The sequence below is a fragment of the Microvirga sp. genome (genome assembly GCF_014699075.1).
Classification (GTDB): Bacteria; Pseudomonadota; Alphaproteobacteria; order Rhizobiales; family Beijerinckiaceae; genus Microvirga.
On record NZ_JACXAB010000014.1, the window covers coordinates 1 to 55,424 of the forward strand.

Annotated in this window: 56 protein-coding genes, 1 tRNA gene and 3 pseudogenes (1 of these 60 running past the window's edge); 30 read left to right on the forward strand and 30 right to left on the reverse strand. The window is 63.5% G+C overall.

Features of this window, described 5'->3' with window-relative positions; genetic code table 11:
• The 6 genes and pseudogenes from IC232_RS18115 to IC232_RS18135 all read right to left on the reverse strand — a co-directional run.
• A pseudogene (locus IC232_RS18115) lies at positions 1-296 on the reverse strand (transposase); the annotation flags it as partial.
• An 835-nt stretch (positions 297-1,131) separates the two neighbouring features.
• On the reverse strand, positions 1,132-1,551 hold the full coding sequence (locus IC232_RS18120; protein ID WP_190846389.1) for a hypothetical protein: 420 nt from the start codon (positions 1,549-1,551) through the stop codon (positions 1,132-1,134).
• 555 nt (positions 1,552-2,106) lie between these two features.
• Positions 2,107-3,129 carry a hypothetical protein gene (locus IC232_RS18125; RefSeq protein WP_190846390.1) on the reverse strand — a complete coding sequence of 341 codons (1,023 nt, stop codon included), beginning with the start codon at positions 3,127-3,129 and terminating at the stop codon, positions 2,107-2,109.
• 366 nt (positions 3,130-3,495) lie between these two features.
• On the reverse strand, positions 3,496-3,756 hold the full coding sequence (locus tag IC232_RS33095; protein WP_312895197.1) for a hypothetical protein: 261 nt from the start codon (positions 3,754-3,756) through the stop codon (positions 3,496-3,498).
• 47 nt (positions 3,757-3,803) lie between these two features.
• Positions 3,804-3,875, reverse strand: a pseudogene (locus IC232_RS33100) (DUF4031 domain-containing protein); the annotation flags it as partial.
• Between the two features lie 128 nt (positions 3,876-4,003).
• Positions 4,004-4,077: transfer RNA gene (locus tag IC232_RS18135), tRNA-Gln, on the reverse strand.
• A gap of 448 nt (positions 4,078-4,525) precedes the next feature.
• On the opposite strand from IC232_RS18135, the gene IC232_RS18140 reads away from it, so the two are divergent.
• Positions 4,526-5,047: a calcium-binding protein gene (locus IC232_RS18140; RefSeq protein ID WP_190846391.1), complete on the forward strand. Its 522-nt coding sequence runs from the start codon at positions 4,526-4,528 to the stop codon at positions 5,045-5,047.
• Between the two features lie 109 nt (positions 5,048-5,156).
• Here IC232_RS18140 and ruvX read toward each other — a convergent pair whose 3' ends face one another.
• From ruvX to IC232_RS18165, 5 genes are all read right to left on the reverse strand, one after another.
• On the reverse strand, positions 5,157-5,714 hold the full coding sequence (gene ruvX, locus IC232_RS18145; RefSeq protein ID WP_190846392.1) for a Holliday junction resolvase RuvX: 558 nt from the start codon (positions 5,712-5,714) through the stop codon (positions 5,157-5,159).
• Between the two features lie 139 nt (positions 5,715-5,853).
• Entirely contained in the window at positions 5,854-6,990 is a 1,137-nt protein-coding gene (locus tag IC232_RS18150) for an ABC transporter ATP-binding protein (protein ID WP_190846393.1), read from the reverse strand.
• Positions 6,991-7,005: 15 nt separating this feature from the next.
• Positions 7,006-7,830: a carbohydrate ABC transporter permease gene (locus IC232_RS18155; RefSeq protein ID WP_190846394.1), complete on the reverse strand. Its 825-nt coding sequence runs from the start codon at positions 7,828-7,830 to the stop codon at positions 7,006-7,008.
• Entirely contained in the window at positions 7,827-8,798 is a 972-nt protein-coding gene (locus IC232_RS18160) for a carbohydrate ABC transporter permease (protein ID WP_190846395.1), read from the reverse strand. The genes IC232_RS18155 and IC232_RS18160 overlap by 4 nt, the downstream gene beginning before the upstream one ends.
• A gap of 2 nt (positions 8,799-8,800) precedes the next feature.
• Positions 8,801-10,066, reverse strand: a complete 1,266-nt coding sequence (locus IC232_RS18165; RefSeq protein ID WP_190846396.1) for an ABC transporter substrate-binding protein — start codon at positions 10,064-10,066, stop codon at positions 8,801-8,803.
• A gap of 130 nt (positions 10,067-10,196) precedes the next feature.
• On the opposite strand from IC232_RS18165, the gene IC232_RS18170 reads away from it, so the two are divergent.
• The 4 genes from IC232_RS18170 to IC232_RS18185 all read left to right on the forward strand — a co-directional run bounded on the left by IC232_RS18170 (position 10,197) and on the right by IC232_RS18185 (position 13,429).
• Entirely contained in the window at positions 10,197-10,898 is a 702-nt protein-coding gene (locus tag IC232_RS18170) for a metal-dependent hydrolase (protein ID WP_190846397.1), read from the forward strand.
• 237 nt (positions 10,899-11,135) lie between these two features.
• A complete protein-coding gene (gene gatC, locus IC232_RS18175) occupies positions 11,136-11,423 on the forward strand; it encodes an Asp-tRNA(Asn)/Glu-tRNA(Gln) amidotransferase subunit GatC (RefSeq protein WP_190846398.1) in 288 nt (95 codons plus the stop codon).
• Positions 11,424-11,528: 105 nt separating this feature from the next.
• Positions 11,529-13,124 (forward strand): amidase, encoded by a 1,596-nt coding sequence (locus IC232_RS18180; RefSeq protein ID WP_190846399.1) that lies wholly within the window; start codon positions 11,529-11,531, stop codon positions 13,122-13,124.
• Between the two features lie 5 nt (positions 13,125-13,129).
• Complete coding sequence (locus IC232_RS18185; protein WP_312895192.1) at positions 13,130-13,429, forward strand: hypothetical protein; 300 nt, start codon at positions 13,130-13,132, stop codon at positions 13,427-13,429.
• On the opposite strand, the gene IC232_RS18190 is transcribed toward IC232_RS18185, so the two are convergent.
• Both IC232_RS18190 and IC232_RS18195 read right to left on the reverse strand, forming a co-directional pair.
• Complete coding sequence (locus IC232_RS18190; protein ID WP_190846401.1) at positions 13,426-13,953, reverse strand: hypothetical protein; 528 nt, start codon at positions 13,951-13,953, stop codon at positions 13,426-13,428. The genes IC232_RS18185 and IC232_RS18190 overlap by 4 nt on opposite strands.
• Before the next feature lie 161 nt (positions 13,954-14,114).
• Positions 14,115-14,426, reverse strand: a complete 312-nt coding sequence (locus tag IC232_RS18195) for an LPXTG cell wall anchor domain-containing protein (protein WP_190846402.1) — start codon at positions 14,424-14,426, stop codon at positions 14,115-14,117.
• 222 nt (positions 14,427-14,648) lie between these two features.
• Here IC232_RS18195 and gatB point away from each other — a divergent pair, with 222 nt between their 5' ends.
• The 5 genes from gatB to IC232_RS18220 all read left to right on the forward strand — a co-directional run bounded on the left by gatB (position 14,649) and on the right by IC232_RS18220 (position 18,359).
• Entirely contained in the window at positions 14,649-16,124 is a 1,476-nt protein-coding gene (gatB, locus tag IC232_RS18200; RefSeq protein ID WP_190846403.1) for an Asp-tRNA(Asn)/Glu-tRNA(Gln) amidotransferase subunit GatB, read from the forward strand.
• Between the two features lie 64 nt (positions 16,125-16,188).
• Positions 16,189-16,824: an SGNH/GDSL hydrolase family protein gene (locus IC232_RS18205; RefSeq protein ID WP_190846404.1), complete on the forward strand. Its 636-nt coding sequence runs from the start codon at positions 16,189-16,191 to the stop codon at positions 16,822-16,824.
• The gene (locus IC232_RS18210) at positions 16,821-17,348 is read left to right on the forward strand and encodes a GNAT family N-acetyltransferase (protein ID WP_190846405.1); all 528 of its coding nucleotides are present in this window, start codon (positions 16,821-16,823) and stop codon (positions 17,346-17,348) included. Before IC232_RS18205 ends, IC232_RS18210 begins: the two co-directional genes overlap by 4 nt.
• A 33-nt stretch (positions 17,349-17,381) precedes the next feature.
• Complete coding sequence (locus IC232_RS18215) at positions 17,382-18,017, forward strand: LysE family translocator (protein ID WP_210335415.1); 636 nt, start codon at positions 17,382-17,384, stop codon at positions 18,015-18,017.
• A gap of 156 nt (positions 18,018-18,173) precedes the next feature.
• Positions 18,174-18,359: a hypothetical protein gene (locus tag IC232_RS18220; protein ID WP_190846406.1), complete on the forward strand. Its 186-nt coding sequence runs from the start codon at positions 18,174-18,176 to the stop codon at positions 18,357-18,359.
• Between the two features lie 104 nt (positions 18,360-18,463).
• Here the strand turns inward: IC232_RS18220 and IC232_RS18225 are convergent, their stop codons facing one another.
• Both IC232_RS18225 and IC232_RS18230 read right to left on the reverse strand, forming a co-directional pair.
• A complete protein-coding gene (locus IC232_RS18225) occupies positions 18,464-18,874 on the reverse strand; it encodes a DUF4345 domain-containing protein (RefSeq protein ID WP_190846474.1) in 411 nt (136 codons plus the stop codon).
• A 17-nt stretch (positions 18,875-18,891) separates the two neighbouring features.
• Entirely contained in the window at positions 18,892-20,085 is a 1,194-nt protein-coding gene (locus IC232_RS18230; protein ID WP_210335416.1) for an MFS transporter, read from the reverse strand.
• Positions 20,086-20,250: 165 nt separating this feature from the next.
• Between IC232_RS18230 and IC232_RS18235 the strand changes: the two genes are divergently transcribed.
• From IC232_RS18235 to IC232_RS18245, 3 genes are all read left to right on the forward strand, one after another.
• Positions 20,251-20,892, forward strand: coding sequence for a glutathione S-transferase family protein (locus tag IC232_RS18235; RefSeq protein WP_190846408.1), 642 nt, complete (start codon positions 20,251-20,253; stop codon positions 20,890-20,892).
• Complete coding sequence (locus IC232_RS18240; protein WP_190846409.1) at positions 20,889-21,350, forward strand: GNAT family N-acetyltransferase; 462 nt, start codon at positions 20,889-20,891, stop codon at positions 21,348-21,350. Before IC232_RS18235 ends, IC232_RS18240 begins: the two co-directional genes overlap by 4 nt.
• Before the next feature lie 187 nt (positions 21,351-21,537).
• Positions 21,538-21,903: a cupin domain-containing protein gene (locus tag IC232_RS18245; RefSeq protein ID WP_190846410.1), complete on the forward strand. Its 366-nt coding sequence runs from the start codon at positions 21,538-21,540 to the stop codon at positions 21,901-21,903.
• Positions 21,904-22,082: 179 nt separating this feature from the next.
• On the opposite strand, the gene IC232_RS18250 is transcribed toward IC232_RS18245, so the two are convergent.
• Both IC232_RS18250 and IC232_RS18255 read right to left on the reverse strand, forming a co-directional pair.
• Positions 22,083-22,445, reverse strand: a complete 363-nt coding sequence (locus IC232_RS18250) for a hypothetical protein (protein ID WP_190846411.1) — start codon at positions 22,443-22,445, stop codon at positions 22,083-22,085.
• Positions 22,446-22,542: 97 nt separating this feature from the next.
• Positions 22,543-22,794: a hypothetical protein gene (locus IC232_RS18255; protein ID WP_190846412.1), complete on the reverse strand. Its 252-nt coding sequence runs from the start codon at positions 22,792-22,794 to the stop codon at positions 22,543-22,545.
• 188 nt (positions 22,795-22,982) lie between these two features.
• Between IC232_RS18255 and IC232_RS18260 the strand changes: the two genes are divergently transcribed.
• Entirely contained in the window at positions 22,983-23,690 is a 708-nt protein-coding gene (locus tag IC232_RS18260; RefSeq protein WP_190846413.1) for a glutathione S-transferase N-terminal domain-containing protein, read from the forward strand.
• 315 nt (positions 23,691-24,005) lie between these two features.
• Here IC232_RS18260 and IC232_RS18265 read toward each other — a convergent pair whose 3' ends face one another.
• Positions 24,006-24,410, reverse strand: coding sequence for a DUF2147 domain-containing protein (locus IC232_RS18265; RefSeq protein ID WP_190846414.1), 405 nt, complete (start codon positions 24,408-24,410; stop codon positions 24,006-24,008).
• A 166-nt stretch (positions 24,411-24,576) separates the two neighbouring features.
• Between IC232_RS18265 and ndk the strand changes: the two genes are divergently transcribed.
• The 3 genes from ndk to IC232_RS18280 all read left to right on the forward strand — a co-directional run bounded on the left by ndk (position 24,577) and on the right by IC232_RS18280 (position 27,857).
• Positions 24,577-24,999 carry a nucleoside-diphosphate kinase gene (gene ndk, locus IC232_RS18270; RefSeq protein ID WP_190846415.1) on the forward strand — a complete coding sequence of 141 codons (423 nt, stop codon included), beginning with the start codon at positions 24,577-24,579 and terminating at the stop codon, positions 24,997-24,999.
• An 83-nt stretch (positions 25,000-25,082) separates the two neighbouring features.
• Entirely contained in the window at positions 25,083-27,236 is a 2,154-nt protein-coding gene (locus IC232_RS18275) for a molybdopterin-dependent oxidoreductase (RefSeq protein WP_190846416.1), read from the forward strand.
• Between the two features lie 255 nt (positions 27,237-27,491).
• Complete coding sequence (locus tag IC232_RS18280; RefSeq protein ID WP_190846417.1) at positions 27,492-27,857, forward strand: hypothetical protein; 366 nt, start codon at positions 27,492-27,494, stop codon at positions 27,855-27,857.
• An 82-nt stretch (positions 27,858-27,939) separates the two neighbouring features.
• On the opposite strand, the gene IC232_RS18285 is transcribed toward IC232_RS18280, so the two are convergent.
• From IC232_RS18285 to purM, 3 genes are all read right to left on the reverse strand, one after another.
• The gene (locus tag IC232_RS18285; protein WP_190846418.1) at positions 27,940-28,350 is read right to left on the reverse strand and encodes a cupin domain-containing protein; all 411 of its coding nucleotides are present in this window, start codon (positions 28,348-28,350) and stop codon (positions 27,940-27,942) included.
• A gap of 71 nt (positions 28,351-28,421) precedes the next feature.
• Positions 28,422-29,090, reverse strand: a complete 669-nt coding sequence (purN, locus tag IC232_RS18290; RefSeq protein WP_190846419.1) for a phosphoribosylglycinamide formyltransferase — start codon at positions 29,088-29,090, stop codon at positions 28,422-28,424.
• Positions 29,090-30,160, reverse strand: a complete 1,071-nt coding sequence (gene purM, locus IC232_RS18295; protein WP_190846420.1) for a phosphoribosylformylglycinamidine cyclo-ligase — start codon at positions 30,158-30,160, stop codon at positions 29,090-29,092. The genes purN and purM overlap by 1 nt, the downstream gene beginning before the upstream one ends.
• 377 nt (positions 30,161-30,537) lie before the next feature.
• Here purM and IC232_RS18300 point away from each other — a divergent pair, with 377 nt between their 5' ends.
• The 7 genes from IC232_RS18300 to IC232_RS18330 all read left to right on the forward strand — a co-directional run bounded on the left by IC232_RS18300 (position 30,538) and on the right by IC232_RS18330 (position 38,288).
• Complete coding sequence (locus IC232_RS18300; RefSeq protein ID WP_190846421.1) at positions 30,538-31,068, forward strand: CDP-alcohol phosphatidyltransferase family protein; 531 nt, start codon at positions 30,538-30,540, stop codon at positions 31,066-31,068.
• Positions 31,069-31,210: 142 nt separating this feature from the next.
• A complete protein-coding gene (locus IC232_RS18305; RefSeq protein ID WP_190846422.1) occupies positions 31,211-32,329 on the forward strand; it encodes an AI-2E family transporter in 1,119 nt (372 codons plus the stop codon).
• Positions 32,322-33,014: a DnaA ATPase domain-containing protein gene (locus tag IC232_RS18310; RefSeq protein WP_190846423.1), complete on the forward strand. Its 693-nt coding sequence runs from the start codon at positions 32,322-32,324 to the stop codon at positions 33,012-33,014. The genes IC232_RS18305 and IC232_RS18310 overlap by 8 nt, the downstream gene beginning before the upstream one ends.
• Positions 33,015-33,160: 146 nt before the next feature.
• Positions 33,161-35,329, forward strand: coding sequence for an RNA degradosome polyphosphate kinase (locus tag IC232_RS18315; RefSeq protein WP_246812282.1), 2,169 nt, complete (start codon positions 33,161-33,163; stop codon positions 35,327-35,329).
• Between the two features lies 1 nt (position 35,330).
• Positions 35,331-36,851: an exopolyphosphatase gene (gene ppx, locus IC232_RS18320; RefSeq protein WP_190846425.1), complete on the forward strand. Its 1,521-nt coding sequence runs from the start codon at positions 35,331-35,333 to the stop codon at positions 36,849-36,851.
• A gap of 55 nt (positions 36,852-36,906) precedes the next feature.
• Positions 36,907-37,395 carry an NUDIX hydrolase gene (locus IC232_RS18325; protein ID WP_190846475.1) on the forward strand — a complete coding sequence of 163 codons (489 nt, stop codon included), beginning with the start codon at positions 36,907-36,909 and terminating at the stop codon, positions 37,393-37,395.
• Positions 37,396-37,856: 461 nt separating this feature from the next.
• The gene (locus tag IC232_RS18330; protein ID WP_190846426.1) at positions 37,857-38,288 is read left to right on the forward strand and encodes a hypothetical protein; all 432 of its coding nucleotides are present in this window, start codon (positions 37,857-37,859) and stop codon (positions 38,286-38,288) included.
• Between the two features lie 41 nt (positions 38,289-38,329).
• Here IC232_RS18330 and rnd read toward each other — a convergent pair whose 3' ends face one another.
• Positions 38,330-39,487, reverse strand: a complete 1,158-nt coding sequence (gene rnd, locus IC232_RS18335) for a ribonuclease D (RefSeq protein ID WP_190846427.1) — start codon at positions 39,485-39,487, stop codon at positions 38,330-38,332.
• Between the two features lie 182 nt (positions 39,488-39,669).
• Between rnd and IC232_RS32915 the strand changes: the two genes are divergently transcribed.
• Positions 39,670-39,792 carry a hypothetical protein gene (locus tag IC232_RS32915; protein WP_281413400.1) on the forward strand — a complete coding sequence of 41 codons (123 nt, stop codon included), beginning with the start codon at positions 39,670-39,672 and terminating at the stop codon, positions 39,790-39,792.
• A 124-nt stretch (positions 39,793-39,916) separates the two neighbouring features.
• Here IC232_RS32915 and IC232_RS18340 read toward each other — a convergent pair whose 3' ends face one another.
• The 5 genes from IC232_RS18340 to IC232_RS18360 all read right to left on the reverse strand — a co-directional run bounded on the left by IC232_RS18340 (position 39,917) and on the right by IC232_RS18360 (position 46,067).
• The gene (locus IC232_RS18340; protein WP_210335417.1) at positions 39,917-42,079 is read right to left on the reverse strand and encodes a peptidase domain-containing ABC transporter; all 2,163 of its coding nucleotides are present in this window, start codon (positions 42,077-42,079) and stop codon (positions 39,917-39,919) included.
• Positions 42,076-43,323 carry an HlyD family efflux transporter periplasmic adaptor subunit gene (locus IC232_RS18345; RefSeq protein WP_190846428.1) on the reverse strand — a complete coding sequence of 416 codons (1,248 nt, stop codon included), beginning with the start codon at positions 43,321-43,323 and terminating at the stop codon, positions 42,076-42,078. Before IC232_RS18345 ends, IC232_RS18340 begins: the two co-directional genes overlap by 4 nt.
• 500 nt (positions 43,324-43,823) lie before the next feature.
• Positions 43,824-44,255, reverse strand: a complete 432-nt coding sequence (locus tag IC232_RS18350) for a hypothetical protein (RefSeq protein ID WP_312895194.1) — start codon at positions 44,253-44,255, stop codon at positions 43,824-43,826.
• A gap of 163 nt (positions 44,256-44,418) precedes the next feature.
• Complete coding sequence (locus IC232_RS18355) at positions 44,419-45,204, reverse strand: PhzF family phenazine biosynthesis protein (RefSeq protein ID WP_190846429.1); 786 nt, start codon at positions 45,202-45,204, stop codon at positions 44,419-44,421.
• 239 nt (positions 45,205-45,443) lie between these two features.
• Positions 45,444-46,067, reverse strand: a complete 624-nt coding sequence (locus IC232_RS18360) for a uridine kinase (RefSeq protein WP_246812277.1) — start codon at positions 46,065-46,067, stop codon at positions 45,444-45,446.
• 138 nt (positions 46,068-46,205) lie between these two features.
• On the opposite strand from IC232_RS18360, the gene IC232_RS18365 reads away from it, so the two are divergent.
• Entirely contained in the window at positions 46,206-46,640 is a 435-nt protein-coding gene (locus IC232_RS18365) for a GNAT family N-acetyltransferase (protein ID WP_190846431.1), read from the forward strand.
• On the opposite strand, the gene IC232_RS18370 is transcribed toward IC232_RS18365, so the two are convergent.
• On the reverse strand, positions 46,637-47,515 hold the full coding sequence (locus IC232_RS18370; protein WP_190846432.1) for an alpha/beta fold hydrolase: 879 nt from the start codon (positions 47,513-47,515) through the stop codon (positions 46,637-46,639). The two genes, IC232_RS18365 and IC232_RS18370, sit on opposite strands and share 4 nt — an antisense overlap.
• Before the next feature lie 57 nt (positions 47,516-47,572).
• Positions 47,573-47,752, reverse strand: coding sequence for a hypothetical protein (locus IC232_RS18375; protein WP_190846480.1), 180 nt, complete (start codon positions 47,750-47,752; stop codon positions 47,573-47,575).
• On the opposite strand from IC232_RS18375, the pseudogene tnpC reads away from it, so the two are divergent.
• Both tnpC and IC232_RS18385 read left to right on the forward strand, forming a co-directional pair.
• Positions 47,684-48,954: pseudogene (tnpC, locus tag IC232_RS18380) on the forward strand (IS66 family transposase). The gene IC232_RS18375 and the pseudogene tnpC overlap by 69 nt on opposite strands.
• 260 nt (positions 48,955-49,214) lie before the next feature.
• Positions 49,215-49,589, forward strand: a complete 375-nt coding sequence (locus tag IC232_RS18385) for a tudor domain-containing protein (protein ID WP_190846433.1) — start codon at positions 49,215-49,217, stop codon at positions 49,587-49,589.
• Between the two features lie 113 nt (positions 49,590-49,702).
• On the opposite strand, the gene IC232_RS18390 is transcribed toward IC232_RS18385, so the two are convergent.
• Complete coding sequence (locus IC232_RS18390; RefSeq protein ID WP_190846434.1) at positions 49,703-49,879, reverse strand: hypothetical protein; 177 nt, start codon at positions 49,877-49,879, stop codon at positions 49,703-49,705.
• Positions 49,880-50,984: 1,105 nt separating this feature from the next.
• Between IC232_RS18390 and aspS the strand changes: the two genes are divergently transcribed.
• On the forward strand, positions 50,985-52,793 hold the full coding sequence (gene aspS, locus IC232_RS18395) for an aspartate--tRNA ligase (RefSeq protein WP_190846478.1): 1,809 nt from the start codon (positions 50,985-50,987) through the stop codon (positions 52,791-52,793).
• Between the two features lie 374 nt (positions 52,794-53,167).
• A protein-coding gene (locus tag IC232_RS18400; RefSeq protein WP_190846435.1) for an NADP-dependent malic enzyme crosses the window boundary here: on the forward strand, positions 53,168-55,424 show its 5' portion. Its footprint extends 47 nt past the window's final position; only the first 2,257 of its 2,304 coding nucleotides appear in the window; the start codon lies at positions 53,168-53,170; its stop codon lies beyond the right edge, outside the window.

Sequence of the window (55,424 nt, forward strand, 5' to 3'; positions counted from 1 at the left end):
ATCCACCAGCCGCCGCGCCCGCGCAGGCTTCAGAGCTTTTTTGACAGCACGTCCTGCAGCATGGCTTTGTCGAGCGAGAGGTCGGCCACCATCTGCTTCAGGCGCCGGTTCTCCTCCTCGAGCTGCCTGAGGCGGCGCACCTCCGAGGGCATCAGCCCGCCATACTTCTTGCGCCAGCGGTAGTAGGTCTGCTGCGAGATCCCGACCTTGCGGCAGACCTCCTCGACGCTCACGCCGTCATCGACCTGCTTGAGCAGGACGGCGATCTGCTGCTCTGAGAACCTGGACACCTTCATGGCCTTTCCCCTTCTCCCAGCCGGGAGACATTACGGGAAAATTCCCACTTTGGCCGGTCCAGTTTCCAGGGAGAAGGTCACCTCCAAAGAGTGCCGCGAGCATCAGCGAGGCCACGACCAGTGGCAGCCCTGATTGCTGCATGCCGATACGGTCTCTGAGCAGGGCTCCTGGAGCCGTATGGACATCTGTGGCGTACAAATCTTTCAGAGTGGAAGGATCCTTAGGCTGCCATGTCGCCAAGAAGCGAGCGACGACCCGAGTCGTATAGGCGGTGAACGGTGGAACCGAGACATAGACGCACCAGAACGCTATGTGCCCCGCCATAGTTTTGGCAGGGCTGCTGAGGATGGGCAGGCATCCGATCCAGACGATGAGCAAGGCCCCTGCCAAGAGCCAGTACCAGGTCTGGTGCGCGGCGCGATCTGGCACGAGCGGAGCATACCCGTCTTGAGAGCCTCCATCGTTCGAGAAGACCTGGATAGGGACCATAGCCACGTAACGGCTGGCGATCAGGTCGGAGACTGCGGACAGACAAACCATTCCTGTGAAGGCTGCCCAGTCTCCAAAGAGTGCAGCGGTGGGCAGCAGGATAAATGTGGTGACCCACCGACGGAGGAACAGTTCGAGATAAGGCACTTCGGGCTCCGGGGCGGACACGGCTCTCTGTGGTGCGGCTAGCCTGTAAGCGCAGAGACCGCTGAAGGATCGGTCCAAAGCTCCAAAATGTCACTTCAGCCGAACAGCCTAATCTCGATAATGCCCTTTATGGAATGCGGCCTGAAAACGGCAGAGTAGGTTTCCGGTGAGCTCGAAGTTGGGAAATGCCCATAAAGATTAGAGCAGCCAAGGTACCACCAGGAACTCCATACCTAGATACAGATCCGAGCCCGTCTTGAAGACATGAAGGTGCATCCCCAAAAGTGTTACAGTGCTGCCTTCATGTGAGGCGAGCATGTACGAAGGCGTCGATACGACGACTATGCACACAAGGGCACCTATGAAAGCGCCCAGAGCCATTCCTTGAATGACTCCATCCTGCCGGATCCGCTTGAGCCCACGCGCTAGCGGCACCCCGACCAGAGGCAGTCCTATCACGGCGATGGGCAGCACTATCTTGAGCCACGCGATGAGTCTCCCCATGAAATCAGGAGTGCCGTGAATGAGCAACACAGATACGGTACTGTAAATGATCGCCCCAATGAGAGCCGCTAGGATCGCTTCACTGAATGTATAACGGGGTGAGGTTTGCTTCATGCACGGCCACTCTGTGAACGGAGACATTACAGAAGATCCGGCCTAAGTTGCCGAATGTCACTTAGGCCGTGCAGCCTATTACGCAGAAGCCTCTTTACCAGACCGGCAGACGGCTAAGGTCAGGGCAGGAGGGTCAAGAAAAACTCGAAGATGTCACTAGGGTGGGTGCCCCGCAATTTCGGCCATCCAAAGATCCAGGCGAGCAGGGAGTACACCGAGGCTAAAGCGACAAGGACAAACAAGCCTAGGATCAATCCAAGGACGAACCCCCAAAACGATCCTAAGACAATGCCAAGCCAGATCCCGAAGCATGAGGCAAACAATCCAATGCCAAGGAAAATCAAAAGTGTGGCTTTGGAGCGGCTCATTCGGCGGTGGTGTCGCAGGAGTAGGTCATGTCGTTCGTGTGGCGCGCGAACATGAACGGGAGGCTGAATTTGGTTGCGAGCACTCCCACAAACGGAAGATCCGACAGGTGTTATATCAGGTATAGCGTAGCAGCCGGCTGCGGAGATGAACGATTTTGCAGCCGACCGCCTAACCTATACGCCTATCTCAGATGAGCAGGCTGCCATCGCCAAAGGTCTGCCGCCCCTCATAGATGCCGAACTGCAAGAAATGCTGGAGTGGGTTCACTCCTGCTGCAGCGACATCTGTATACGCAGCAAGATAGTCGGTGGTGTCGAACGCTACGGACGGGTCTCGACCTTCTCGGGCTCCGAATTGGAAATAGTGGTCCAGCGGGTTAACTCCAGCCGCAGCTACATCGGTGTAGACCTCAAGATAAGCGCTTGTGTTGAAATAGGAGTTTGGGTCTCGGCCCTCTTTGAACCCGAATGTGTTGAAGTGGGATAGAGGATCAACGCCCGCTGTGGCTACATCGGGGTTCACCGCAAGGTAAAATGCTCTATCGAAGCCTTGAAACACCTCATTGCTCACAGGCCGGAGAGCGTCACCCTCGGATGGAAGCGCCCGACCAGCTCCTCCTTCGGCAAGAACTGAAAGTGCGAAGGTGACACCAACCTCCTTAAGTTCTCCTGAGCCAACCGGTAGGATACCGATGTAACCGCCAGTTCCGTCCACTTCGCCAGGCGTACCTTGCCCTACGCCCGAAAGTACGTTGGCCCCATGCACCACGTATTCGCGAAGAGAAAGAGGGCCGAGGTCCGCGAGTTCTTGATCTGAGAGGTTATAGCTTACAGCGTACCTGATCGTCCCATCTGGAGCTGTTGGGAACGGGGTCAGTGATTTGATCACCGGGCCGTATGTATTCAGCCCCTCTGCAAGCTCAACATATCCATCGCCATCTCCGCCAAACTCAGGTCGGTCAAATGCGATCGTGGGCGTACGGGCCTTGATGTCATCTGAGAGAAAGCCATGGATGTGTTGCGGATGGATCTGACCCGGCGTCAAACCAGTAGCACCAACAAACACAGTGAGTTCGTTTCCGTTCAAGGCAGCGACGACTGAGCCGTCAACACCGGTTGCGTTAAGATCTACTAGGTCAGCAAAATACAGCTGATCAGCCGACATGACGTCGACTTGGGCTTCCGTGATGAAGGGTGTTCCGTGTGCCATTAATTTTCCTCCCGCTTTGGGGTTTGATGGGGGTTATCCCAACTGGCGGGGAAGACTCTAGGCATTCGAATATGTCCACAGAACTGAACTTAAATTGATCAGTGTTGTACTTGAAGTTACTGTTAAGTTATTGTTGGCGTAGTCAGCAATTCGGGAGCTGCAACTTAATTGAGTTCACGCCTCTCCGATCAAAGGACGTGCAGGGGGAAAGGTGAAGAGAGCCTATCGCTCCCGATTTTTATCAAAGGCCCGCAGATCGAGGTAATTTGCCCCATTGCTGCCCTTGAACCCAGCGCTCCAAGGTTCAAAAGATCAAGCCTGAGATGGGAGATGTCACCTAGGCTTGATGGCCTAGTCGCCAGACGCTCATCCCCGCTCTCCCTCCAGAGAGAGGGCGCGGCCACGCACTTCCATGATCCGGTCGAACTTTCGTTGGCCAAGTGCTCGAACATCGGGCCGCTCGTCAGCCATGAGCAGACGCGCCGTGTGCTCCAGCGGGCCATAGCGGTCGGTCAGGATCGCACCGTATTGGATTGCGAGAGCCTTCTTGCTCTTAGCGATATCGAAGTGAACCCAGGAGGCTTGCTTATGCTTCCCGAAGGACAGGGTAGGGTGGCCTGGATCCACTTCCGCTGCACGCCGATCCGATCCACCATGGCCAGCAATTCCTCCAGGGTGTCAGCCCAGAGGTGGCACATCTTCATGTTGCCGAAGCCGTGCTCAACATCATCAACATAGACGGCCATCTATGCCGCCCTCCCGATGTCGAGAGGGGTCGAAGCGCTAACCCAAATGTCTAAACAGCCGTAAAACAGCTGTCTAAACGGAAGATCCAGATTGTGAGAAAAGAGAGCTAAGCCCTTGAAAATGAAAGTGGCTGGGGGACAAGGACTCGAACCTTGACTAGCGGAGTCAGAGTCCGCTGTTCTACCATTAAACTATCCCCCACCGAACCATCTGATTTATAAGCTGTTTCTGTACTGTGCCCTGAGGCAGCGACAGTGGCGCCCATCAGCGTCTGTGGTGGCGCTGAAATAGGGGGCTTTTCCCGCGGCGTCAAGCCTCGAAATCGCCGTATGTCCGGCACTTTGACCCGTCCGGCTCATGCCGGGGCTCCGCGATATTCGAAGCGCGCAGCATTGCTGTGGCAGTCTGCCTTTTGACGTACGTTCCGTTGTGTCCCGCAGGGAGCGGCGTGCTAAATCGCACAGCTTGACGCTGAGATAATGCCTAAAAGCGCTTCACCCGAACAGGAGTGTGATACATCCTGATGTAAATATTCGCATAATAGGATGATTGTACTCCTTGTTTCATGTAGAGTTGCTTTATCGGCGCGCGGATATTATTGCGGAAGCAATTGAATCAGCTTTGATTGAATGGGGAGAGGAAATATTTCATGGCTGGAATTACACTCGATCGGGATGGCAACGCCGTCGGAACGTCCCGGGCCGATTCGATCTCTGGCAGTAGCAAACCGAATATCCTGGGTGGGCTCGGGGGCAACGATACCCTGAGGGGACTGGGCGGCGGCGACATCATCGATGGCGGGTCGGGGAACGATAATATCTACGGCGATGGCGGCAATGACCTGCTGAGCGGTGGTCTCGGTCGAGACACCATGACCGGCGGCTCGGGCTATGACTTCTTCGCCTTCGAATCTCGGCTGTCGAAATCAGCCATCGACACCGTCACGGATTTCAGCGTGAAGTACGACACGATCATGCTCTGGAAGGGCATCTTCAAGGTTGCGGCCTCGTCGAATGGCCTGATCTCGTCAGCCGCCTTCTGGGCCGGGTCGAAAGCGCACGATCGGAGCGACCGCATCATCTATGACAAGAACTCGGGGGCGCTCTCCTACGATCCCGATGGAACTGGGGCGAAGGCCGCGCAACAGATCGCGACTCTCAAAAAAACCTGAAGATGACCCACAAGGATTTCTTCATTTTCTGATTGATCCGGCGCCGAACGCGTTGAGCGCAGCTTGGCAAAAAGCCAGGGGTCCAGACGGGTATCGCGTCCGTCCCTGGTCAATCCATGGCGCCGCCTCCGGGCGGCGTTTCCATGTCGAGGCCGGCTCGCGCGGCGGCCTCGTCCTCCGCATCCGCTGCATCGGCGGCGATCCGCTCGTAGCGGTCGAGCGCCCCCTGCAGGATGTAAGCCGCGGCCATCTTGTCCACTGCGTCGGCGCGCTTCGCCCGGGAGGCGTCCGCGTCGAGAAGCGTGCGGGTCACCACCATGGTGGACATGCGCTCGTCCCAAAACATAACGGGCATGGGCAGCAGGGGCTTCATGTTCCGGATGAAGGCTCGGGTCGCCTGGGAGCGGGGGCCCTCCGTGCCATCCATGTTGAGGGGCAAGCCAAAGACGAGCCCCCCGACCTCGTAGCGGGCCGCGAGTTCCTTGATGCGCCCCACATCGGGGGTGAACTTCACCCGTTTGATGGTTTCGAGCGGCGTCGCGATCCGGCGCTCCACGTCGGAGAGGGCAAGGCCAATGGTCTTGGTGCCGAGATCGAGCCCCATGAGGCGGGCGCGCGGAGACAGGCCGTCAATGAAGGCGACCAGTTCATCGTCCTTTGAAATCATGAGGCCTCCTCGTGCGCCTGCCGCAAAACCCGCAGTATAGAGGAAGTCGCCCGGCGTCGAGGCGGGAATCTTTGGTCTATCTGATGTCCCGCGAGGTCATCCCCGGTGCCTCGAAGGAGCCGGGCATGGCAATCCGCGTCTAGGCGGCGCTGCTCGTCAGGTCCGGGGAGGCGGGAGCCGGGCTCGTGGCGCCTGTTGGTTGCGGCAGGGCTTCGCCGGTGCGCCGAAACAGCTGGCAGAACTCGCGGACAAGATCGAGGGACACGGGTGAGCCCGCCTCGTGCCGCGCATCGCCGGGCTCGCGGACCGTGAGGCGGCGGCCCTGGCCTGCGTCCACATAGAGAAGGTGGTTCTCGCCCAACTCCTCCACCAGCTCGACCCGGCCGCTCAGCACTCCCTCAGGACTGATCCTGAGATGATCCGGCCTGATGCCGAGAGTGACGGCTTCCCCTTTCTGCACACCATCCGGCTGGACCGGGACCGCAAGGGTGCCGCCGCCGGGCAGGCTCACCAGCACTTCGCCGGGGCCGACGCCGGCAACCTGACACTCGATGAAGTTCATCTGCGGCGAGCCGATGAAGCCCGCGACGAACAGATTCGCGGGACGATGGTAGAGCTCGAGCGGGGTGCCCACCTGCTCGATGCGGCCCGCATTGAGCACCACGATCCGGTCGGCGAGCGTCATCGCCTCCACCTGGTCGTGCGTCACGTAGATCATCGTGGCGCGTGTGTCGTTGTGGAGCTTGGCGATCTCGATGCGGGTCTGCACGCGCAGGGCCGCGTCGAGGTTGGAGAGCGGCTCGTCGAAGAGGAACACCTTCGGGTCGCGCACGATGGCGCGGCCGATGGCAACGCGCTGGCGCTGGCCGCCGGAGAGCTGGCGCGGCTTTCGGTCGAGGAGTGCCTCGATCTGCAGCAGGCGCGCGGCCTCGCGCACCTTGGCGTCGATCTCGGCCTTCGAGGATTTCGCCAGCTCCAGGCCGAAGGCCATGTTGTCGTAGACGTTCATATGCGGGTAGAGCGCGTAGGACTGGAACACCATGGCGATGCCGCGCTTGGCCGGCGCGAGGTCGTTCACCCGCTCGCTGCCGATGAAGAGGTCGCCCGTCGTAACGTCTTCGAGCCCTGCGATGAGGCGAAGCAACGTCGATTTCCCGCAGCCGGAGGGACCGACGAAGACCACGAACTCGCCGTCGCGGATGTCGAGATCGACGCCGTGGATGACCTTCGCCTTACCGAAAAATTTCTGGACGTTCTTGAGGACGACATCAGCCATGCATGATTTCCCGGATTAGCCTTTCACCGCCCCGGCCGTCAGGCCCGCCACGATCTTGCGCTGGAACGCGAGCACGAGCGCGATGATCGGCACGGTCACGATCACGGACGCCGCCATGATCGTGCCCCAGGGCAGCTCGTAGGCCGTCGAGCCCGTCATCAGCGCGATGGCAGGCGGCACGGTGCGGCGCTCGTTGGTGAGCGTGAAGGTGAGGGCGAACAGGAACTCGTTCCAGGCGACGATGAAGGCGAGAAGCCCCGTCGTCACCGCGGCCGGTGCCATGAGCGGCAGGAACACGCGCCTGACCACGATCCAGGGCGTCGCGCCGTCGACATAGGCCGCCTCCTCGATTTCCTTTGGCAGCTCGCGCATGAAGGTGGTGAGCACCCAGATCGTGAAGGGCAGGGTGAGCATGAGATTGGCGAGGATCAGGCCCGGCAGGGTGTTGTAGAGCCCGAGGCTGCGGATCAGCTCGAACATGCCCGACAGCACGGCCACCTGCGGGAACATGGAGACTGCAAGGATCGTCATGAGCAGGAGCGCGCGGCCGCGAAAGGCGATGCGCCCGAAGGCGTAGGCCGCCGTCATGCCTAAGCCCAGCGAGATGGCGACCACGGTTCCTGCAACGAGGATCGAGTTGAGGATATTCTGGCCGAACGGCTGGCGGTCGAAGACGGCGATGTAGTTCGACAGGTCGAAGCGCTCCGGCCAGTAAGCCACCGTGAAGAGCTGTGCGCCGGATCGGAAGGACGAGACGATCGCATAATAGAGCGGGAAGAGCGCAAAGACCCCGATGGCAACGACGAGAAGCCAGAAGCCGATGCGGCTGAGGATTTTCATCGCGGATCCTCCCCGAGGCGCACGCGTCCCGCCGCCAGGGTGATGACGACGATCAGCGCGATGATGAGGAAGATCAGCGTGGATGCGGCCGAGCCCAAGCCGACCTCCTGGAAATCCACGAGCTGCTGGCGCGCATAGATCGACATGGAGGCCGTGTCGCGCGAGTTCGAGGTCAGCACATAGATGAGGTCGAACACGCGAAGCGCATCGAGGCTGCGGAAGATCACCGCCACCAGCAGTGCCGGCTTGATCAGCGGCAGGGTGATGCGGAAGAACACGCGGGTGGGGGACACGCCGTCCACCTTGGCGGCTTCATAGATATCCTGTGGCAGCATCTGCAGGGCCGCCAGGATGAGCAGGGCCATGAAGGAGGTGTGCTTCCAGACGTCTACCGCGACGGCGGCCCAGAGGGCCGTATCCGCATTGGCCGTCCAGGTCATGGGCGCGGCTATCAGGCCAGCGCGCAGGAGCATGTCGTTGATCACGCCGAACTGGTCGTGCAGCATCCAGTTCCACATCTTGGCGGACACGATGGTTGGGATCGCCCAGGGGATGAGGATGATGGCCCGCATGAGCCCGCGGCCCGGGAAGGCGGCATTGAGGATCAGCGCCACGACGATCCCGAGCATGGTCTCGATGGATACGGAGACCAGGGTGAACCACACCGTGTTCCACACGGATTGCCACCAGTCGGGATCGGTCAGAAGCCCGAGCCACTCGCCGTCGTAATTGGCGAGATAATTCTCGAACCCAATGAACTCGTAGTCGCTGAGGTTATTCAGGTCCGCATCGGTGAAGCTGAACCAGATCGTCCGCGCCAGAGGCCAGCCGGCGATGAGCGCGAGGATGATCAGGCTCGGTGCTATGAAAGCCCAAGCGGATCGGATGCGCGAGCGCGTCAGCGACGAGCGGCGCCCCCGTGCCGTAGCAGGCACGGAGACGTCTGCTTGGGCAACGGCGCTCGTCATGCTTACTTCCAGCCGTCCCGCTTGATCCGCTTCAGGTCACGGTCGAGGCGGTTGAGCGCCTGGGCTGGTTCGGCCCGCTTCGACAGCACCTGATGCACCGCGTTGAAGAACTCGGTCGAGACCTTGTTGTAGTTCTGGCCCGTCGCTGTCGCGGGGCGCGCCACCGCATTGGTGAACACGTCCACGAGATCGCCGATGAACGGGTTGGCCCTGGCGATGTCCGCATCGCTGTAGAGAGACACGATGGTCGGGTTGAAGGAGCCCTCGACCGCACGGCGCTTCTGCTCGTCCTGTCCGGTGAGATACAGCACGAGATCCGTCGCGGCATCGGCGTTCCTGGAATATTTGGACACGGCGAGAAGCTGGCCGCCGAGGGTGCCGGCGTTGCGCCCGCCGGCGCCGCCCTTCGGGAGCGGCGCGATGCCGACCTTGCCCTTGATGGTGCTGTCGGCGCCTTGCGCCAGCGCCCAGGCATAGGGCCAGTTGCGCATGAAGGCGGCGTTGCCGGACTGGAAGACGCCGCGCGATTCCTCTTCCGTGTAGTTGAGTACGCCCTCCGGCGTGATGGTGCCGACCCAGCCGGCGGCGGCCTTCAGGGCTTCCGCGGCTTTCGGATTCTCGATGGTGATGTCGCCCTTGTCGTCGATGATGGCCCCGCCGCCGAAGGAGGCGACCCATTCGAGTGCGTTGGTGGTCAGGCCCTCATAGGCGCGGCCCTGCCACACATAGCCCCAGAAGTCGCCGCGCCCCTCCTTGCGCTCCCCGTCCTGGATCAGGCGGGCAGTCTCGGTCAGGTCGGTCGAGGTTTGCGGCACGGGGCGCTTGTACTTGTCGAGCAGGTCCTGCCGGTAATAGAGCAGGCCCGCATCGGCGAACCACGGCATGGCCATGAGCTTGCCGTTGACCCTGCTCGTCTCGACCATGGCGGGCAGGTGATCGTCGATATCCGCCTGGCCCTTGGCGGAGAGGTCCATGAGGTGATCGGACAGGATGCCGGTCCAGACCACGTCGATCTGAAACACGTCGATGTCGGAGGCGCCGGCCGCCAGAAGCTGCTGGTAAAGGGCGAGGCGCTCCGTGGCGGAGTTCGGCGTCGAGACGATCTTGACCGTGTTGCCGGTCTTCTTCGCCCAGGCATCGACGCCCTGCTTGCAGATTTCGTATTCCTTGCCGAGCGCGCTGCACGAGATGGAGATTTCCACCGCCCAGACACTCGTCGAGGCGAGGATTCCGGCGGCAAAACCGAGGCTGGCGATGAGGCGTGACATGGCTATCCTCCTGCAGGCTTGATGTTTATTGCTTAGCTTCTAAAACCCGGACCTTCGGTTTTGTTCCTCTGGAACATGGTCAGCGGCTGAAGCCGCTCCATTTCATCTTTCCGAAAACGAGGGAATTTCCATGAAGATCACGTGGTATGGCCATTCCGCCTTCCGGCTCGACTTCGCCGGCAAGGCCGTGCTCATCGATCCCTTCTTCACCGGCAATCCCGCTTTCGAAGGCGACAGGGCGAAGATCACGGAGGGCGTGTCCCACATCCTCCTCACCCACGGCCATGGGGATCACGTGGGCGATACCCTCGACATCGCCAAGGAGACGGGCGCCAAGGTCGTGACGAATTTCGAGCTGTGCATGTATCTGGCCAAACAGGGCTTGGAGCACTTCGACCCCATGAACACCGGCGGCACGACCGGGCAGGGCGGCTTTACCGTCACCCTGGTGCGGGCGGATCACTCATCCGGCCTCGTCGAGATGGACGTGAACTTCCCCCTCGGCAGCGCCAACGGGGTCATCGTCAAGGCACTGGACGAGCCGACAATCTATCATATGGGCGACACGGACATTTTCGGCGACATGGCCCTGATCGCCGAGATCCACAAACCCGACGTGGTGATCGTGCCCATCGGCGACCGGTTCACCATGGGCCCCGAGGTCGCGGCGCTGGCCGTCGAGCGTTATTTCAAGACCGCGAAGGCGGTGATCCCCTGCCACTACGGCTCCTTCCCGATGATCCTGCCAAACGCCGACCGCTTCGTGGCGGCTATGGACGGCAAGGGCGTTCAGGTGGTGGTGCCGCATAAGACGGTGGGCGTGACGGTCTGATCGCCCAACTCACCACTGTCATTCCGGGGCCGCGCAGCGGAGCCCGGAATCCATAACCACCACATCTCAGAAGGGAGCGTCGGAGTCGCGCCTCCTTCTGTGTCCTCAGCGTTTATGGATTCCGGGCTCGGCCCTTGGCCGCCCCGGAATGACAGCGGAGCCCACATCCGCCGTTGCTCCCCGGCGCGACCGGGTGCTATAGCCCGGCCAGCAGATTTCCAAGGGGTATGACCATCTATGTCGGTCGATGAGAAAACGGTCCGCCGCATCGCCCATCTGGCGCGCATTGCCGTGACGGATGAGGAGGTGCCTCATCTCCAGGGCGAGATCAACGCCATCCTGTCCTTCGTGGAGCAGCTCAACGAGGTGAACGTGGAGGGCATCGAGCCCATGACCTCCGTGACGCCCATGGTGATGAAGAAGCGCCAGGACGGCGTGACCGATGGCGGCTATCCGCAAAAGATTGTCCAGAACGCCCCCGCCACGGAAGACAACTTCTTCCTGGTGCCGAAGGTCGTTGAATAGCACCGTCATCCCGGCCGAAAGAGCCGGGATCGCGCAAACCAGTTATTTCTTCCAGACGATCCCAGATCGCGGCTCCGCCCCGTCCGGGATGACCAGGATGCTCCCGTGACCGAACTGACCCATCTCACGATCGCCGAGGCCCGCGACGGCCTGCAGGCCAAGACCTTCTCTGCCACCGAGCTCGCGCAGGCTCATGTCGACGCTATTGAGAAGGCAAAGGACCTCAACGCCTATCTGACCCCCTCGCCGGAGCAGGCGCAAGCCATTCGCGAGAAGACTTTCGCCATGGCCAAGGCGTCCGACGAGAAGATCGCCAAGGGCGAGGGCCGCCCGCTTGAGGGCATCCCGCTCGGCATCAAGGACCTGTTCTGCACCGAGGGCGTCGTCTCCACGGCCGGCTCGAAGATCCTCGGCAACTTCACGCCGCCCTACGAGTCCACCGTCACCCGGAACCTCTGGAATGACGGTGCCGTGATGTTGGGCAAGCTCAACATGGACGAGTTTGCCATGGGCTCCTCCAACGAGACCAGCGCCTACGGCCCTGTGGTATCGCCGTGGCTGCGCGGAAACACGGACCCCCATGAGGCAGCTCGCACACTTCATTCTGCAGCTGTGAACCTGAAGATGTTTGGCTCGCTGTCAGCAGCAGCTGAAGGCGGCGCATTCACGAACTTGCTCGTCCCCGGCGGCTCCTCGGGCGGCTCGGCGGCTGCCGTTGCGGCCCATCTGTGCCTCGGCGCCACCGCCACCGACACCGGCGGCTCGATCCGCCAGCCGGCGGCCTTCACCGGCACGGTGGGCATCAAGCCGACCTATGGGCGCGTCTCCCGCTGGGGCACCGTGGCCTTCGCCTCGTCGCTGGACCAGGCCGGCCCCATCACCCGCACTGTGCGCGACTCGGCCATCATGCTGCGCTCCATGGCGAGCCCCGACCCGAAGGACACCACCTGCGTGGACCTGCCCGTGCCGGATTTCGAGGCGGCTATCTCCCGTGGTGTGAAGGGCCTGAAGATCGGCATTCCCAAGGAATACCGGATCGACGGCATGTCGCCCGAGATCGAGGGGCTCTGGCACCAGGGCGCCGAATGGCTGCGCGCGGCCGGCGCCGAGATCGTCGAGGTATCGCTGCCGCACACCAAGTACGCGCTGCCCGCCTATTACATCGTGGCCCCGGCCGAGGCGTCCTCGAACCTCGCCCGCTATGACGGCGTGCGCTACGGACTGCGCGAGAATGGCCGGGACATCGTTGATCTCTACGAGAAGTCCCGTGCCGCCGGTTTCGGCCGCGAGGTCAAGCGCCGCATCATGATCGGCACCTACGTGCTCTCGGCCGGCTATTACGACGCCTATTACGTCCGGGCCCAGAAGCTGCGCACGCTCATCAAGCGCGACTTCGAGGAGGTCTATGCCCAGGGCGTCCACGCCATCCTGACGCCGGCTACCCCGTCGTCGGCCTTCGGCATCGGCGAGAAGGGCTCGGGCGATCCGGTCGAGATGTATCTCAACGACATCTTCACCGTGACGGTGAACATGGCGGGCCTGCCGGGCATCGCCGTGCCGGCCGGGCTCGACGCCCAGGGGCTGCCGCTCGGCCTCCAACTCATCGGCCGCGCCTTCGACGAGGAGACCCTCTTCGCCGCCGGTCAGGTGATCGAGGACTCCGCCGGCCGCATCAAGCTGCCCCAGGCCTGGTGGGCGTAAGCGACGTGGGACCGACCGTTCCCGTCGTCACCTTATGGGACTGGCTGCCGGCCGCCTTCGATCCGGTGCTGATCCTGATTGCGGTCTGGCTCGGCTGGAAAGCCGACCAGTTCGGCAAGGTGCTGATCATCGGCATGATCGCCCTGGCCGTGTCGGTGCTCGTTTCCTGGGGCATCAGCAGCTTGGGGATTCCCTGGATCGCGCCCGTGAGGTCCGACGGGCTGACCCTTTTTCCCGTCCGCTTCGTGGCCGCCATGCTCTGGGCGAGCGGCGCCTATGCCGCCCGCCGGCTGGCGAAGAGCTAGGTTTCAGCCAATCCGGCACCTGAACCGGCTGGATTACCGAGCGCCGTGCCGATCTCGGCCAGAGTGACCTTCTCGGCATCGCTGACGGCCACCCCGCCGAAGCCGAGGAACCCGCCTTCCTTGCCGGCTTCGGCCGATTTTTGGGCTACGCTCAGCAGCCACGACTTGAAGGCCGCGGCTTCGTCCGGCGCTTTGGCATCGAGAAGGCTGGATACGGCACGTAGCTCGTCGACGGCCTTGCGCTTCACGTCGGCGAACTGGCTTCCCTTGAACTGCGCCTGGAACGAGGTGCGCACGGCATCCCGGGTTTCCGAATTCGTGATGTCTTCGACGACCGCCTTCACGAGGGGAGCCGCCTGGGCGTTCTGCTTGGCCTCCACGAGCGCCCAGCCGCTGGACATCGACTCCTGCAGCAGGCTCCAGAGCCCGCCGGGATCCGACGCCGTGATCGCCATGCTGGCCACGACGGGGCTTGCGACCAAGCGGGACCATTCCTCAGGGGTGAAGCTCGATTTGTTGGCCATCTCAAGGCTCCTGATGTGCTGCCGGGTGGGAAAACTCCCAGACGCAACCGCTCAAGCTTGCGATTGGTTCCTCGTCAGGGCCGGTGGCGCCGGGCCCAAAAAGGAATGGGCCCGACCGTGAGGTCAGGCCCATCCCGCGCAGTGAAACGCGAGACGCTAGATTACTGCTGCGGAGCGGGAGCCGCCGGGGCTGCCGGAGCCGGGGTGGTCGGGGTCGCCGGAGCGGTCGAGGAACCGCCGGTGGCGCCGGCACCCGTGCGCGGTGCAGAGCTTTCCGTCTGAGTGCCGGTGCTGCCGGTCGTGCTCGGCTCGTTGCTGCCGCCATCATAGAAGAGGAAGGCGAGCAGACCCAGAGCGATAACAAGACCGCCGATTACATAAGCAAGCGTGTTCGAACCGCGACCGGTGTTATCGTAGACGTTGGTCTCACGATTGTAGACGTTCGGTTCGCGATCCATGGGATCCATAGCCATTTTGAAACTCCTTGACCGTTTTACCTCCCGAACAACGCCGTATGTGGGATGGGGTTTCATCGGAGCGTGGCAATTATTATGGAAAACTGTGCATAAATTGTTTCTGATCTTAACGATCGGGTCATCACCCTGAACGCCCGTTCATCTTGAAAGGGGTTGACCGGTTCGAGCGCCGCTCGTACTTCGAGCAGGAAATATAAGAGATTATAAGGCGCAAGGCTCATGAACGCTCCGGTCAACCCTAAGAAGCTCATCAAAGGCGCGACAGGCGATTGGGAAATCGTCATCGGCATGGAGATCCATGCCCAGGTGACGAGCCAAGCCAAGCTGTTCTCCGGCGCCTCGACGGCCTTCGGCAACGACCCCAACAGCAACGTCTCCCTCGTGGACGCGGCCATGCCCGGCATGCTGCCGGTGATCAACGAGGAATGCGTGCGCCAGGCCATCCGGACGGGCCTTGGCCTCAAGGCCGAGATCAACCTGCGCAGCACTTTCGACCGCAAGAACTATTTCTACCCGGACCTGCCGCAGGGCTACCAGATCAGCCAGTACAAGAGCCCCATCGTGGGCGAGGGCGAGGTGATCGTGGACGTGCCGGAGACGGGCGAGACCATCACGGTGCGCATCGAGCGCCTGCATCTGGAGCAGGATGCCGGCAAGTCGATCCACGACCTGCACCCGACCATGAGCTTCGTCGACCTCAACCGCTCCGGCGTGGCCCTGATGGAGATCGTGTCGAAGCCGGACCTGCGCTCGTCCGACGAGGCCCGCGCCTATGTGACCAAGCTGCGCACGATCCTGCGCTACCTCGGCACCTGCGACGGCGACATGGACAAGGGCAATCTGCGTGCCGACGTCAACGTCTCCGTGCGCCGTCCCGGCGACGAGCTCGGCACGCGCTGCGAGATCAAGAACGTCAACTCCATCCGCTTCATCGGTCAGGCGATCGAATACGAGGCGCGTCGCCAGATCGCGATCCTGGAGGACGGCGGCACCATCGATCAGGAGACCCGGCTGTACGATCCGGGCAAGGGCGAGACCCGCTCCATGCGCTCCAAGGAAGAGGCGCACGACTACCGCTACTTCCCCGATCCGGACCTGCTGCCGCTCGAGTTCGATCAGGCCTATGTGGACGATCTCGCGAAAGGCCTGCCGGAGCTGCCCGACGAGAAGAAGGCGCGGTTCATGGCCGATTACGGCCTCTCACCGTATGACGCGAGCGTGCTGGTGGCCGAGCGCAGCTCCGCCGACTTCTTCGAGGAGGTGGCGAAGGGCCGCGACGGCAAGGCCGCGGCGAACTGGATCATCAACGAGCTGTTCGGCCGCCTGAACAAGGAAGGCAAGGACATCTCGGAGACCCCGGTCTCGGCAGCCCAGCTCGGCGCCATCATCGAGCTCATCGGCGAGAACGTGATCTCCGGCAAGATCGCCAAGGACCTGTTCGAGATCGTGTTCACGGAAGGCGGCGACCCGGGCGAACTCGTGGAAACGCGCGGCATGAAGCAGGTGACGGACACCGGCGCCATCGAGAAGGCCGTGGACGAGATCATCGCGGCCAATCCCGACAAGGTGGAGCAGGCGAAGGCCAAGCCGACCCTGCTCGGCTGGTTCGTGGGCCAGACCATGAAGGCCACGGGCGGCAAGGCCAACCCGCAGGCCCTCAACGAGATCCTCAAGCGCAAGCTCGGGATCGAGTAAGGCCGCTCAGTCATCCCGGCGGAGCGCACCTGCGCCCGCCGGGGATCATGCAGGCACCGATGCCGTGACCTCGCAGCCCAATCCTTTCGCCCCGCACTGGCTGATCCGCGACATCGTGATCAGCTCGCACCGCGCCGCCGTCGGGCCGGGCGGATTGCTCTTCGTCGGGGACTCCCTGGTCGAAGGTTTCTACTGGAACCGCATTGGTGCGCTGCCCGTGCTGAACGCCGGCTATTCCGGCATCTGGACCGAGGCCTTGGAGCCGCGGGTGCCGCTTCTCCTGCAATCCGCAAAACCCGGCATCGCAGTGCTGCTCGTCGGCACGAACGATGCCAAGAAGGATTGCACCGAGAGTGCCCTTAATGAGGTGATGGGGCATTTCGAAACCATCGTTCGCCACTTTGAGGCCGCCGCCGTGCCGGTGATCGTCATGACGCCGCCGCCCATCGAGCGGGGCAAGCGTCTCACGAGCTTCTATTCGGCAGACGCGATGGCTTCCTTGAGCCGCCGAATCGTGCAGATTGCGGATGGCCGCGCGGCCGCCATCGTCGATCTGCACAAGGCTTTCGGCAACGGCGAAGGCGCAGCGCGCGAAGGGCTCACCACGGATGGCATTCATCTGTCGGCGGGCGCCTATCGCCGGCTGCACGATGTGCTTGAAAAGACGGTCACCTCGGTGGCTGTGAAGAAGGGGCAATGATGAACCTGGCGCTGAAAGCCGTAGACCTGCCGATCATCCGTCCCGTCCGTGACGCCGACCGGCAGGATCTCTTCGGGCTGATTGCGGTCTGCTATGCGGATTACCCTGGCTGCTTCGTCGATCCACATGACGACCTGCCGGATCTGCGCATGCCGAGCACGTCCTATGAGCGGACAGGCGGTGCCTTCTGGGCTGTCGAGGATGAGCGCGGACGCGTCTGCGCCTGCGTGGCCGTCGATTTTCCGGAAAGTGGAACGGCAGAACTGCACCGGCTCTATGTGCGTCCGGACCAGCGCGGGATGGGATTAGGCTCGCGCCTCGTGCATCAGGCCGAGGCGCACGCGCGCAGCAGAGGCGCATCACGCATGGTCCTGTGGTCCGACACGCGTTTCGTCACCGCGCATCGGCTCTACGCAAGGTTGGGCTATGTGCAGGGCGAAGGTCAGCGGCAGCTCGCGGATATTTCGCAATCGGTGGAATACAGGTTTGAGAAAAACCTTGGAAGCATCCAGACTTCGGTCTGACCGGGTGCGGATCACGGGAGGGGAGCAGCGTTCATGATGTTCGAAGTCGCAGGCGTCTTTGCCGGGATCGTGCTCGCTCAGATCTCGCCCGGCCCGAATCTCATGGCCGTCTCCTCCATCGCGCTGGGCGGCCGGCGCATGCCCGGTGCCGTTGCAGCGGCAGGAATTGCAACGGGCGTGTTCATCTGGTCCATTCTGTTCGCCTTCGGGATCGGCGCGCTGCTGAAAGCCTTTCCGCAGGCGATCACCGCCATGCGCCTTCTGGGCGGCGGTTACCTGATTTATCTCGGGCTACGCGCCCTGCGAACGGCTTTTGCGCCGTCCGCCAGAAAGCCCGATGCGGAGCGCGCCGACATGCCGGCGGGAGAAGCCTACCGTCGCGGATTGTTCGTCGTCATGACCAATCCGAAAGCGGCCCTGATGTGGGTGGCGATCTCGATGTATCTCGCGTCGCTAAGCCTCTCCACACTTCAGTTCCTGGCCATCGGCGTCGGGGCTTCCGCATCGGCCATGATCATCTACGGCACCTACGCGCTGATCTTCTCAACGGGCATCGCCATGCGGGCCTATGCCCGGTTCTTCCGCGTCATCGAAGGGAGCTTCGGTGCGGTCTTCGGCGCCATTGGCGCGAAGGTCTTCCTCGATGGCGTGCGCGAGCTGAAGGCTTGAGGCTGGTAAAACCAGCGCCGATCGAGTAGTGTCTTCCTGCGGCTGAGCGACTCAGCCGCTTTTTTACCTGCAGCCGAAGGAGGCGTCACATGGTCATGAACTTTGCTCCATGCACAATCGCCGCAATCCTTCCCTCTCAATTCGCTGCAGGTTTCTATGAAGCAGATTACGATTTCCCTTGTGTGGCTCACCGTCCGCATTGATCTCATTCCCGCCGTGCGGGAGCGCGGCCACAAGCCCCTGAAGTCTCTTCCACCCTCCGAGCTGCCCGCTTCGCTGCGCGCAAGGCTCAGCACGCACTTGCTCAAGGATATCGGAGAAGACATCAGCGGGCGCGACTGACAATGAGCGACAACCGAAGGGAGGATGCGTCACGTGCATCCTCCTGCTCTTCATCGCGCAACGAAGAGCCTCAAAGATCACAGGCTCTCCGCCGCAGGCGTGGTTCAACCCTCGGCGACGCCAAATTCCTCCGCATAGCGGTTGGCGACCCGTGTCTGCCACAGGCACAGCACCGGCGCGACGACGAGTTCGACGATCAGGCCGCCCAGCATGAAGAGCGAGGGCAGGCCGGTGAGGGCAAGGCCGATCAGGCGGCTCAAGCCGCCGATGACGACGAGCAATGTCAGCAATCGCACGCGGCCGGTGTGGACTTCGATGGAGGGCAGGGTGCTCCAGAAGCACAAGCCGATGCCTAAGAGCAGGCCGGACAGATAGCGGAAGTGGCTTTCTGCCGAGATGCTCACCGCGTCGCCCGTGAGCGCCTGCCCAAACAGCACGCCGTAGAGCCCGGTTGCCACCGGAATGGTGGCGACGATCGCCACACTTTGCTGCAGGAGCCTTCGCTCACGTTCCATGCTGGGCATGTGGTCTCCTATCTGTTTGCCTGCTTGAGAGCAGGGGCCGCACCGATGGCCACGATGACGCCGATCAATCCCATCACCAGCGAAATGCCGCCGATCACAAGCGCCGGACCTTGAGGGCCCGAGAACACGCCCACCAGCAGCCCGGCCAGCGGCTGCGACAAGTTGTTGACGGTGATCATCGCACCGGTCGTCTTGCCGAAATCCTTCTGCGGAATGATCTTCTGGCGCAGGCTTCTGAGATAGATGGTGAACATCCTGTCGAAGCCGAGGACGAGAATATAGCCGGCGGCATAGACCCCGTAATTGGGGCTGATGGCCGTCAACACGCCGCCGATGAAGATCGCCGTGTAGCCAATGGCCCCCATGGCCCTCAACGGCATGATGACATGGGCCAGGAAAGCCAGGATCGCGATGGCAGCTATGGCACTGGCGGTCTGCAGAAGCGCATAGCTCTGCTCGGACTGGCCATGGATGCCGGTCACCATCGCGGCCGATGTGGCCAGGGTTACGCCGAAGACGAAATTCAGTCCGGCCGACAGCGCGGCGGCTCTTCGCAGTCCTGGCAGATGCCAGATGTGCTTGAGGGCGATGCGGAAAGGATCGACCCAGCTGTCATGGGCCGCTTCCGGCGGGGCGAGTTCGATCCGGCTCGGGCGATGCCACAGGGTGAGCCCGAGATCCGCCAGCAGGAACAGGAATGCCGTGATGCCGACCACGATCTGCCAGGGCCACAGGGCGAGCAGGGCGGCTGCCAATAGCGGCCCGATCACCATCCCGAGCTGATCGCCGAGCTGCGAGTAGGACAGGACCTTCTCGAACCGCTGCTGCCTGAAGATCTGCGGCAGCATCACCTCGCGGGCGAGAAACCCTTGCGTCGAGAGGATCCCGCAGACCGCCGAGAGCGCGATCAGCCAGCCGATGCCGCCAAGAAGCTCGTGACCGGCAATGCCCACGGCGCAGGTGAGCAGGCGGAAGCGCTGGCTGATGACCAGCAGGGACACCGGCGACCGGCGGTCGCAGAGGATCCCGCAGACGGAGAACAGCAGGTAGCGCGGCAGGGTCTCGATGAAGAAGGCAAGCCCCGACAGTGCAGGGCTCTGCGTCGTCTGGAACACCACGAGGGGCACCAGGAACAACAGCATCTGGTCCGCCAGGCGGGCGAAGAAGAGAGAGACGAAGAAGCTGATATCCTTGGCACGCACTGGAATTCCCCGCGATCGACCCGGTGCGGCCGTCTCATGCAATACCCTGTCATATATTCTGTCGGTAGCCGGCGCCAGATCACAGGTCTTTGACGGCAGGTTCTTTTCTGTTGGACGAGAGCCGTCTAGGTTCGGGGGCAGCTGCATCGCTTCAGGGGGGATCTCATGCCGGCACGGTTCGAACTTCACGGAATTGCCTTGTCCGGCCCGACCTACAAGGTCGGCTTGCTGCTGACGCTGGCCGGCGAGCCGTTCGACTACGTCCATGTCAACATGATGCAGGGTGAGCACAAACAGCCGCCCTACATATCCAGGCAGCGCTATGGGCAGGTTCCCCTGCTCATCGACCGCAACAACGGTCGGCAGCTGTGCCAGTCCGCGGCCATCATGGAATATCTCGCCGACATGACCGGCAAGTTCGGCGGCGCCAATCTCGACGAGCGCCTGCAGGCGCGCGAATGGATGTACTGGGACTTCGACCGGCTTGCCTCGAATGTCTATCGTGCCAGGGCGATCAGGCTCGGCATCCGCCCGGCCGCACCGGAAGTGCTGGAGTTCAGCATGGCCGGGGGCAACGCCGCCCTGAAGGTGCTCGACGAGCATCTTGCCGGGCGCAGCTGGATCGTCGGCGAGGGCGTCACCATTGCCGATATCGACATTTACGGCGTCGTCGCCTTTGCGGATGACGGCGGCTTCGATCTCGCCGCCTATCCCAACATCCAGGCCTGGTCAGGGCGCTTCGAGGATCTGCCCGGATTCAAGGGCCGGAAGGATCTTCTGCCGATGGAATCCCGGGCAGCCGCATGAGCGATCTCATCATTCGAGAAGCCAGGGCCGGTGACCTCGAAGCGATCATCCGCCTGCATGAAGAGGACGAGCTGGGCTCCCACGGCGATGCATGGTCGCCTGAGACGAAGCCGGCCTATGAGGCCGCTTTCGCCGCCATCGAGCGCAGCCCCGAGAACCGATTGTTCGTGGCGGTCGACGGCAATGAGATCGTCGGCACCTTCCAGCTCACCTTCATCCCCAACCTGACGGGACGTGGCGCGACGCGGGTGAAAGTGGAGAGCGTGAAGGTCAAAACCGCGCGGCGATCATCGGGCATCGGCGCCAGGATGATGGCTTTCGCGGAAGACCACGCCCGCACACATGGCGCCCGCGCCATGGAGCTCACCTCCAGCAAGACCCGTGGGAACGCCCACCGCTTCTACGAGCGCTTGGGATTTTCCCGCAGCCATGAAGGTTTCAAGAAGAAGCTCGGCTAGTTGGTGAGACTGCCGCACCTTGAACGGCGACGTGCGGCGCTGCTGATTGAAGGCTGGACGGATTCGCGTGGGGTACCCATCGCGAGATACCGCGATAAGTTCGCGGCAGGGCCGGTTGTGCGGCCTCGCAAGCTCTTCGATACTAGCCTCCGCCGCATTCCTTTCCACTACAGCGGAGGGTTGTGAGATGTCTCCTGGAATTGAAATCAGGCGGTTTGAAAGCCCCGACCAACTGCTCGACATGAAAGAGCACGGCCGAATTTCTATTATCAGGATGGCCGATGGCACGGCTGGCATGCATGCGCTTTTCGAACCCGGCTGGACCTGGGAGGCCGACGAGAAGCCGCTGCTCGGCTCGCCCGACTCATGTCCGATGCGCCACACTGGCTACTGCATTGGCGGCAAGCTTGTGGTCCGCATGATCGATACAGGCATCGAGACGCACATCGGCCCTGGTGACTTCTTCGAGATCCCACCCGGTCACGACGCGTATGTCGAAGGCAATGACCGCGCAGAGTTGATTTTGTTCGCCCCACCCGAACACCAGCACTGACGTCCCAACGGGTCAGAGAAGCCTACGATGTTCGCTTCGCCGCCGTTATGCCGCGGAGCGAAAATCGGGACGAGTTGGGGAACGATCTGAGCATTGCCTTACGAACTGCCGGTCCTCGCCTGCAGTCGCAAGAGCCTCAGAACGAAGCTGTAAGGCTTGCCACTGAGCTGGGCGGCCACTCAGTTCAGCGTATAGATCTCGTGCCGCGCCGTGCCGGGAGGTCCCTTGCGGATCGTCACGCTCGCGTCCTGGGCCAGCGGGTGGGTTTTCAGGATGCGCTCGACAGCGCGGTACATCGCTTCCGCGTCCGGGCCGTAGAGATAGATGATCGTATCGGTCGCGCCGATGGCATGGCCGTCGACTTCGCCGAGCCCGCCCAGGGCGACCTCGAGCTGGCTCTCGAAACCCGAGAGGCCGTATTCCTCGTAAATGGCAGGAGGAAGCGACTCTCCATCGAGGCGGATGAAGAGGGCCTGCTGCGGCGGCATGGCCCTGCCTGCGGGCACCGGTTGCCGGGTGATGATGCGGGATAGCCAGTTCATGGAGAGCTCCTGTCCATTCGAGGCGTTCGTCGGAGGATGAGCATCGATTGAAGCCCGAAGGTGGCCGTCACCTTCAGGACCGATGCTTCAAGCCTCTTCAGGCCTTCGTGCCTTCCTTGAGGCGCTTGTTGCAGGCGCTCCAGAAGGCAGGCCACTTCATGGTCTTGTCGACCTTGCCGCCGGCCTTGGCTTCCTTCCACTCGAGGCTGCACTTGCTCATGCGCTCGCGGGCGGCCACCTGGGCGGCGCTCGGCGCCTTCTTCGGCTTCGTCTCGGTGGCCTGTGCGGCACCGGCGAGCGCGAAGGTCATGGCGGCCGCAAGAGCCGCGTTTACAACTCGGATCATCATCGAATCACCCCCACAGCGCCTACTTTATGTTATAAACTTTCTGAATTGTCGCGCGGCAACATGCAAGTCCCGATGAGCTGCCATGCGTCGATTTCGTGGATTTCCGTTGCAGGCGAGGGTGTCAGTTCCGATCTTATGGCTTAACGTTCCGTCGCGAACCTGTATCGCGACCTGATGAGAGGCGTTTCATGGCGGCTTCCGCGCAGCAACCGATCGATCTCTATTACTGGCCCACCCCGAACGGGTGGAAGATCACCATCATGCTCGAGGAATGCGGGCTGCCCTATGCGATTCATCCGGTGAACATCGGCAAGGGCGATCAGTTCACGCCGGAGTTCCTCACCATCTCGCCCAACAACAAGATGCCGGCCATCGTCGATCACGACGGGCCGGGGGGCAAGCCGATCTCCGTGTTTGAGTCCGGCGCCATCCTGCAATATCTCGGCCGCAAGACAGGCCGGTTCTACCCGCAGGACGAGCGGGCGCGCGTCGAGGTCGATCAATGGCTGTTCTGGCAGATGGGCGGCTTCGGCCCGATGCTCGGCCAGGTGCACCATTTCCGCATCTACGCGCCGGAAAAGGTTCCCTATGCCATCGAGCGCTACACCAACGAGACCAACCGTCTCTACGGCGTGCTGAACAAGCGCCTCGCGGATCGGGAATTCGTGGCGGGCGAATATTCCATCGCCGACATGGCCATCGCCCCGTGGGCGAAGCTCTGGGAGCGTCAGGGCCAGAACATCGAGGATTTCCCGCACGTGAAGCGCTGGCTGGAGACGATGCGCGCCCGGCCGGCAGTCCAGCGCGGTATCGCGGTCAGCTCCGAGGACCGCAACAAGACCGACCTGACCGACCCGGCCGTCCAGGCCGTGCTGTTCGGCCAGAAGGCGCGGTAGCGTTTGTATGAATCGTCATCCCGGACGGCGGAGCCGATCCGGGATCGGGTGCAGGATGTGGCGCTGAACTCCCTCTCCCGGATCTCGGGTGTTCCCGAGATCCGTTCTTGCTCGCCCAAGTCGGGAACACCCGACTTGGGACGGGAGAGGGTTGGGGTGAGGGGTTAGTGTCCTGTCCGGATAGACCTCTAACCCCTCACCCGCGCCTGACGGCGTGACCTCTCCCTCAGGGAGAGGTGAACCAGTGCCACACTCCTCCGGCGGTCCCGGATCTCCGCTGCGCTTCGTCCAGGATGACCGTGTTGACGAAAGCCTCTAGTTCACCTTCGCCCAGGTTTGCGAGCGGCAGATCAGGCCGCCGAAGACGCAGCCGGAGAGCTGCAGGGTTTTGGGGCCCGTGACCTTGAGCTTGCCCGTATAGGTCTTGCCGTCCTGCGGGTTGTAGAGCTGGCCCGTGAAGCCGTCCCCGTCCTGCTTGAGATCCCAGATCATCCTGACACCTACGATGGCGCGGTCCCGCAGTTTCGGGTCGGCATTGTTCGTGTCCTTCTGATAGGTCGAGGAGGCGATGGTGCCGCAATATTCGGCGCCGCATTTAGCGATCCTGACCCGGGTATCGCCGCTCTGGGTCACCCAGGTGCCGCTCGGATCGGCCGACTGGGCCTGGGCCGGAAGGGCCAGCATGATAAGGCCGAAGGCGGCAAGGATAGCTTTTCTCATTGTTGACTCCCTTTGGATCGGTCTTCAGCGGACCGCTCGGGGAAAGACTAGGGGAGGCGGTTAAGCTTTCCAAGCGGGCCGGGGCAAAAGGCGCTTGAGGCCTGGGGGGCACGCCGCTATAAGCGCCCCACTTCACCATTTCCCCTATAAAGAAAAGCGAGCTGTCATGGCCATCGAGCGTACTTTCTCCATCATCAAGCCCGACGCGACCCAGCGGAACCTCACCGGTGCCGTCAATGCCGTCATCGAGCAGGCCAGCCTACGGATCGTCGCCCAGAAGCGCATCCTCATGAGCCGCCGCGAGGCCGAGACCTTCTACGCGGTCCACAAGGAGCGCCCCTTCTTCGGCGAGCTCGTGGACTTCATGATCTCCGCTCCGGTCGTCGTGCAGGTGCTCGAAGGCGAGAACGCCGTGCTCCGCTACCGCGAGATCATGGGCGCCACCAACCCGGAGAGCGCCGCCGAGGGCACCATCCGCAAGCTCTACGCCAAGTCCATCGGCGAGAACTCGGTCCACGGCTCCGACAGCCAGGACAACGCCAAGATCGAGATCGCCCAGTTCTTCTCGGGCAACGAGATCGTCGGCTAAGCCTCTACGGCACAGCCTTCATGTTCAGGCCGCCTCCGGGCGGCCTTTTCATTTCTAAGCCTTTCCCTCATCATGCGCCCGCCATGAACCAAGCTCCCCGCATCGAACGCCGCGCCTCCGTCTGCCCGCACGATTGCCCCTCCGTCTGCTCCCTCGAGGTGGAGGTGATCGACGGGCGCACCATCGGGCGCGTGCATGGGGCGAAGTCGAACAGCTATACGGCGGGCGTGATCTGCGCGAAGGTGGCCCGCTATGCGGAGCGCATCCACAACCCGGACCGGCTGCTCTACCCCATGCGGCGCACCGGCCCGAAGGGGTCGGGCCAGTTCGAGCGCATCTCCTGGGACGAGGCGCTGGACATCGTGGCGCAAAAATTCCTGGAGGCGGAGCGGGAGTTCGGCTCGGAATCCGTCTGGCCCTACTACTATGCCGGCACCATGGGCTACGTGATGCGCGACGGCATCAACCGCCTGCGCCATGTGAAGAAGTATTCAGGCCAGTATTCCACCATCTGCACGGCCATGAGCTGGACCGGCTACGTGGCCGGCACCGGGCATCTGCGCGGCGCCGATCCGCGCGAGATGGCGGTCTCCGACTGCATCGTGATCTGGGGCACGAACGCGGTTCATACCCAGGTCAACGTGATGACCCACGCGATGAAGGCCCGCAAGGAACGCGGGGCCAAGATCGTCGCCATCGACATCTACAACAACGCCACCCTGAAGCAGGCCGACATGGCGCTGGTCCTGCGCCCCGGCACCGATGGTGCGCTCGCCTGCGCGGTCATGCACGTGCTCTTCCGCGACGGCTATGCGGATTGGGATTACCTGGAGCGCTACACCGACCATCCGCGTGAGCTTGAGGAGCACCTGCGCACCCGCGATCCGGCCTGGGCCTCGGCTATCACAGGATTGTCGGTGGAGGAGATCGAGGCCTTCGCCAGGCTCGTGGGCACCACGAAGCGCACCTATTTCCGCCTCGGCTTCGGCTTCGCGCGTCAGCGCAACGGCGTGGTCAACATGCATGCGGCCCTGTCGATCCCGGCCGTGACGGGCGCATGGCAATACGAGGGCGGCGGCGCACTCCATTCGAACAGCGGCATCTTCCATTGGAACAAGGCGCTGATCGAAGGCCACGACGCTATCGACAAAAGCATCCGCGTGCTCGACCAGTCGCAGATCGGCCGCGTGCTCACCGGCGACGCGGAGGCGCTCTACAACGGGCCTCCCGTGAAGGCGATGCTGATCCAGAACACCAACCCGGTCTCCGTGGCGCCCGAGCAGGAGCTGGTGAAGCAGGGCTTTGCCCGCGAGGATCTCTTCGTCTGCGTCCACGAGCAGTTCGTGACCGAGACGGCGCTGATGGCCGACATCGTGCTGCCCGCGACCATGTTCATGGAGCACGACGACCTCTATTCCGGCGGCGGGCACCAGCATTTCCAGGTCGGGCCGAAACTCATCGACCCGCCGGGCGAGTGCCGCTCCAACCACGAGGTCTTCCGCGGGCTGGCCCAGCGCCTCGGCGCCAAGCATCGCGGCTTTGCCATGGAGCCGCGCGAGATCATCGACTGGACGCTGCAGAACTCCGGCTGGGGCACGCTCGAGGACCTGGAGGCGCAGGTTCACTTTGACGCGCAGCCGCCCTTCGAGGAGGCACATTTCCTGAAAGGGTTCGGTTACCCGGACGGCAAGTTCCGCTTCAAGCCCGACTGGACCAAGGTGCCGTCCTACAACAACGGCGCCATGGGGCCCTGGGCCAGCATGCCGGCCTTGCCCGACCATTGGGGGGTTATCGAAGCGGCGACCGAGGAGCACCCGTTCCGCCTCGCCACGAGCCCGGCCCGCAACTTCCTCAATTCCAGCTTCACCGAGACGCCGACCTCGCTGGACAAGGAGCGGCGGCCCGAGGTGATGATCCACCCGGTCGATGCCGACCGGCAGGGCATCGTCGAGGGGGATTGGGTCAAGCTGAAGAACCACCGCGGCGAGGTCTATCTTCGCGCCAAGCTCTTCGAGGGCGTCCGGCGCGGGGTGCTCATCGCCGAGGGCATCTGGCCCAACGCCGCCCATCCGTATGGTCGCGGCATCAATACGCTCACCGGCGGCGATCAGGTGGCGCCCTATGGCGGAGCGGCTTTCCACGACAACCGTGTTGCGCTGGAGAAGGCGGAGATCGACCCGTCCCTGGAGCCGCCGGTAGCGCGCAAGCACCACCGCGCCGAGGCGCTCGTTGGCTGAATTCCGGATTGAAACAACTCAGTCTTCATCCTGAGGAGCAGCCTTGAGGCTGCGTCTCGAAGGATTGCCCAGTGCTCTCTGGATCCTCCTTCGAGACGGCCGCTGCGCGACCTCCTCAGGATGAGGACTGAAATAGAAGGCTTCTTGAGCAGTTTGGTCAGACCTTCTTAAGCCTATCCGCATCTCCCCCTTGATCCTGAACGGTCAAGCCTATTCTTAAACGCCGAACGTGATTTCATCTCTGGGGAGCCATCCATGATCTCGACCGCCCGTGCGCTGCTCGTTGCAGCCACCGTCTCTTTCAGCGCGACCGCCGCCTATGCGGGTGCCTCCAGCATGCCGACGCAATACCAGCCTGACCCTGCGTTAAAGAGCGAAAGCGTCTCTCAGCTGCGCGCCCGCGTAAGCCAGGCCTGCGCCATCACCCAGGCGAAGCTCCAGAGCGAGGCCAGCGAGTCCTCCCTCAACCGGGCCTGCGACTGCTATGCCGGCCGCACCATGCGTTCGCTCAGCCCCGACGAGGTGCAGGCCTATCGCGACACCGGCGTGTTCAACGACACCGCCCGCACGAAGGCGCTCACGGCGCTCGACGCCTGCAAGCTGCCGCGTCCGCAGATGTGATTTCAACCAGTCATGCGATGCAAAAAGGCCGGGCTCGCCCGGCCTTCTTCGTTTCAGCCTCTAAGGAATAGAGTGCCCAAGCCTACCCAGGCAGCAGGTCGATCACTCGCATGATGGCAACCGTAGTGCCGGTGTTCTTGCTGCGCTCCGGCATGTTTTTGGCGCAGGACCACACATCGCCCTTTTTGTAGAGGGTGTCGCTGGCTCCCGTGTCCACGGTCAGTTCGCCTTCCAGCATGTGGCAGACCATGTCGTTGCCCATGCTCGAACCGCTGGTGCTGGCGCCCGGCTGATAGATGTTGTCGCGCATCGACACGATTTTGTAGTTCGGGATCATCGTCTCGCGCTTCGAATATTCGACGCGCCTTACACCCGGAGCGACTTCCCGGCCCTCTGATGAGCCGGAGGTTTGAGCGGCAGCCGGTGCAAAGGGGAGAACAACAGACGCTACGGCAATGTTGAGCAAGGTCTGGCGACGGTTAAGCGATTCCATGGCTTCCTCCCGTCAAAGAGGCCACCCCAGCACGTCAGATTCCACGCCCGTTCCGGGCATGTGTCAATCGGTCATTGCGATCCGTTGCGCACCGCATCACGCGGCGAATGCAGCGTGCCGCTCGCATCCCACCCGCGCGAAAACATCACCCGTCCGTTCTCCAGCCGGGCCGTCCCGTCGCAGATCATCCGCAGCGCCTGCGGGTAGAGCTGATGTTCCTGCACGATCACCCGCGCGGCGAGGCTCTCCTCCGTGTCATCCGGCACCACGGGCACGACGGCCTGGGCGATGATCGGGCCGGCATCGAGCTCCGGCACCACGAAATGCACCGTGCAGCCATGCACCAGCACGCCGTCGGCCAGCGCGCGCCGGTGGGTCTGGGTGCCGCGGTAGAGGGGCAGGAGGGACGGATGGATGTTGATCATGCGTCCGGCCCAGCGCTCCACGAACCAATCCGTCAGCACCCGCATGAAGCCGGCGAGGCAGATGAAGGCGATGTCATGCTCCACCAGCGCGGCGTCGAGCACCCGGTCGAAGCTCTCGCGATCCGGGAAGGCCTTGTGGTCGATGGCAAGCGTCGCGATCCCGGCCGCTTTCGCCCGCTCCAGCCCTTCCGCGTCGGGGCGGTTGGAGAGGACGAGCGCGATCTCGGCCGGGAAGCTCGCAGCCTGAGCGGCCTCGATCAGCGAGGCCATGTTCGAGCCGCGGCCCGAGATCAGGATGGCGACGCGGCGGGTCATTAGAGCTTCAGAGCACCGGAATTCTGCACGCGCTCGCCGCCCGTGTGCGTGATCGTCTCGCCGATGCGCACCGGGTTCTCGCCCGCTTGGCGCAGGCGCTCCATGACAGCATCCGCTTGGGTCGCGCTCGCCACCACGATCATGCCGATGCCGCAGTTGAAGGTGCGCAGCATTTCGGCTTCCGCAACACCGCCGATCTTGGCGAGCCAGCCGAACACGGGCGGCACCGCGATGGCGTCGAGATCGAGGCGCACGCCCACGCCGTCGGGCAGGACGCGCGGGATATTGTCCGGAAAGCCCCCGCCGGTGATGTGGCAGAGCGCGTTGATGCCGTCGCCGCCTCTCAACACCTCCAGCAGGGCCTTCACGTAGATCCGGGTCGGCTCCAGCAGGGCTTGGGCCAGCGTCTTGCCCGGCGCGAAGGGAGCGGGCGCATCCCAGGCAAGGCCGGAATGCTCGACGATCCGGCGCACAAGGGAGAAGCCGTTGGAATGAACCCCGGATGAGGGCAGGCCGATGAGCACATCGCCTACGCTCACGTCTTTGGGGAGCAGCGTGCCGCGCTCGGCAGCCCCCACGGCAAAGCCCGCGAGGTCGTAGTCGCCCTTGGCGTAGAGCCCCGGCATCTCCGCCGTCTCGCCGCCGATCAGGGCGCAGCCTGCCTGGAGGCAGCCCTCGGCGATGCCCTTGACGATGTGGACGCCGACCTCCGGCGAGAGCTTTCCGGTCGCGAAGTAGTCGAGGAAGAACAGGGGCTCGGCGCCCTGCACGATGATGTCGTTCACGCACATGGCCACGAGGTCGATGCCGATGGTGTGGTGAATGCCCGTGTCGATGGCGATCTTCACCTTGGTGCCGACCCCGTCATTGGCCGCCACCAGGATCGGGTCCTTGAAGCCCGCGGCTTTGAGGTCGAACAGCCCGCCGAACCCGCCGATTTCCGCATCCGCGCCCGGCCGGCGCGTGGACCGCACCAGAGGCTTGATCTGGTCGACCATGGCATTGCCCGCATCGATGTCGACGCCCGCTTGGGCATAGGTCAGGCCGTTCGTCTGCTTCTCGGTCGTCATGGCTCACCCCGTGTTGGGGTGGGCAGTAAGACGGGAGGGGGCGGGAGGCAAGGGGATTTGAGCAATTGCAGGGGATTGGAGGGGTGTCATCCCCGGCGAGCGGAGCGAGGGAAGGGGATCCATGGCGCCGAGCGTGCTAGTGGATTCCCTTCCCCTCCGCTGCGCTCCGGCCGGGAATGACACTCCCGTTTCTGACGCGCTCCCACGTCATCACCGGTCTTGTGCCGGTGATCTCGATACGAGAGGCGCAACGCTTCAATTCATTGGGATGGCCGGGACAAGCTCGGCCATGACGCGTTCGCTACAGGCCATCTTATCCCCACCCCCTCTACCCCACCGATTGAACTCCGCCCCCCGAGCGTCCATCATCGCTCCCGATGACCATTCCGAACATCATCACCATCGGGCGCCTCATCATCGTGCCCATCGTGATCGTCATGATCATGCAGCAGCGGTGGGTGGCGGCCTTCGTGCTGTTCGTGGTGGCGGGGATCTCGGACGCGGTGGACGGGTTCATTGCCCGGCGGTTCGACATGCGGAGCGAGTTCGGGGCCTATATCGACCCTATCGCCGACAAGGCGCTCCTGGTCTCGATCTATGTGACCCTGGCCATCGTGGGCGCCATCCCGAGCTGGCTGGCCATCGTCGTGGTGTCGCGGGATGTGATGATCGTGGCCGCCGTGCTTCTGTCCTGGGTCATGAGCCGCCCGGTGGAGATCAAGCCGCTCCTCGTCAGCAAGCTCAATACGGGGGCGCAGATCGCGTTTGCGGCCTTCGCGCTCGCCGCCAACGCCTTCGGGGCGGAGTTCGCGGGGCTCGAGGATGTTGCCATGTTGCTGGTGGCTGCCTTGACCGTAGCCTCCGCCGGTGCCTATCTCGGGGGCTGGCTCAGGCACATGACCACCTGAAGGCCAAAAAGGGAAGCATCGGACCCAAAAGTGGACCCACTTTTGGGATCTAATCCGATGCTCCTCTTCTTGACTGGCGCATCGTTCTGGGCGGAAAACCGGGTCCACTTTTCCGCACGATGCGCTAACGTATGGGGAGCCGATGACGGTTCAACGGCAGATCGGGTTCTGGATTGCGGCGCTGGTCGTCGGGGTGCTGCTGCTGTTCGTGCTGCGCGGCATCCTGCTGCCGTTCGTGGCGGGCTTTGCGCTGGCCTACCTGCTCGATCCCCTGGCCGACCGGCTGCAGAAGACCGGTATCGGCCGCCTGGGCGCCAGCCTGCTCATCCTCGTGCTGTTCGTGCTGATCTTCATTGTCGCCCTGGTGATCCTGGTGCCCTTCGCGGCCCAGCAGGTGGGGGCCTTCGTGGAGAGGCTGCCCGGTTATGTGTCGAGGCTTCAGGAACTCGGGGCGGAGCAGCTCGGCCCGCTCATCCGCCGCCTCGGTCTCGAGGATGCCCTGCCGGCGGCACCTCCCTCCGTGGGCAATCTGATCAGCCAGGGCATCGCCTGGATGACCACCTTCCTCCAGGGGCTGTGGTCCGGCGGGCAGGCGCTGATCGGCATCTTCTCCCTGCTGGTGGTCACCCCGGTGGTGGCCTTCTACATGCTCGTCGACTGGGACCGCATGGTGAGAACCGTCGATTCCTGGATGCCCATGAGCCACCGGGACACGATCCGCGACATTGCCCGCGACATCGACCGGGCCATCGCCGGCTTCGTGCGCGGGCAGGCCCTGGTCTGCCTCATCCTCGGCACCTTCTATGCGGTGAGCCTTGCCCTCATCGGGCTCAATTTCGGTGTCCTGATCGGCATGACCGCGGGCCTGTTGAGCTTCATCCCCTATGTGGGTTCGCTCACCGGCCTCATCCTGTCGGTGGGCGTCGCCATCGTGCAGTTCTGGCCGGACTGGACCATGATCGCCGCAACACTCGGCATCTTCATCTTCGGCCAGTTCGTCGAGGGCAACATCCTGTCGCCGAAGCTGGTGGGTGAATCCGTCGGCCTTCACCCGGTCTGGCTCATGTTCGCGCTCGTGGCCTTCGGCGCGCTCTTCGGCTTCGTCGGCCTGCTGCTCGCCGTGCCGCTCGCGGCCGCCATCGGGGTCATCGCCCGCTTTGCCCTGCGCCAGTATCTGGCGAGCCCCCTCTACCGCGGCACGGACCCAGTGATCCTCAAGCCCCGCATCGAGATCGACCACAAGGCCAATCGCGATGCGTGAGGCGCCCAAGCAGCTCGCCTTCGACCTTCCGCTGGATCCCCGCTTCGGCGCCGAGGACTTCCTCGTCAGCCCGTCCAACGAGCAGGCCTACGGCCTCATCGAGACCTGGCCCGACTGGCCGGACACGATCCTCCTGCTCGTCGGCCCCCGCGGCAGCGGCAAGAGCCATCTGGCCTCCATCTGGGCGACGACCGCCCATGCCTGGACCGTCGACGCGGCTGCGATTAGCCATGACAAGGTCCCGCACCTCGTCTCGAACGGGGCGCTCGCCATCGAGGACATGGATCGGGGTGAGCGCGACGAGGCGGCCCTGTTCCACCTCTTGAACCTCGCGCGGGAGAAGAAGGCGTCCCTGCTGATAACCTGCGAGACGCCCCCCGACCGCTGGTCCCTGAAGACTCCCGATCTCCTGTCCCGCCTGCGGCTGGCGCCGAGCGTCGCCCTGGGCGCGCCGGACGATGCCCTTCTCAAGGCCGTGCTGGTGAAGCTGTTCGTGGACAGGCAACTCGTGGTCGACACCTCCGTTGTCGACTATATTGCTCTGCGGATCGAACGCTCGCTCGCCAAGGCCTCCGAGATCGTGGCACTCCTCGACCGGGAGGCCCTGAGCCGGGGCCGGCGCGTCTCGCGGGTGATCGCGGCCGAGATTTTAGGCGCCGCGCAGGAAACGGATGAGAACGAGTGAAGCCAGACACTGACGCCTTGTTGTCGAACCGTCGTGAAACCGTCACGAAGCCCAGAGCAAAACGAGCGCCGAAGAAGGAAGCGGCGGAGAACGAGGTGCGCAGCGCGATTGCCCTGAAAGAGGTGGAGACCGTCAGCGAAGCACCGCTGCCCAAGGCTCCGCCGGATATCGAGTTCGACGGTGCGGCGCTGCGGAAGTTTCCCCAGCGATTCATCAACCGGGAACTTTCCTGGCTGCAGTTCAACCGGCGGGTGCTGGAAGAAGCCTCCAACGCCCATCACCCGCTCCTGGAGCAGCTGCGCTTTCTCTCGATCTCGGCCGAGAACCTGGACGAGTTCTTCATGGTCCGCGTCGCGGGCCTGCGCGGCCAGGTCCGCTCGGATGTGGCGACCATGTCCCAGGATGGGCTCTCGCCGCAGGAGCAGCTTGCGAAAATTTCCGCCGCGGTCTCGCACCTGGCCTCCGACCAGCAGCGGCGCTGGCGCGAGTTGCGCGACATCCTCCTGGAGGAAGGCATCGTTCTGACCGATGGAGCGGGCCTGACGAAGGCCGAGGCCTCCTGGCTCGAGGATTACTTCCTCAACCACATCTTCCCGGTGCTCACGCCGCTCGCCATCGACCCGGCGCACCCGTTTCCGTTCATTCCGAATCTCGGCGCCTCCATCGCCCTGAAGCTGGTGCGCCAGAGCGACGGCAAGGTGCTGAACGCCCTGATCCGCCTGCCGTCCCGGGGCGAGCGCTTCATCCGCCTGCCGGATTTCGCCGAGACCGGGGCCACGCGCTTCATCGCCCTCGAGCAGATGATCGTGCTGTTCACGAGCAGGCTTTTTCCCGGCTACGACGTGCAGGGGCAGGGCGCTTTTCGGGTGATCCGCGACTCCGACATCGAGGTCGAGGAAGAGGCCGAGGATCTGGTGCGCCTGTTCGAGACGGCTCTCAAGCAGCGCCGCCGCGGCAGCGTGATCCGCCTGGAGGTCGAGGCGGCTATGCCCGAGGACCTGCGCCTCTTCGTGGCCGAGGAATCCGAGGTCTCCCACGACGAGGTCTTCGTGGTCGAGGGCATGATGGGCCTGCGCGACCTGTCGCAGCTCGTGGCGCTGGAGCGACCGGACCTCAAGTTCAAGCCGTACAATCCGCGCTTTCCCGAGCGCATCCGCGAGCACAGCGGCGATTGTTTTGCTGCGATCCGCGAGAAGGACATCATCGTCCACCATCCTTACGAATCCTTCGACGCCGTGGTGCAGTTCCTGCGTCAGGCGGCGCGGGACCCGAACGTGGTGGCGATCAAGCAGACGCTCTACCGCACCTCGTCGGACTCGCCCATCGTGGCGGCATTGGCCGAGGCGGCCGAAGCGGGCAAGTCCGTGACCGCGCTGGTGGAGCTCAAGGCGCGGTTCGACGAGGAGGCCAATATCCGCTGGGCGCGCGACCTGGAGCGCGCGGGCGCCCAGGTGGTGTTCGGCTTCATCGAGCTCAAGACCCACGCGAAGCTGTCCATGGTCGTGCGCCGCGAAGGCAGCCAGCTCATCACCTATTGCCACGTGGGCACGGGCAACTACCACCCGATCACGGCGCGCATCTACACGGACCTGTCCTACTTCACCGCCGATCCGGTGATCGGCCGCGACGTGTCGCGGATCTTCAACTTCGTCACCGGCTATGCGGAGCCGGCGGAGCTGGAGCGCATGGCGGTCTCGCCGCTCACCCTCAAGAAGCGACTTCTCCAGCACATCGACGAGGAGGTGGCGCACGCCAAGGCGGGGCGGCCCGGGGCGATTTGGGGCAAGTGCAATTCGCTGGTCGACCCCGACATCATCGATGCGCTCTACGATGCGTCTGCCGCCGGCGTGCAGATCGACCTCATCGTGCGCGGCATCTGCTGCCTCAGGCCCGGCATCAAGGGCCTGTCGGAGAACATCCGGGTCAAGTCCATCGTCGGGCGCTTCCTGGAGCACACGCGCATCTATGCCTTCGGCAACGGGCACGGGATGCCCAACCCCAAGGCCCATGTGTACATCTCGTCCGCGGATCTCATGTCGCGCAACCTCGACCGCCGCGTCGAGGCCCTGATGCCGATCGTCAACACCACGGTGCACCAGCAGGTGCTCGACCAGATCATGCTCGCCAACCTGCTCGACAACGAGCAGAGCTGGACGGTACTCCCCGACGGAACGAGTCAGCGGGTGGTGCCGGCCAAGGGCGAGGAACCATTCAACGCGCACAAGTATTTCATGACGAACCCGAGTCTCTCAGGCCGTGGCAAATCCCTCAAGACCTCCAGCCCCAAAGCGCTCGCCAAGCGCGGGCAGCGCTAGCATGCCGGCGCTCAGCCATGAGGCTCCGGGGCGGCTCAAGCTCGGCCGCCCGGTGGCGATCATCGACATCGGGTCGAACTCCGTGCGCCTCGTGGCCTATGAGGGCCTGTCGCGGGCCGTCACGCCGATCTACAACGAGAAGGTTCTCTGCGGCCTCGGCCGTCATGTGGCCACCACAGGCCGCCTCGACGAGGAAGCCGTGGACCGTGCCCTGCGGGCGCTCGCGCGGTTCCGGGTTCTCTGCGACACGATGAACGTGTCCGACATCTTCGTGCTGGCCACCGCGGCCGCGCGCGACGCTTCCAACGGTCCTGCCTTCCTGGAGGCTGCGGCGAAAGCCTGCGGACAGCCGATCAGCCTGTTGTCCGGCGCCGAGGAGGCGCGGGCCTCGGCGCTCGGCGTCATCGCCGGCTTCCATGATCCGGACGGCATCGTCGGCGACATGGGCGGCGGCAGCCTGGAGCTGGTGGACGTGCGCGGCTCGCAGGTGGGGCAGGGCATCACCATGCCGCTCGGCGGCCTCGCCCTGCTGGACGTCAGCGGCGGCTCGTTGAAGAAGGCCCAGAAGATCGTGCGCGAAGCTCTTGAACGCGCACCCGAATATCTCGAAAACCTGCATGGCCGCACCTTCTATGCAGTGGGCGGCACATGGCGCGCCCTCGCCAAGCTGCATCAGGCGGCGCACGATTACCCGCTCCACGTGATGCACGGCTACATCCTCGATCCCGAGGATGGTCTCGACTTCCTGCATCTCGTGGAGGAGGCCGATTCCAAGACCCTCAAGGACATCGAGAGCATCTCGGAGGCACGCCGCCCGCTGCTCGCCTACGGGGCCATGGTGCTGGAAGAAATCATCCGTCTCGGCGAGCCGAAGGAGGTGGCGATTTCCGCCTTCGGCGTCCGCGAGGGCGTGCTGTTCGACAAGCTCGACGCGCAGACGCGCGAGCGCGATCCGCTCATCGCGGCCGCCAGCGACCTCAACCTCCTGCGCTCCCGCTCGCCGCGCCATGGCGAGGAGCTGTGCGCGTGGACGGAAGCCTTCATCCGCAGCCTCGGCCTGCCGGAGACGGATGACGACATCCGCCTGCGCCGTGCGGCCTGCCTGCTCGCCGATATCGGCTGGCGCGCCCATCCCGATTACCGGGGCGAGCAGAGCCTCAACCTCATCGCCTATGGGGCCTTCGCCGGGCTCGACCATCCGGGCCGCGCCTATCTGGCATTGTCGATCTTCTTCCGGCACGAGGGGCTCTCGCCGGACAAGGTGGGGTCCCGCATCAAGACGCTCGCCGGCCCGCGCCTCATGGAACGCGCCCGCCTGCTCGCGGCGCTGATGCGCGTGGCGTATCCGGTCTCGGTTGCCATGGAGGGCGTTCTGCCCCAGGTGCCCCTGCTCGCCCGGGGCAGCCAGATTGTGCTGCAGCTGCCGGCCCATCTGGAGCCCCTCGCCAATGAACGCCTGAGGGGCCGCCTGCGGGGCCTGGGCAAGCTCCTGAACATGGAAACACTGATCGAGATCGTGTGACGCGGTGGCCGAGATCAAGACCAAGGCCTCGCGCATCGTCTACGAGAACCGCTGGATGCGCGTCCGCGAGGACACCATCGAGCGGCAGGATGGCTCGCCCGGCATCTATGGGGTCGTCGAGAAGACGGATTTCGCCGTCATCGTGCCTCTCGACCACGGCCTGATCCATCTGGTGGAGCAGTATCGCTACCCGGTGCAGGGCCGCTACTGGGAGCTGCCGCAGGGCTCATGGGAAGATGCGCCCGGCACCGATCCGCTGGAACTCGCCCGCGCCGAACTGCGGGAGGAGACGGGGCTGACTGCGGAAAGCATGATCCATGTGGGCCATCTGTTCGAGTGCTACGGCTACTCGACCCAAGGCTACCACATCTATCTCGCGCAGGGGCTTCATCTTGGTGAAGCGCAGCGCGAGCCAACCGAGCAGGACATGGTGAGCCGCGCGTTCTCGGTTGAGGAAGTGTTGGCGATGATTACCGAAGGGGTGATCAAGGATGCGACGACGGTCGCGGCGCTGGGAATGCTGTGGCTGAAGGGGGTTCTCTGAACGATTTTCAGCTCCCTTGCCGTCATGCCCGGACTTGTTCCGGGCATCCACGTTTCCAGCCTCACATCCTCCCCCGTCATTCCGGGGCCGCGTAGCGGAACCCGGAAGCCATAACCGTTGACGATGCAGAAAGAGGCCAACGGCTGCTCGTCTCTTCCTGAGACGTCGTGGTTATGGATCCCCGCCTGCGCGGGGATGACAGCGTGGTGGGGCGGCACCACCGAGCGAACGGCGAGACGGGTGCGAGAGGATCGGATGCCCAGCTCCGCGTCCGGACGCTGCAATCCTTCTCGGTTTACCGGCCCGCGCCCAAGCAGCAGCCCGAACTGCGCTTGCCTGAGCGCCAGCACCTTCTCGCCCCGGATCTCCCCACCAAGGCATGTCAGCTTGGTACGATATATTGAAATTTAGATCCGCTCGCTTAGTTGCTCGATAACCTTACCTAAGGAGATGAGGGAACAATGCGCTTAGTGTTCTGCGCTGCGGCTGCCACTGCAGCCTTAGCTTTAGCCTCATGCCAATCCGTTCCTGCCGGCGGCGCATATCGAAGTGTCGTCGCTATGGAGTATGCGTCACAGCCGACGAAGACTGAGATCGCAAACCGGATTGCAATGGCGGTCTCCGCCTGCTGGATCGACAAGGATCCTGCATTCACCGGTTTGAGATCCGCACCTTTGACGGCATACCCGGATGCTCGTGAAAAGGCACTTCAGTTGGCACTGAAAGACCCGAAGAACGCTGAGCGGTATGCCAACATCAATATCCTGCCCGCTTCCCGCGAGAATGATACCGGCCACATCGTCCAGGTTGTTCAGCAAGGCGAGGGGGTGGCGGTCGTGTCCGTGCTCCAGCGCTCGATCGGCGCCATCCAGCGAGGTCAGTCACCCTGCTAATCGGGCGCAGGCTGATGTGTTCAAATCTCTGTTGAGCGGCTTCAGCCTGCGATCTCCCGCAGCTTTACCCGCCCGCGTTCCAGCACCATCCCGAGCTGCCCGTTCTTGAGCGCCAGCGCCTTGTCGCCGAAGAGCTTTCGGCGCCAGCCGTGGAGGGAGGGGACGTCTGCGTCGTCGCTTTCCGCGATGGCCTCCAGCTCCTCGACGGTGGCGATGATCTTCGGTGCGACGCCCTCCTGCTCGGCCACGGCCTTGAGCAGGACCTTCAGCAGGTCCACCACGGAGCCGGTGCTGTTGCGGCCGCGGCTGCGCTCCGGCATGGGGATCGTGGCCGGATCGCGGGCGAGCGCGCGCTCCACCGCCTCCAGGATTTCGCCGCCCGTGCGGGAGCGCTCAAACCCGTTGGGAATGGTCCGCAGGCGCCCGAGGGCCTCCACGCTGCGCGGCGCCGAGGTGGCGATGTCGATCACCGCGTCGTCCTTGAGGATGCGCCCGCGCGGCACGTCGCGCGCCTGAGCCTCGCGCTCGCGCCAGGCGGCGATCTCCATCAGGATGGCGATCTCCTTCTGCTTTCGCAGGCGGCCGGCGAGGCGGCGCCAGGCATTGTCCGGATCCGCCTGATAGGTCTCGGGCGACGTGAGGATCGACATCTCCTCGCCGAGCCACTCGAGGCGGCCGTTCGCCTGCAGCTGGCTCACCAGCGCCTCATAGACCTTCACCAGATGGGTGACGTCGGACAGGGCATAGGTGAGCTGGGCGTCGCTCAAGGGGCGGCGCGACCAGTCGGTGAAGCGGGAGGACTTGTCGATCTTCGCCTTGGCGAGATCGTTGCTCAGCTGCTCGTAGGACACCGAGTCCCCGTAGCCGCACACCATGGCGGCCACCTGGGTGTCGAACAGGGGCTCGGGCACGATGCCGCCGAGATTCCAGATGATCTCCAGGTCCTGCCGGGCCGAGTGGAAGACCTTGACGACGTTCCTGTTGGCCATGAGGGCCATGAACGGGTCCAGGCTCATGCCCTCGGCGAGCGGGTCGATCAGGACCGCGTCAGCGGGATCGGGGCCCGCCATCTGGATCAGGCAGAGCTTGGGGTAATAGGTGGTCTCGCGCAGGAATTCCGTGTCGACGGTGACGAACGGATGCTGGCTGAGGCGGCTGCAGGCGGAGGCCAGGGCGTCTGTGGAGGTGATCAGGTCCATGGAGCGTTCATAACCCATCTGCAAAGCGCCCGCGAGTCCGCCATCCACAGAGCTGACCCTTGGTTAAGACTTGGTAAAACCTCGCCAATTGACATGCATGCCCACTTTATTGTTATGTTGTATCACCGGCGCAACGGCCAGGATTGGTGCTCAAAAGCCACCTGAAACTGGGGGAGGTCTTCATGAAGAAGACACAGACCAAGGCTGACAAGAAGAATAACAAGGTGATCGTCGAGCTGAGCGAGAAGGAACTCGCTTCGGCTGCAGGCGGCCGCCGCATTATTGTCTATTCAACCACCTCCTGATCAATCCGATCGGTGCAAGGGAGTGCGCAGGCTTCGGCCGAAACCTCCTCCTGAGCTGAACCGGTTTGTCAGGCGCAAGGGCGCGGCTTGTCGAAAGCCGCGCCTTTTTCGTTGCCCGCGCGGCTCAGGCCCGCGTGCCCAGATTGTGCCGGGCCGCTTCCGTGAAGGCCAGCGTATCGCCGTCTATGGGCGGGGAGACCCGGCCCTCGCGCAGCACCACGATCCGGTCCGCCGCGCGGATCGTCTCCGGCCGGTGGGCGATGACGATGCGGGTGATCTTCAACTCCGCGAGCGCCCGGTTCACCTCCCGCTCCTTGTCGAGGTCGAGGCTCGACGTGCCCTCGTCCATGAACAGGATGCGCGGGCGGCGGTAGAGCGCGCGGGCCAGCAACACCCGCTGCCGCTGCCCGCCCGACAGGGTGGTGCCCATGTCGCCGATGAGCGTGTTGTAGTTCATGGGCATGGCCATGATCTCGGCGTCGATGCCGGCCACGTCCGCGCAGGCGCGCATCCAGTCGAGATCGAGCGAGGCGTCGAAGAAGCAGATGTTCTCGGCAATGCTCCCTGAGAGCAGCTGGTCGTCCTGCATCACCACGCCCACCTGCGAGCGGAAGGCCTGGGTGCCCACATGCGTGATGGGCGTGCCGTCGATCAGCACCGTGCCCTCCAGCGGCTTGAACAGGCCGAGCATGATCTTGAGCAGCGTTGTCTTGCCGCCGCCGGACGGACCCGTGACGGCCACGAACTCGCCGGCCTCGACCTTCAGGTCCACGCCGGACAGAACCTCCGGCTCGGTGTCGGCATAGCGGAAGCTCACCCCTTTCAGCTCCACCGCGCCTTTCACCTCGCGGGCGATCAGGCTCTCCCCGTGCCGGTCCTGTTCCCGTTCGGCCAGTGCGATGTCGGAGAGGCGGTCCAGGTGCAGGTCGAGCATCCGGTACTGGATGCCGGTCTCGATGAGGTTGGTGGCCTTGGAGAGGAACTGCTCCTTGTAGGCCATGAAGGCATAGAGCATGCCGATGGTAAGCTCGTTGCCCATGATGGCCCTGGCGCCGAGATAGACCACGAGCACGTTCTCGAGGCCGTAGATCAGGTCGTTTGCCGTCTTGAACCCGATGGTGAAGCGGCCGTGCCGGATGCCCCGGCTGATCTCGTCCGCATAGCGGTTCTGCCACAGGGCTGCCCGGTCGGCCTCACGCCCGAAGATCTTGATGCTTTGGATCGCGCGGGCCGTCTCGATGAAGGTGGTCTGCTCCTTGGCGGAGGCCTCGATCATCTCTTCCTGGCGCTGGCGCAAGGCGCGGTAGAGGGCAAAGCGCAGAAGCCCGTAGAGGACCAGCGCCGCGAGCACGATGCCCGACAGCTTGGGGCTGTAGATCAGGATCATCACCAGGGTCAGCGTCGCCATCACCCCGTCGACGAGCGCCGCCACCAGGCCTTCGGACACGAGGCGCTGGATCGGCTCGGCCGAGCGGAAGCGCGAGACGAGATCGCCGGTATGCCGCTTCTCGAACCAGGCGAGCGGCAGGCGCACGAGATGGTGGAAGAGGTTCGCGCCCATCTGGAAATTCAGAGCGCCGCTCAAGAACAGCAGCACATGGGAGCGCAGCCAGTCGGCTCCGATATGGATGAGCGTGAGCAGCCCGAAGCCGAGAGCGAGTGCGGTCAGAAGTCCTCCGTCGCCCTTCAGCACCGCCTCGTCGACGGCGAGCTGCATGTAGAAGGGAGTGGCGAGCACCACCAGCTGCAGAACCGCCGACAGAAGCAGCGCCTGACCCAGCGCCCGCTTGATCCCCGGCATGCGCCCCCAGAGGGCCGTGAGGCTCAGGCGCGAGGTTTCCTTCCTGCGCTCGAAGGTGCCGGTGGGAGTAAGCTCCAGGGCGATGCCGGTGAAATGGCGCCCGGCCTCCTCCAGGGTGAGGGTGCGCACGCCCACGGCAGGATCGTGGATCGTGATCCTGCGGGCGCCGACCTCTTTCAGCTCCACGAAATGGTTCATGTCCCAGTGCAGGATGCAGGGCAGCTTGATCTCGCCCAGCTGCTCGGGCTCGAGCCGCAGGCCCCGTCCGGTTATGCCGAGGCGCTGGGCCATGACCAGCACGTCCTTGAGGGTCACGCCCTTGAGCGAGATGGAGAACAGGCGGCGCAGGGCCACCAGATCCACCTCGCGGCCGTGATAGGTCGCCACCATGGCAAGGCAGGCAAGGCCGCATTCGGCGGCTTCCGACTGCATGATGGCCGGCAGGCGCGGCCCGCCGAAAAAGTCGAGGTGGCTCGAGAGCTTCACATCCGCCCCCTCACGCTGAGGATCGGCTCGAACAGCCAGGCGGTGAGGGAACGGCCCTCCAGGATGATGTCGGCCTTGAGGGTCATGTCGGGCTGGAGATCGACCGGCTGGCCGAAGGCGTCGATGCTCTGCCGATCGAGCCGCACCGTCGCCCTGTAGGCGGGCTCGGTGAGCACCATACGCCCGAGCACGTCGCCGGGGGCGAGCACCGCCTGGGATACGGTTTCGACCGTGCCGCTCACGGTGCCGAAGCGCTGGAACGGGAAGGCGTCCACCATCAGGCGCACGGCCTGGCCGGGGGCCACGAAGCCGATGGCCCGGCTCGGCACATAGACCTCGGCCTTGAGCCCCGGCCCGTCGGGCAGGAGGGTGAGGAGAGGGCGGTTGGGATCGCCCACCTGGCCGGCCCTGATCTGCAGGGCCGTGACCTTGCCGGAGACCGGCGCCGTGATCACCTGGGCGCCCTGCGCCCGAACTTCCGCCTGCTGGCGCTCCCGGTCGGCGAGGCTGAGCCGCCACCCGGCCAGGCGCTCCGCCTGCTGAACCGGCAGCTGCTCGCGCTGGAGCTGAACCTGGCCCAGCTCCTTCTCGATGGCGGCAACCTGCCGGTCGAGATCCGCCAGGGACTGGCGCCGGGACAGGTGCGCTTCTTCCAGTTTCTGGAGGGCCGCGCGGGTGACGCTTCCGCGCTCCACCAGACCGGTGAAGGTGCGCTGCCGCTCGGCGGGTGCCTGCACGCGCGCCGCCATGATCTCGCGCTGGGCCAGCAGCGCCTCGCGCTCGGCCCGCACCGACGCGATGGCGGTATCGAGCCGGTGCCGCTCCATGGCGACCCGGTCGGGATCGAAAGCAATCTGCTCCTTCAGGACCGCGACCTGGGTCTCCAAGGACGCGAGCACCGCCCGGTCGAGGGTGCCGCCGGCCTCCAACTGCTGCTGGGACGAGACCGTGAAGAGGGGCTGCCCGGCGCCGACCCGGTCGCCTTCCGCCACCTTCAGGTCGGCCACCACCCCGCCGCGCATGGCCGCCACGCGCACGGCCCCGCCGCTGGCCACTAATGACCCGACGGCCGTTTCCTTGCGGGCATATTCGGCGGTAGCGATGAAGACGAGAACAAGCCCCACGACGGCGGTGATGAAGCCGCCGAGCAGGTGCCATGAAAAAGGGGTGATCGGCGGAGACCCGGTGGCCGCCGTGGAGGTAGCCGCTTCAAGCGCTTGCGATCTGAACAGGGATTGGGTCAACGCAACACTGAAGTCCGGCTATGATCAGAGTATTGTTACATAGTATATGTCTGCCCGACAAGCGGCACGCGCGATCTTGACTCCCCATTCAATGTTACATTGTATCACATAGATGCCCGTTTCCAACGTGACCTGGGCAGCATCTGGGGGAGCAACAATGTCGAATATTCAAGTTCTGAGCGAAGAGAACCTCGGCCTCGTGGCTGGGGGGGAAGAAGTGCGAGCGGCCGCCGAGCCAGAACAGTTCGGAGCTATGGAATTGGGCGCGCAACTGCGCGAGAGTCTACGGTGGGCAACCCGGTGACTATTTCATGGACGCGTATGATGCTCTCAATAGCAAGCGGCAATCGCAACCGAAGAGCCCGCCGAAGAAGCCATGATCCTCTGACATATTGCGGATGCGCGCGGCCTAGGCACCCAAGATTTATCTGGTTGATAGGTCCGCAAGCAGAGGCTGCAAGCTCGACTATCAACGGCGCCTGTGCAGGCGCCGTTGTCGTTTAGCTGATCGGATCCTCAACCGGTGCGCCGGAACTAGGCATGGTGAAGCGCTTAGCGGCCTTGCGTCGGGCGCGGACCTGTCGCTCGGCGAGCTTCATGAGCCAGTCGAGGATGTTGTGCTCGACCTCAAGGCCGGTCTCCGCATCCTCGAGGCGCCGGATCCGGTCGACGCGGAAGCCGCGATAACCGTCCTCGGTGAGGATGTCGATGCCGCCCAGGAGCATCTTGCCCGGACCCACCTTCAACTCGCGCGCCAGCACCCAGCGCCGGGTGGCATTGCCGGCTTGGTCCACATAGTCAAGCTCCAGCGCCGCCTCCAGCGGATAGACGTGCCAATTGCCCTCGATCCGCTCCTCGACAGGAGCGTTCCGGGCCGGCCTCAACAGGGATGTTGCAAGGGTGGTAACCATAGGGACAATATGGGGTTTCACCCTTTGTTCTTCAAGGAAATCGGGGCTCGAAAAGCCTGAAATTTCCAGGGAAAACTAAGAGGAAAATGCGGCTCAAGGATGCTGTGCCGGCCATTACAGATCGCGGACGCTGCATCCGGCGTTGACCAAGGCTTTGACGACAGCGGGATGACCGAAGACATGGTCAGAACTCCACTGTCCCTTCCAGGTAGAAGACGCAGGCTCCCTCGAGCTCAACCCGGTTGCCGACGAGGCGGCAGACGATTTCCCCGCCGCGCCGCGAGGCCTGAAACGCCCTGAAGGCAGTCTTGTTCAGCTTCTCCGCCCAGAACGGCGCCAGGCCGCAATGGGCCCCGCCCGTCACGGGATCTTCAGGAATGCCCTTGGCGGGCGCGAAGTAGCGGGTCACGAAATCGAAGCCCTTGTCGCCCGCCGCCGTCACGATCACGCCCGAGCGGGCCAGCCTTGCGATCGCCGCCAGATCGGGATCGAGGTTGCGGACGATCTCGGCCGTCGCGAGCCGGGCCAGGAAGTTGGAGCCGTCCCACACCACCTCGTCCGGGGTTGCGCCCAGGGCCGACGGAAGCTCCGGCGGCGTCGCCACGAGCTCCAGGGTTCGCCTTGGAAAATCCATGACATAACCTGTGCCGGACCGGCGAACCGTGAGCGGGCCGCTCGCAGAATGGAACACGACCACCTCGCGCCCAGGCTCGAGGCGCTCCATGACGACCGCCGCGCTCGCTAACGTTGCGTGGCCGCAAAGCGGCACCTCGACCGTCGGCGTAAACCAGCGGATGTTATAGTCGCCGTTGTCGGCCACCAGAAAGGCGGTTTCCGGAAGGTTGTTTTCCGCCGCAACAGCCTGCAGCACGTCCTCGGGCGGGAACCGGTCCAACACGACGACCGCAGCCGGATTCCCGCTGAACCGGCGGCTGGTGAAAGCATCGACCTGGAAAACGGGCGCACGCATGCGGCTGGCTTATCAATGCTGGGGAAAGGCTGCAACGATTGCAGTCTTTTCCCTCTTCGGAATCTGAGGATATCTCTTTGCCGGGCGAGAGCCGGCTGCAGTCGAGTCCCTCTATCGAAGGCGTGCGATTGCTTAGACAGGCTGCAACAGCACTGCCCAGACCCGAGGCAACTCCTTGCAGATCGAAGTTCTTAAAGAAGCCAATTCACGTAGGGAAGATGATGCAGCTGCGATCTTCGTCAGTGCGCGCTAACAAGACGGGGCGCTTCCAGGCGGGAATTGTCGATGATTGCCGTTGCCCGCTTTTGCGGCTGGCAGGTCTGAAGATAGAGTGTCTGGCCTTCATAGTAGCGGCGGTCTTCCGGTGCCGACGGATCGGGATTGGAGCCGTCTCTCTGAGCTATCCGCGCATAGGATACCGCGAATGGCACGGCGAGAAAAATGCTGTAGTCCCAGAGGTCGCACAACTCGTCCCGATGAAGAAAGATGCCGTCCAGCAGCAGCACGGACGAAGGCTCTGCCTTCCGGGTCGAAACAGCGTCACGGTCGGCCTTATGGTCGAAGCGTGCAACGTCCACCCATGCCGCTCCTTGGCGGAACGGGTCGATGAGATGCCGGCGCAAAGCGTCATAATTATAGGAGTCGCGGAAGAAGCCTTCGGGGTCACCCTTGCCGCGCCGGTAGCGGATGGCCCTTGGGTTGTGAAATCCATCGATGCTTGCTCGAATGACGGGCCGCCCATGCCGCTTGATCACCGGTACAAGCTCGTCGGCAAAGCGGGTCTTTCCCGACCCGTCGACCCCATCGACTGCAACGATTCCACGCTCACCGAGCGAGGCGATCTTGTATGCGACCTGCTCCAATAGCTCTGTCCTGGACGACATTCCACCTCGCAGCTTGGTTCAGACAGCGTCTTCAGCGCTCTTGGTTGAAGCATCAATATTGCATAACGCTGATGAGACGGCACTGCACTGGCAGCGCCAAATTCGCAAGGCACCCGTATGCAGATCGAAATCCTTGAAGAAGCCACCCCGCCGGGTGCCGCCGACGTCACCGCCGGCTTGCGCGCTCACGTCATCGAGAAGACCGGCGCTCTGCCCATGATGCCTCTGACCCTGCTCCTGCGGGACGATGACGACCGGGTGCGGGGCGGCATCCGGGGCGTCATCGCGCTCTTCTGGCTGCAGGTGGACCATTTCTGGGTCGACGAGGCCTTGCGCGGGCAAGGCTATGGCGCCCGCCTGCTGAGCATGGCCGAGGAGGCCGCCCGGATGCACGGGGCCATCGGGGCGCAGCTGACCACGTCAACGTTTCAGGCGGAGAACTTCTATCGCAAGCAGGGCTATGCGGAGATCGGCCGCCTGAAGGATCGCCCGCCCGGCCACGACCGGATCTGGATGGCCAAGAGCTGGGGTGAGGGCGTGATCGAACGCTAATCCGATTGCTCTCCAGCCCGGAGCAGGAAGCCGCGTATCAGCGTCGCGGCCTCCTGCAGGTTCGTCTCCAGAAGCCAGTGCCCGCCGTCGAGAAGGTGTAATTCGGCATTCGGCAGATCCCGCAGATAGGCCCGTGCCGAGCCCTCTGGCATGTAGCCGTCCTGCGGACCCCAGACGATCAGGGTCGGCGGCTGGTGTTCGCGCAGATAGGTCTGATAGTGGGGAAACCAGGCGAGGTTGTCCTTCAGTCCGGCAATGATGTCGACGATGATCTCGCGACGCCGGTCCGTGATCAGGGACCAATGCAGCTTCCAGAGATCGGGCGGAATCCGCTCCGCGATATCAGGGCGGACATCGTTCAAAAACTCGTCCTGGAATCCTTCCTCGCTCACCGCCTCACCCAACTGGGCGCGTCGTTCCGGTGTAGGGTCGCGGAAATACTCCTGAAGCGGCGCATACTTGGGGCCCAACTGGTCCTCGTAGATATCGCCGTTCTGAATAATGAGCGCGCTGATCCTCTCAGGCTGCCTGATCGCCAGCCGCAGACCGACCTGAGAGCCGAAATCGTGGAGATACAGCGCAAAGCGCTTGATCCCGAGATGCGTTACGAAGCGGTCCAGAAAATCCGCATAGCCGTCGAAATCATAGGCAAAGGCCTCGGGCGTGTCGCTGTATCCACAGCCGGGGAAATCCGGTGCAACCAGCCTCCATCGGTCCGCCAGAAGAGGCATGAGGTTGCGGAATTCATAGGATGAGCAGGGATAGCCGTGGGGCAACAGAATCGCAGGCGCGTCCTGCGGACCCGCTTCCCGATAAAAGATCCTGAGGCCATCAAGGTCGGCCCAGCGATGCTTCACGATCGTGTTGGCTTCCATTGACGCCCCCTCGTGCCCGTCCAACAAGATTCCGAACGCCCTTGAGTTGCGGTTGGTTCAGCCCCACAGCATCAACTGCTGATGAGATGCAGACGTTGATTCAAGACCGATAGAAGAGTAATTGCCCACGCCCTTGTCAGCAGGGGCAATTCCTGAATCCATGGGGAGATGGATCGCACTGATTTGCAGCGCCTGACGAAGGAAGAGCTGATTGAGTTGGTGCTGCGGATGCAGCATCCGCAGAAGACCTCGCGCACGTCCTCAAAGCCGCCCTCGACCGATCGCAAGCAGCGTCGGGATCAGGCCAAGCCCGGCGGTGCCAAGCCGGGCCATGAAGGCCACAGCCGGATCATCAGCGCCACGCCCGATGAGGTGGTCGAGCATCGTCCTGACCAGTGCTCGTGCTGTTCGGCTGTCCTGATGGCGGATTGGCCGGGGGAGACGATCAGCATCCACGAGCAGATCGATTGCCCCATGTCACCCAACATTGGCGCCTGGCGGTGCGCTGCCCCGCCTGCGGCAAGCGGGCCGTCGCCCCCGTGCCGGACGCCGCAAAGGGGACGCCGTTCGGGCCGCGGCTGCACGCCGTGGCCACCTATCTCAAGACCTTCCAGGCCCTGTCCTATGAACGGCTGCAAGCCGCGTTGGCCGACCTCTTCAGTCTCACGATCAGCCAGGGCGGGCTGATGAACCTGCTGCAGCGGGCCCAGGGGCGCTTTGCCGAGGGCCGGGCAAAGGCGGTGGCAGCGCTGCGCCAAGCTGCGGTCGTCGCATCGGACGAGACCGGCGTCCGGATTGAGGGCTCCAACGCCTATCATTGGGTGTTTCGCTGCGCCGCGGCGGTGGTCCATCACGCTTCCCCGACCCGGGGCGCCATCGTGGTCCGGACCGTGATGGACGGGCACCGGCCCGCGGTCTGGTGTTCCGACCGCTATAGCGCGCAACAGGGCCATGCCGAAGCCCACCAGACCTGTCTGGCTCATCTCGCCCGCGACGTCGCCTATGCCGATGAGGCAAGCGAGGATGTCCTGCCCTCCCGCCTCCAGCTGTGGCTGCACCGGGCCTTTGCCCTGGCGGAGGGGGTCGGAACGCTTGCCGCCTCGACCCTGGCCCGCAAGCGCCGGGCCCTGGAGCGAAGTCTGGACGCGATCCTGGCCGCGCCGACCTCCTGCGATCTGGCCCGCGACCTGCAGACCAAGTTCCGGCGTGCCCGCGATCAGCTTCTGACCTTTGCCCACTGGCCCGGCATGGTTGACGCGACGAACAATGCCTGCGAGCGCGCCCTCAGACCCGCCGTCATTCAGCGCAAGGTGACCAATGGCTACCGGGCCATGTGGGCCGCCGAGGGCGAGGCGGACATACGCACGGTCGTTGACACGGCTCGCCTCGGTCCGGGAACCAATGCGTTCAACACAATCCTTCAGACTGTGTCCGCCTGAACCTCAGTGCGAAACCGCGCGTGGGTAATTACATAGAAGAAACATAGCTGCGTGATGTTGAGACGGAATCTGTTTTGCAGGTACAAACAGGGGCAGATGAGCGTCAGATTAGCGTGAGGCTAACGTTGGGCTGTACTTGAAGTGTTAAGTATCAGTCACAGTAAGGCGCCCACGTTCCCGAACGTCGTTGAACTTCACGTTAGGTTCCTATACCCGATATCTTGGCCGCGCTTCTGCGGCCTTGCTGGGGGCAGTATACTATGAAGAATTCTTATAAGCTCGGGCTCATCGTGATGGGTCTGATCGCCGGCATGGGCTCGGCTCACGCTCAATCCAAGGGTGACTGGGTTCTCGCCAAGTACAAGGGCGGTGGTTACTGGTATCCTGGCGTCATTCAAGCCGTATCCGGTGAGAACATCACCGTGGCTTACGACGACGGTGATCGGGAGACCCTCTCCGTCAGTGCGGTCAGGCCGTACAATTGGGCTATCGGCGGTCGCGTTGAGTGCAACTTCAAGGGCGCTGGAAAGTGGTATCCTGGGAAGATCGCGTCACTGGGTGGCGAGACTATCGGCATCAACTATGATGACGGCGACCGCGAGACAACCAAGACGGGCCGCTGCCGCTCTCAGTGATCGACTGGGCTGGCGAAGGTGACGTGCCTTCGCCAGGATCGCCTTCCGGATTGGCGCCCCAACCTCTACGTAGAAGAGGGCATTGCTGAGACGCTGGGGCTGTTGAGGTAGAGTTAGAACGTCCCGCCGTCTTTGGAGTTGGCGACGTCCTTCTTTAGGTCCTCGATCTGATCAAAGGCCTTACTGATGCCCTCATGAATCTGAATGTGAGCCCTATCATTCCGCTCCGACAACTCGAGAAGCCTCTCAACCAATGCCTTGAGGTGGTCAAGCTTCTCTTCGGTGGACATTCGATCCCAATCTTTCTGCATTCGGTTCCCCCTAGGTTAGCGAGCAAGATCTGGTGCGCTGTTGCGACCGCCACAAGATGAGCAAGTCCCGTCCTCCCGAACTCTAAGCAAAGCAGAGAGCAGGCCTTAGGTGAGACAAAACTGTGGGAGTGAACACTACAAATCTGAACCTTGCTTGATAAGCAGATCTTTGACGTACTGTAAACATCCCTGCCGCTTGCTGAACAGGCGTGCGGGCTCAGCTAAAGCAGCAAGGCAGAGAAAGCACAAAGCCAAGCGCGGGGCAGAGGTCCTGCAGGATTCGGCGACTGAACTCCGGTCAGCAGCTATAAAGTTTTGTTCTCTATTTGTTCTTGACAATCGTCCTAACCTTGGCTATAGCTGGTGCCGTCCTGCCTCGCCAGGGACGCGCCCGAGGCGTCGGTTGTGGAGGCGGGATGCGGTTCTGGCCGCTGCGGGACAAGACGCTGGTCCCACATGCCAGGGCTCTGAGTGGAGAGCATGGGACGTTTCGCCCGTTCGGGCAGGCTGGCGTTACCGATCTTCCAAGCCTCGCCAGCCCGAGGATCGTTGCATCAAGGGCTGCACACAGGATGCGCCGTGAAGCGGGTCTGAGGGTTCGTCCCTGATCCCGCCGGAGCGCGGGGCTCAGGGTCGAAAAGCCGTGCGCGGGAGGCCAAGGTGCTTCCCGTCCGGGCGGATATCCCGTCCCGACCCGATCCTTCGCCCGCTCCACCGGAGTGCAGCGAAGCAGCCTTGCCTCCCGCGCTTCCCTTCGATCGCCTGAGACAAGCCACAACAAAGCCCACAGTCGCCACCCCGACCAGGGGAGGGAGCGATACCTCACATTCGAGCGCTGCCCTGGCTCTCCTCCCCCTTGTGGGGAGGAGTTGGAGGTGGGGGTATCAGCGCTACGCTGATCCAGCTCAGCGCTCACACCCCCACCCCTTGCCCCTCCCCACAAGTGGGAGGGAATGAACATTTGGCACTCTCTTCGATCTCCTCCGTGCAGGCCCGATTTCAGCCTTCCGCCTTGACTTCCCCGGCCTCCCATGGATGTTGCGCCTCAAACCGAACCAGCAGGCTTTTGTCCATGTCCGCCTCCATGCACCGTTACCGTTCCCACACCTGCGGCGCGCTCCGCGAATCCGATGTCGGCGGGGTCGCCCGCCTGTCCGGCTGGTGCCACCGCATCCGCGACCATGGTGGCGTGCTGTTCATCGACCTGCGCGACCATTACGGCATGACCCAGTGCGTGATCGATCCGGATTCGCCTGCCTTCAAGATGGCCGAGACGGCGCGGTCCGAGTGGGTGATCCGGGTGGACGGCAAGGTGCGCAAGCGCCCGGCCGGCACGGAGAACCCGGAGCTGCCCACGGGCATGATCGAGGTCTATATCACCGACATCGAGGTGCTGGGCCCGGCGGCCGAGCTGCCGATGCCGGTCTTCGGCGATCAGGAATATCCGGAGGAGACCCGTCTTACCTACCGGTACCTGGATCTGCGCCGCGAGAAGCTGCACAACAACATCATGAAGCGCGGCGCGATCATCAACTCGCTCCGCACCCGCATGCAGAACAGCGGCTTCTTCGAGTTCACGACGCCTATTCTCACGGCCTCAAGCCCTGAGGGCGCGCGCGACTTCCTGGTGCCGTCGCGCATCCATCCCGGCAAGTTCTATGCGCTGCCGCAGGCCCCGCAGCAGTTCAAGCAGCTGATCATGATCTCCGGCTTCGACCGGTACTTCCAGCTCGCCCCCTGCTTCCGCGACGAGGACCCGCGTGCCGACCGCCTGCCGGGCGAGTTCTACCAGCTCGACGTGGAGATGAGCTTCGTCACCCAGGAAGACATCTTCCAAACCATGGAGCCGGTGATCCGCGATACGTTCAAGGAGTTCGCGGACGGCAAGCCGGTCACCGAGACCTTCCCGCGCATCCCGTATTTCGAGTCTATGCTGAAATACGGCAACGACAAGCCTGATCTGCGCAACCCGCTGATCATCGCCGACGTGTCGGAGGTGTTCGAGCGTGAGGACGTGACCTTCAACGCGTTCAAGAACGTGATCAAGTCCGGCGGCGTCGTGCGCGCCATTCCGGCCACGGGCGCCGCCTCGCAGCCGCGCTCCTTCTTCGACAAGCTCAACGACTGGGCCCGCACGGAAGGCGCGCCTGGCCTTGGCTACATCGTGTTCGAGGAAGAGGGCGGCCAGATCGTCGCAAAGGGGCCGATCGCCAAGTTCATTCCGGAGGCCGCCCAGGCCGTCATCCGCGAGAAGGCCGGCATCAAGGCGGGCGACGCGGTGTTCTTCTCGGCCGGCACTGAGGACAAGGCGGCGTCTCTCGCCGGCAAGGCGCGCACCCGCATCGGCGACGAGCTGGGGCTCACCGACAAGGACCGGTTCGCGTTCTGCTGGATCGTCGACTTCCCGCAATACGAGTGGAACGAGGACGAGAAGAAGATCGACTTCTCCCACAACCCGTTCTCCATGGCGAACCTCGACCACGATGCCTTCATGGCGCTCGACCCGACCGACAAGGACACGATCCTCAAGATCACGGCCTTCCAGTACGACCTGGTCTGCAACGGCTACGAGATGGCGTCGGGCTCGATCCGCAACCACCGTCCCGACCGGATGGTGAAGGCCTTCGAGATCGCCGGCTACGGCGAGAAGGAGGTCATGGAGCAGTTCGGCGGCATGTACCGCGCCTTCCAGTACGGCGCGCCGCCCCACGGCGGCATGGCGGCGGGCGTGGACCGCCTCGTGATGCTGCTCTGCGGCGCCCAGAACCTGCGCGAGATCACCATCTTCCCTATGAACCAGAAGGCGGAAGACCTGCTCCTCGGCGCTCCCTCCGACGTGACGCCCAAGCAGCTGCGCGAGCTGCACATCCGGTTGAACCTGCCGGAGAAGTAGGAATTCTCTTCGGAGCGTTTGGTTGACGCCTTCTCTGTCATGGCCGGGCTTGTCCCGGCCATCCACGTTTCAAGGCCGTTTTGTTTCTCTCAACCCTCATCCTGAGGAGGTCACGCAGTGACCGTCTCGAAGGAGGCTCCAGAGAACACTGGACGATCCTTCGAGACGCAGCCTGACGGCTGCTCCTCAGGATGAGGGCGGAGTGGTGGACAGCAAAGACGGGGATCCCCGGAACAAGTCCGGAGATGACGTGGGACAGGTGGGCCCTAACAATCCTACCCAGCGAGGCGCGCCGGTTGAGAAGAACGTTGACGGCGAAGGGCAGGGCGCTCACAAGGTCCTGAGTGACACGGTCAGTGCAAGGAGCGTCGGGGATGGGAGACAACATCTCGCAGGATCTGAAATCGGGGGCGATGTTCTACCATCAGTATCCGCGCCCCGGTAAGCTCGAGATCCAGCCGACCAAGCCCCTCGGCAACCAGCGCGACCTGGCGCTCGCCTATTCTCCCGGTGTTGCCGCCCCCTGCGAGGCCATCGCGGCCGATCCGGCGCAAGCCGCCAATCTCACCTCGCGACAGAACCTCGTGGCCGTGATCTCCAACGGCACGGCCGTGCTCGGCCTCGGCGATATCGGCCCGCTCGCCTCCAAGCCCGTCATGGAAGGCAAGGCGGTCCTGTTCAAGAAGTTCTCCGGCATCGACGTGTTCGACATCGAAGTGGCCGAGAACAATGTGGACAAGCTCGTCGAGGTGATCGCAGCCCTCGAGCCTACCTTCGGGGGCATCAATCTCGAGGACATCAAGGCGCCGGAGTGCTTCGAGGTCGAGGAGCGGTTGAAGGCCCGCATGGGCATTCCGGTCTTCCACGACGACCAGCACGGCACAGCCATCATCGTCGGCGCCGCCGTGACGAACGCGCTAGAATTGGCGGGCAAGCGCATCGAGGACGTGAAGATCGTCACCTCAGGCGCCGGCGCCGCCGCGCTCGCCTGCCTCAACCTGCTGGTGTCGCTCGGCGCCAAGCGCGAGAACATCTGGGTCACGGACATCAAGGGCGTGGTCCATGAGGGCCGCAACGAGCTCATGGACCGCTGGAAGCAGGTCTATGCGCAGGACACCGACGCCCGCACGCTCGCCGACGTGATCCCCAATGCGGACGTGTTCCTCGGCCTGTCCGCTGGCGGCGTGCTCAAGCCCGAGCTGCTCGCCCGGATGGCCCCGCGCCCGCTCATCATGGCGCTCGCCAATCCCTATCCGGAGATCATGCCGGAGGAAGCGGAGGCTGCCCGTCCCGACGCGATGATCTGCACCGGGCGCTCGGATTATCCGAACCAGGTCAACAATGTCCTGTGCTTCCCCTACATCTTCCGTGGCGCGCTCGATGTGGGCGCGACCACGATCAACGAGGAGATGAAGGCGGCCGCCGTGAAGGCCATCGCGGGTCTTGCCCGCGAGGCGCCGTCCGAGGTGGTGGCGCGCGCCTATGGCGGCGAGGCGCATCCCTTCGGCCGCAAGTCCCTGATCCCGAGCCCGTTCGATCCGCGCCTCATCCTGCGCATCGCGCCGGCGGTTGCCCAGGCTGCCATGGATTCCGGCGTCGCCACGCGGCCGCTGGAGGATCTCGAGGCCTATGCCGAGTCGCTGGGCCGCTTCGTGTTCCGCTCCGGCTTCATCATGAAGCCGCTGTTCTCGCAGGCGAAGGCTTCGCCTAAGCGCGTGATCTATGCCGAGGGTGAGGACGAGCGGGTCCTGCGCGCCGTGCAGGTGGTCGTCGAGGAAGACATCGCCAAACCGATCCTGATTGGGCGTCCCAATGTGGTCGAGGCCCGCATGAAGCGCTTCGGCCTCTCCATGGAGATCGGCCGGCACTTCGAGCTGGTGAATCCGGAGGACGATCCGCGCTATCGCGATTATGTCGCCACCTACGTGGAGGCGGCGGGCCGCAAGGGCATCACGCCGGATGCGGCAAGGACGCTCGTGCGCACCAACTCCACGGTCATCGGCGCGCTCGCCGTGCGGAGAGGGGATGCGGATGCGCTGATCTGCGGTCTCGAAGGGCGCTTCCAGTCCCGCGTCAAGCACATTAAGGACATCATCGGCTTGGCGCCGGGCGTCAACGAGATGGCGGCCTTGTCCTTGGTGATCACCTCGAAGGGCGCCTACTTCCTGGCCGACACGCATGTGCAGTTCGATCCGACCGCCGAGCAGATCGCCGACATGACGATCGCCTGCGCAAGCCACGTGCGCCGCTTCGGCATGGAGCCGAAGATCGCGCTCCTGTCGCATTCGGATTTCGGTGCCGCCGACAGCCGCTCTGCGCTCAAGATGCGCGAGGCGCTCGCCTGCATCACCGAACGCGCGCCTGACCTCGAGGTCGATGGCGAGATGCAGGCGGATTCGGCTCTCTCCGAAATGCTGCGCGAGCGGGTGAACCCCCATTCGCGCCTGACGGGCGAGGCGAACGTGCTGATCATGCCGAACCTGGATGCGGCGAACATCGCGTTCCAGTTCACCAAGATCCTGGCGGATTCACTCCCCGTCGGCCCGATCCTCATCGGCCCGGCCAAGCCCGCCCATATCCTGACGCCGTCCGTGACGGCCCGCGGCATCGTCAACCTCACGGCCATCGCAG

Coding starts and splice junctions, on each gene's coding strand:
- IC232_RS18260 (WP_190846413.1), top strand. CDS start 22,983: ATGGCGGCTTCCGCGCAGCAACCGATCGATCTCTATTACTGGCCCACC.
- gatC (WP_190846398.1), top strand. CDS start 11,136: ATGTCGGTCGATGAGAAAACGGTCCGCCGCATCGCCCATCTGGCGCGC.
- ruvX (WP_190846392.1), bottom strand. CDS start 5,714: ATGATTTCAAAGGACGATGAACTGGTCGCCTTCATTGACGGCCTGTCT.
- IC232_RS18210 (WP_190846405.1), top strand. CDS start 16,821: ATGATGAACCTGGCGCTGAAAGCCGTAGACCTGCCGATCATCCGTCCC.
- IC232_RS18190 (WP_190846401.1), bottom strand. CDS start 13,953: ATGGCCAACAAATCGAGCTTCACCCCTGAGGAATGGTCCCGCTTGGTC.
- IC232_RS18370 (WP_190846432.1), bottom strand. CDS start 47,515: ATGGAAGCCAACACGATCGTGAAGCATCGCTGGGCCGACCTTGATGGC.
- IC232_RS18310 (WP_190846423.1), top strand. CDS start 32,322: ATGCGTGAGGCGCCCAAGCAGCTCGCCTTCGACCTTCCGCTGGATCCC.
- IC232_RS18235 (WP_190846408.1), top strand. CDS start 20,251: ATGCCGGCACGGTTCGAACTTCACGGAATTGCCTTGTCCGGCCCGACC.
- IC232_RS18225 (WP_190846474.1), bottom strand. CDS start 18,874: ATGGAACGTGAGCGAAGGCTCCTGCAGCAAAGTGTGGCGATCGTCGCC.
- IC232_RS18285 (WP_190846418.1), bottom strand. CDS start 28,350: ATGGAATCGCTTAACCGTCGCCAGACCTTGCTCAACATTGCCGTAGCG.
- IC232_RS18280 (WP_190846417.1), top strand. CDS start 27,492: ATGATCTCGACCGCCCGTGCGCTGCTCGTTGCAGCCACCGTCTCTTTC.
- IC232_RS18240 (WP_190846409.1), top strand. CDS start 20,889: ATGAGCGATCTCATCATTCGAGAAGCCAGGGCCGGTGACCTCGAAGCG.
- IC232_RS18160 (WP_190846395.1), bottom strand. CDS start 8,798: ATGACGAGCGCCGTTGCCCAAGCAGACGTCTCCGTGCCTGCTACGGCA.
- IC232_RS18165 (WP_190846396.1), bottom strand. CDS start 10,066: ATGTCACGCCTCATCGCCAGCCTCGGTTTTGCCGCCGGAATCCTCGCC.
- IC232_RS18245 (WP_190846410.1), top strand. CDS start 21,538: ATGTCTCCTGGAATTGAAATCAGGCGGTTTGAAAGCCCCGACCAACTG.
- ppx (WP_190846425.1), top strand. CDS start 35,331: ATGCCGGCGCTCAGCCATGAGGCTCCGGGGCGGCTCAAGCTCGGCCGC.
- IC232_RS18385 (WP_190846433.1), top strand. CDS start 49,215: ATGAAGAATTCTTATAAGCTCGGGCTCATCGTGATGGGTCTGATCGCC.
- gatB (WP_190846403.1), top strand. CDS start 14,649: ATGAACGCTCCGGTCAACCCTAAGAAGCTCATCAAAGGCGCGACAGGC.
- ndk (WP_190846415.1), top strand. CDS start 24,577: ATGGCCATCGAGCGTACTTTCTCCATCATCAAGCCCGACGCGACCCAG.
- IC232_RS18355 (WP_190846429.1), bottom strand. CDS start 45,204: ATGCGTGCGCCCGTTTTCCAGGTCGATGCTTTCACCAGCCGCCGGTTC.
- IC232_RS18195 (WP_190846402.1), bottom strand. CDS start 14,426: ATGGCTATGGATCCCATGGATCGCGAACCGAACGTCTACAATCGTGAG.
- IC232_RS18220 (WP_190846406.1), top strand. CDS start 18,174: ATGAAGCAGATTACGATTTCCCTTGTGTGGCTCACCGTCCGCATTGAT.
- IC232_RS32915 (WP_281413400.1), top strand. CDS start 39,670: ATGAAGAAGACACAGACCAAGGCTGACAAGAAGAATAACAAGGTGATC.
- IC232_RS18325 (WP_190846475.1), top strand. CDS start 36,907: ATGCGCGTCCGCGAGGACACCATCGAGCGGCAGGATGGCTCGCCCGGC.
- IC232_RS18125 (WP_190846390.1), bottom strand. CDS start 3,129: ATGGCACACGGAACACCCTTCATCACGGAAGCCCAAGTCGACGTCATG.
- IC232_RS18375 (WP_190846480.1), bottom strand. CDS start 47,752: ATGCTGCATCCGCAGCACCAACTCAATCAGCTCTTCCTTCGTCAGGCG.
- IC232_RS18155 (WP_190846394.1), bottom strand. CDS start 7,830: ATGAAAATCCTCAGCCGCATCGGCTTCTGGCTTCTCGTCGTTGCCATC.
- IC232_RS18305 (WP_190846422.1), top strand. CDS start 31,211: ATGACGGTTCAACGGCAGATCGGGTTCTGGATTGCGGCGCTGGTCGTC.
- IC232_RS18250 (WP_190846411.1), bottom strand. CDS start 22,445: ATGAACTGGCTATCCCGCATCATCACCCGGCAACCGGTGCCCGCAGGC.
- IC232_RS18215 (WP_210335415.1), top strand. CDS start 17,382: ATGATGTTCGAAGTCGCAGGCGTCTTTGCCGGGATCGTGCTCGCTCAG.
- IC232_RS18120 (WP_190846389.1), bottom strand. CDS start 1,551: ATGAAGCAAACCTCACCCCGTTATACATTCAGTGAAGCGATCCTAGCG.
- IC232_RS18255 (WP_190846412.1), bottom strand. CDS start 22,794: ATGATGATCCGAGTTGTAAACGCGGCTCTTGCGGCCGCCATGACCTTC.
- IC232_RS18140 (WP_190846391.1), top strand. CDS start 4,526: ATGGCTGGAATTACACTCGATCGGGATGGCAACGCCGTCGGAACGTCC.
- rnd (WP_190846427.1), bottom strand. CDS start 39,487: ATGGACCTGATCACCTCCACAGACGCCCTGGCCTCCGCCTGCAGCCGC.
- aspS (WP_190846478.1), top strand. CDS start 50,985: ATGCACCGTTACCGTTCCCACACCTGCGGCGCGCTCCGCGAATCCGAT.
- IC232_RS18390 (WP_190846434.1), bottom strand. CDS start 49,879: ATGTCCACCGAAGAGAAGCTTGACCACCTCAAGGCATTGGTTGAGAGG.
- IC232_RS18170 (WP_190846397.1), top strand. CDS start 10,197: ATGAAGATCACGTGGTATGGCCATTCCGCCTTCCGGCTCGACTTCGCC.
- purM (WP_190846420.1), bottom strand. CDS start 30,160: ATGACGACCGAGAAGCAGACGAACGGCCTGACCTATGCCCAAGCGGGC.
- IC232_RS18275 (WP_190846416.1), top strand. CDS start 25,083: ATGAACCAAGCTCCCCGCATCGAACGCCGCGCCTCCGTCTGCCCGCAC.
- purN (WP_190846419.1), bottom strand. CDS start 29,090: ATGACCCGCCGCGTCGCCATCCTGATCTCGGGCCGCGGCTCGAACATG.
- IC232_RS18265 (WP_190846414.1), bottom strand. CDS start 24,410: ATGAGAAAAGCTATCCTTGCCGCCTTCGGCCTTATCATGCTGGCCCTT.
- IC232_RS18150 (WP_190846393.1), bottom strand. CDS start 6,990: ATGGCTGATGTCGTCCTCAAGAACGTCCAGAAATTTTTCGGTAAGGCG.
- IC232_RS18330 (WP_190846426.1), top strand. CDS start 37,857: ATGCGCTTAGTGTTCTGCGCTGCGGCTGCCACTGCAGCCTTAGCTTTA.
- IC232_RS18365 (WP_190846431.1), top strand. CDS start 46,206: ATGCAGATCGAAATCCTTGAAGAAGCCACCCCGCCGGGTGCCGCCGAC.
- IC232_RS18300 (WP_190846421.1), top strand. CDS start 30,538: ATGACCATTCCGAACATCATCACCATCGGGCGCCTCATCATCGTGCCC.